The sequence below is a fragment of the Rhodococcus sp. IEGM 1366 genome (assembly GCF_033142425.1).
GTDB lineage: Bacteria > Actinomycetota > Actinomycetes > Mycobacteriales > Mycobacteriaceae > Rhodococcus_F > Rhodococcus_F globerula.
Map to the genome: position 1 here is coordinate 115180 of NZ_JAWLRZ010000008.1, position 50970 is coordinate 166149.

General features: G+C 63.5%; 23 protein-coding genes (1 of these 23 only partly in view). 11 read left to right on the forward strand and 12 right to left on the reverse strand.

Features of this window, described 5'->3' with window-relative positions:
* Together R4P64_RS24150 and R4P64_RS24155 are read left to right on the forward strand one after the other, a co-directional pair.
* Positions 1–14636, forward strand: the 3' portion of a protein-coding gene (locus R4P64_RS24150; RefSeq protein WP_317823005.1) for a non-ribosomal peptide synthetase. 1354 nt of this gene lie to the left of the window's left edge; 14636 of the gene's 15990 nt are visible here — the last part of the coding sequence; the start codon falls outside the window, past its left edge; it ends in the stop codon at positions 14634–14636.
* A gap of 129 nt (positions 14637–14765) precedes the next feature.
* Complete coding sequence (locus tag R4P64_RS24155) at positions 14766–16385, forward strand: polysaccharide biosynthesis tyrosine autokinase (RefSeq protein WP_233365977.1); 1620 nt, start codon at positions 14766–14768, stop codon at positions 16383–16385.
* Positions 16386–16743: 358 nt separating this feature from the next.
* Here R4P64_RS24155 and R4P64_RS24160 read toward each other — a convergent pair whose 3' ends face one another.
* The gene (locus R4P64_RS24160) at positions 16744–17268 is read right to left on the reverse strand and encodes a low molecular weight phosphatase family protein (protein ID WP_317823006.1); all 525 of its coding nucleotides are present in this window, start codon (positions 17266–17268) and stop codon (positions 16744–16746) included.
* 115 nt (positions 17269–17383) lie between these two features.
* On the opposite strand from R4P64_RS24160, the gene R4P64_RS24165 reads away from it, so the two are divergent.
* Together R4P64_RS24165 and R4P64_RS24170 are read left to right on the forward strand one after the other, a co-directional pair.
* The gene (locus tag R4P64_RS24165) at positions 17384–18703 is read left to right on the forward strand and encodes a UDP-glucose/GDP-mannose dehydrogenase family protein (protein WP_317823008.1); all 1320 of its coding nucleotides are present in this window, start codon (positions 17384–17386) and stop codon (positions 18701–18703) included.
* Positions 18704–18849: 146 nt separating this feature from the next.
* Positions 18850–20448: an Hsp70 family protein gene (locus R4P64_RS24170; RefSeq protein ID WP_317823010.1), complete on the forward strand. Its 1599-nt coding sequence runs from the start codon at positions 18850–18852 to the stop codon at positions 20446–20448.
* Position 20449: 1 nt separating this feature from the next.
* Here the strand turns inward: R4P64_RS24170 and R4P64_RS24175 are convergent, their stop codons facing one another.
* Both R4P64_RS24175 and R4P64_RS24180 read right to left on the reverse strand, forming a co-directional pair.
* On the reverse strand, positions 20450–21715 hold the full coding sequence (locus R4P64_RS24175; RefSeq protein ID WP_317823011.1) for a YibE/F family protein: 1266 nt from the start codon (positions 21713–21715) through the stop codon (positions 20450–20452).
* A 454-nt stretch (positions 21716–22169) separates the two neighbouring features.
* Positions 22170–23423, reverse strand: a complete 1254-nt coding sequence (locus R4P64_RS24180) for a pyridoxal phosphate-dependent aminotransferase (RefSeq protein ID WP_317823013.1) — start codon at positions 23421–23423, stop codon at positions 22170–22172.
* A gap of 103 nt (positions 23424–23526) precedes the next feature.
* Between R4P64_RS24180 and R4P64_RS24185 the strand changes: the two genes are divergently transcribed.
* Entirely contained in the window at positions 23527–25455 is a 1929-nt protein-coding gene (locus tag R4P64_RS24185) for a prolyl oligopeptidase family serine peptidase (RefSeq protein WP_317823014.1), read from the forward strand.
* A 336-nt stretch (positions 25456–25791) separates the two neighbouring features.
* On the opposite strand, the gene R4P64_RS24190 is transcribed toward R4P64_RS24185, so the two are convergent.
* From R4P64_RS24190 to R4P64_RS24220, 7 genes are all read right to left on the reverse strand, one after another.
* On the reverse strand, positions 25792–26700 hold the full coding sequence (locus R4P64_RS24190) for a hypothetical protein (RefSeq protein ID WP_317823016.1): 909 nt from the start codon (positions 26698–26700) through the stop codon (positions 25792–25794).
* A gap of 230 nt (positions 26701–26930) precedes the next feature.
* Positions 26931–30206, reverse strand: coding sequence for a (Fe-S)-binding protein (locus tag R4P64_RS24195; RefSeq protein WP_317823018.1), 3276 nt, complete (start codon positions 30204–30206; stop codon positions 26931–26933).
* A 420-nt stretch (positions 30207–30626) separates the two neighbouring features.
* Positions 30627–31937 (reverse strand): S1 family peptidase, encoded by a 1311-nt coding sequence (locus R4P64_RS24200; RefSeq protein ID WP_317823020.1) that lies wholly within the window; start codon positions 31935–31937, stop codon positions 30627–30629.
* A 150-nt stretch (positions 31938–32087) separates the two neighbouring features.
* Positions 32088–33437 carry a protease gene (locus tag R4P64_RS24205; RefSeq protein ID WP_092802581.1) on the reverse strand — a complete coding sequence of 450 codons (1350 nt, stop codon included), beginning with the start codon at positions 33435–33437 and terminating at the stop codon, positions 32088–32090.
* A gap of 110 nt (positions 33438–33547) precedes the next feature.
* Entirely contained in the window at positions 33548–34621 is a 1074-nt protein-coding gene (locus R4P64_RS24210) for a hypothetical protein (protein WP_317823022.1), read from the reverse strand.
* Positions 34622–34727: 106 nt separating this feature from the next.
* Positions 34728–37145 (reverse strand): helix-turn-helix transcriptional regulator, encoded by a 2418-nt coding sequence (locus R4P64_RS24215; protein ID WP_317823024.1) that lies wholly within the window; start codon positions 37143–37145, stop codon positions 34728–34730.
* Positions 37146–37158: 13 nt separating this feature from the next.
* The gene (locus R4P64_RS24220) at positions 37159–38787 is read right to left on the reverse strand and encodes an Hsp70 family protein (protein ID WP_317823026.1); all 1629 of its coding nucleotides are present in this window, start codon (positions 38785–38787) and stop codon (positions 37159–37161) included.
* A 307-nt stretch (positions 38788–39094) separates the two neighbouring features.
* On the opposite strand from R4P64_RS24220, the gene R4P64_RS24225 reads away from it, so the two are divergent.
* The 5 genes from R4P64_RS24225 (at position 39095) to R4P64_RS24245 (ending at position 47172) form a co-directional block, all read left to right on the forward strand.
* On the forward strand, positions 39095–41350 hold the full coding sequence (locus tag R4P64_RS24225) for an IniB N-terminal domain-containing protein (RefSeq protein WP_317823028.1): 2256 nt from the start codon (positions 39095–39097) through the stop codon (positions 41348–41350).
* A 106-nt stretch (positions 41351–41456) separates the two neighbouring features.
* Complete coding sequence (locus R4P64_RS24230) at positions 41457–43331, forward strand: dynamin family protein (RefSeq protein ID WP_317823030.1); 1875 nt, start codon at positions 41457–41459, stop codon at positions 43329–43331.
* Complete coding sequence (locus tag R4P64_RS24235) at positions 43328–44800, forward strand: dynamin family protein (RefSeq protein WP_317823031.1); 1473 nt, start codon at positions 43328–43330, stop codon at positions 44798–44800. Before R4P64_RS24230 ends, R4P64_RS24235 begins: the two co-directional genes overlap by 4 nt.
* Before the next feature lie 104 nt (positions 44801–44904).
* Positions 44905–46488, forward strand: coding sequence for an MFS transporter (locus R4P64_RS24240; RefSeq protein ID WP_095886848.1), 1584 nt, complete (start codon positions 44905–44907; stop codon positions 46486–46488).
* 24 nt (positions 46489–46512) lie between these two features.
* Positions 46513–47172, forward strand: a complete 660-nt coding sequence (locus R4P64_RS24245; protein ID WP_317823032.1) for an FMN-dependent NADH-azoreductase — start codon at positions 46513–46515, stop codon at positions 47170–47172.
* Here the strand turns inward: R4P64_RS24245 and R4P64_RS24250 are convergent, their stop codons facing one another.
* Both R4P64_RS24250 and R4P64_RS24255 read right to left on the reverse strand, forming a co-directional pair.
* The gene (locus R4P64_RS24250) at positions 47173–48183 is read right to left on the reverse strand and encodes a TIGR03617 family F420-dependent LLM class oxidoreductase (protein WP_317823034.1); all 1011 of its coding nucleotides are present in this window, start codon (positions 48181–48183) and stop codon (positions 47173–47175) included.
* Positions 48180–48698 (reverse strand): hypothetical protein, encoded by a 519-nt coding sequence (locus tag R4P64_RS24255; RefSeq protein WP_317823036.1) that lies wholly within the window; start codon positions 48696–48698, stop codon positions 48180–48182. The genes R4P64_RS24250 and R4P64_RS24255 overlap by 4 nt, the downstream gene beginning before the upstream one ends.
* A gap of 251 nt (positions 48699–48949) precedes the next feature.
* Between R4P64_RS24255 and dnaK the strand changes: the two genes are divergently transcribed.
* The gene (gene dnaK, locus R4P64_RS24260) at positions 48950–50803 is read left to right on the forward strand and encodes a molecular chaperone DnaK (RefSeq protein WP_317823038.1); all 1854 of its coding nucleotides are present in this window, start codon (positions 48950–48952) and stop codon (positions 50801–50803) included.
* Positions 50804–50970: the final 167 nt, after the last annotated feature.

Here is a 50970-nt window from a genome sequence, read left to right on the forward strand (position 1 = left end):
CGGCCATCTCGCCGCAGACACTCGACGCAGTTCTGTCCGAGGGTTCCGGCGGCGCCGGAACGCCGGCTGTCCGCGCGGGCGGCGCTACGATCACCTATGGTGAGCTCCGCTTCCGATCAGCCTTCTTGTGTAACAAGCTGATTGATCGCAGCGTTGGCGCCGGTGACGTGGTGGCGATCATCGCGCCGCGTTCGGCAGAGTCGGTAGTCGCCTTCCGCGCGGTCATCCGATCAGGCGCCGCGTTCATGTTTGTCGATCCGGACTACCCGGCCGAACGTATCGAATTCATGTTGGCGGACGCGGGCGTGAGCGTCGTCGTTGCGCCGCGATCGTGGTCGGCGCCTACGGGAATCACGCACGTGGACATCAACACCGATCACTACGACGATGCCGATCTACACGAAACATCTGTACTGCGCGCTGCGGCGATCGATGACGTCGCCTACATCGTTTACACATCAGGCTCCACCGGGCAGCCGAAAGGTGTTGCGGTTACACACCGCGCTGCGACTTCGCTGCTGCGCGCCCACTCCAGGAATCTTGTTGTCGACGCGTCGGCCCGGGTCGCTCACTTTGTTTCACCCGCTTTCGACGTTGCGGTACTGGAACTCCTTCTTGCACACGGAACCGGCGCAACCGCGGTAGTGGTGCCGCCCGGCTTGATCGGCGGTGCTGATCTGGCCGACTACCTACGCGCAGAACGCGTGACGCACTTCCTGTCCACGCCGGCGGTGGCGTCGTCGATGGATCCGAGCGGCTTGCCGGACCTGCGCATGCTCAACGTCGGCGGCGAGTCGCCATCGCCGGATCTGATCGAGCGGTGGTCGCCGTACGTTGGCGTCGTCAACTCGTACGGTCCCACCGAAGCGAGTGTGACCGCGTTTATGAGCGAACCGCTGGACCCGGCGCAGCGGCCGCCGATCGGCCGGCCCATCGACGGCGTCTCCGCCGTTGTGCTGGATGCACGTCTGCAGCCGAGCGCAATTGGAGCAACCGGCGAACTGTATGTGATGGGCCCCGGACTGGCACGCGGATACGTGCGCCGCGCTGGCCTAACCGCCGAAAAGTTTGTTGCGGCGCCGTACGGAGACCCGTCGAGTCGCATGTACCGAACCGGCGACCTCGTGCGGTGGTCGGCAGAGCGCCAGCTCGAATTTGTCGGGCGCGCAGACCATCAGGTCAAGATCCGTGGTGTCCGGGTCGAACTCGGTGAGGTGGAAGCGGCACTGACGTCCGTCTCAGGTGTGGCGTCGGCGCTGGCGGTTGCCCGTGACGGCGAAATCGCTGCGTACGTTGTACTCACGGCCGATGAGGGGCCTGAGTCCACCGACACGTCGATTGTCATTGAGACGTCGTTTGTCACCGAGCATCTGGCGAATGTCCTGCCCGCTGCGATGATGCCGTCCTCGGTGACCGTGGTGTCTGCCTGGCCGACCACAATAAACGGCAAGATCGACCGTGACGCGCTACCCACGCCGCATCGCGAAGCGGACGTCGCGCTGCAACCGGTCGATCACCACGAAGCTCTTGTTGCCGCCGTGATGGCAGATGTACTCGGGGTTGCATCGCTGGGTACGGATGCCGATTTCTTTGCCTCCGGCGGGAACTCGCTTGCCGCGGTGTATGTCGCGAACAGGCTGTCCGAGGCCCTTCGCATTCGCGTAGGTGTCCGCGACGTGTTCGAGGCCTCGACACCGACGGGACTCGCGCAGCACCTTCGCCGATCGGCCGCAGGTTCGGCGTTGCCGGAACCTGTTGTGGTCCCCGCCGATGCCGTGGTGGAACCGTCACTGGCGCAACAACGTATCTGGCTGCTCTCACGCCTCGCCCCGGAATCTTCCGCCTACAACGTCTCTTTCGAGGTGACACTCGGCGGAGGGCTCGACATCGACGCGCTCGAGCAGGCGTTTGCCGACATTCAACATCGGCATCGCGTCTTGCGGACGACGTATCCCATCGGAACTGCAGGCACAGCAGTGCAGGTCCTGTCGGACTCCACGACAAGCCTGCTGCAGGTGGGCGCAGACGAGTACGCCGCGGCGGCCGCAGATGCAGCCAGGCGCGGATTCGACGTCGCTGCCGAACTGCCACTGCGCTTGGTGCTGGCGTCGTTCGGCGAACACGACCACCGCTTGACCGTCGTTGCTCATCACATTGCTGTAGACGGACTCTCGTTCGGTGCGGTGGTAGGTGACCTGGTCCGGGCATATGACGATCGCGTTGGTGGCGCACAGTCGAACTGGCCGGCGCAGTTGCTGGATTACCGCGACTATTCGGTGTGGCAGCGAGCAGCGCTCGGTGACCCCGATCAGCCGGGAAGCCTTGCTCATGACCAACTTGCGTTCTGGGAGAACACGCTTCGGTCGTTGCCGACGCAATTGGATCTGCCCACCGACAGGCGACGGGCGATGGGCACGGAGCCGCCCGCTGCCACTATCGCGTTCGACGTTCCGGCAGATCTTCACGTACAGCTGACGGCGATTGCCCGCCAGCACAATGCCACCACGTTCATGGCGCTGCACGCAGTGCTCGCAATCCTGCTCCACAAGATCACCGGTGCAGAGGATTTTGCGATCGGGACTCCCACGTCCGGACGCGCACACCCGGCGTTCGATTCCACAGTTGGCATGTTTGCCGGCACGGTGGCACTGCGCACGGCAACCAAGCCGGGGGACACCTTTGCCGCCTTCCTCGAACAGGTTCGCGATGTCGATCTCGCTGCAATGTCACACGCGGACGTGCCGTTCGATTGGGTGGTCGATCGGGTTGCACCCAACCGCGGACTGAACCGGAATCCGTTGTTCCGTGTTGTGCTAGCGCTCGACGCGTTTGGTACCGAGGCCGATATGGCACTCGGCTCCGCGACGGCACACGGCGTGGGACGCACCCCCGATCACGCTCGGTTCGACATCGAAATGGCCGTCCGTGAAGAACGCCTCCCCGACGGCTCGCCCGGAGGAATCGTCGGGTCACTCACCTACGCTGCCGATATCTTCGACGCGGAGACCGTGACCGGATGGATGGACCGCCTGCTGCGAGTCTGCGAAGCCGTCACGGCCAGGCCGGATATCACGCTTCGCGGCGTCGACATCCTGAGCAGCGGCGAACTTGAGGCGCTGACGCCGGTTGTATCGGAGCCTGCCCACTCGGCACACTCATTGGCCGAACTGTTTCTGGCACAGGTGGTTACCCGCGGTGATGAGGTTGCTGTATGCGTCGGCGGAGATAGTCTCACGTACTCCGAGCTCGAACATCGGTCTGCAGTGCTTGCCGGCGCTTTGATCGAGCGCGGTGTTCGGGTGGGAGACCGGGTTGCCGTTGCGCTGCCGCGCTCGCCGGAGTTTGTGATGGCGGTGCTGGCCGTAGTTCGGTCCGGCGGTGTGTACGTTCCCCTCGACCTCGACTATCCCGACGCACGCCTCGAATATCTGCTCGGCGACGCCGCACCAACCCACGTGCTCTGCGCCGAATCTGCGGTGACCCGCCTGACGAACTTCGGCCGCGAACTGATCGACGTTGCGGCAGTGGGGGATCCCGACCTGGCCCGACGCCGCGCGGTGGTACCTGCGCAGGACGCGTACCTGATCTACACCTCCGGCTCCACCGGCACCCCCAAAGGTGTTGTGGTGTCACATGCCAACGTCATCGCGTTGCTGGCGGCAACCGAAAAGATTCTCGATGTAGGCGCAGGCGACGTGTGGACGATGTTCCACTCCGGTGCATTCGACTTCTCGGTCTGGGAGATGTGGGGAGCGTTGACAACCGGTGGGCGGTTGGTTCCCGTCGACGCCTATGTCGCCCGGTCCACTCCGCAGTTTGCGCAGTTGCTGGTAGACGAAGGTGTCACTGTTCTCAATCAGACTCCGTCGGCGTTCCAGGCGCTTGCCGCGATAACGCAGTCCACCGAACTGCCCTTACGGCTGTTGATCTTCGGCGGGGAAGCCCTGGATGTGGGCTCGGTTCGCGGCTGGCTCGACAGCCATCGCGAGATTCGCGCCGTGAACATGTTCGGCATCACCGAAACCACGGTGCACGTCACGGCATTCGATCTTTCGGGCGCCAATGACGACGATTCCGTTATCGGCACGGCGCTTCCCGGACTCCGTACGTATGTATTGGACAGCTCGTTGCGGCCGGTGCCGGAAGGTACCGTCGGCGAACTGTATGTTGCCGGCCCGCAGGTCTCGGCCGGGTACTTCGGTAAACCCGCACTGAGTGCCACCAGGTTTGTTCCCGAACCCGCAGTTGCCGGATCGGTGATGTACCGCAGCGGCGACAGGGTTCGGATGTACCGGGGCGCGCTGCGGTACATCGGTCGGGCCGACAGTCAGGTAGAGCTGCGCGGCTATCGCATCGAGCCGGGCGAGATCGAAGCGGCGCTGTTGCGTCGACCCGAGATCAGCGCGGCCGCAGTAGTTCTGCGTGAGCTGCCCACCGGACCGGCGCTGGTCGCCTACATCGCGCCAGACATCGACGATGCGGACGCCGTTGTATCGGATCTGCGGAATCAGCTGCCTGCTCATCTGGTGCCCACGCTGATTGTGCCGCTGCCCGCACTGCCGATCACCGCGCACGGCAAACTCGACCGAGCAGGATTGCCTGAGCCTGCCTCGCGCCCCACCCACGGGCGGCCACCGCGCGACCCGATGGAAGAAACCGTCGCAGCAGTATTCGCTGAACTCCTGCACCTCGAAACCGTGGACGTCGCACGGAGTTTTTTCGACCAGGGCGGAAACTCTCTTATAGCGACCCGTCTGTCTACCCGGTTGAGCGCGGTCTTCGACACCGATATCGATGTGCGTGAGGTGTTCGAGCGCTCCACCGTCAGCGAACTGGCCGCAGGTATCAGCGCCCGGATCGGCAGTGGCCGTCGACGCATCGCTCTCGAACCGGCCGGCAGTGATGCAGAACTGATCCTCTCGCCGGCTCAGCACCGCATGTGGATTCTCAACCAGTTCGACACCACCGCAGCCGGATACAACATTCCCGTGATTCTGCGACTCGACGGAAACGTCGACGCCAAGACGCTGCGCAAAGCCGCGGTTGACGTCGTAGAGCGGCACGCGACGCTCCGGACGATCTACCCAGTGGGAGTCGACGGTGTGCGTCAGGTGGTGCTCGAGGCCGAACTGGTCACTCCCGCACTCGAACCCGTGACAATCGGCTCTGAATCGGTCATGGACCGGGTTGCCGAGTTGGTGGGATCAAGCTTCGACGTCACGGTCGATCCACCGGTTCGCGGCGAACTGTTCCGCCTCGACGAGGGCTCTCACGTTCTGGCACTGGTGATCCACCACATTGCCGCGGACGCGTGGTCGATGGACGCGTTGATTCGAGACACCGTCACCGCATACACCGCCCACGCGAAGGGCGTCGCGCCGTCCTGGCAGCCGTTGCCGGTTCGGTACACCGATTACAGCGTGTGGCAGCGCGATTCGGGAGTTCCCGATCATGTCGCCGAATACTGGCTGGAGAACCTGGCCGGTTTGCCAGATCAGGTGACGTTGCCGCTGGATCATCCACGGCCGCTGACGCCGTCGGGCCTGGGCCGATCCCATCAGGTCGAGCTCGGTGATTCCTTGCGTGGGATGCTCGACACCCTGGCGCGATCACACAACGCCACCACGTTCATGGTGATGCATGCCGCGCTGGCCGCACTCGTCTCGCGGTACAGCGCCAGCGCCGACGTGCCGATCGGAACAGTGGTGGCCGGCCGCTCCGATCCAAAGCTGGACGATCTGGTGGGAATGTTCGCGGGCACTTTGGTTCTGCGAACCGCGATCGATCAAACCGCGTCCTTCGCGGAGCTGTTGGGCCACGTTCACCAGCAGGACCTGGCCGCATACACCCACGCGGACATGCCTTTCGAGACATTGGTCGAACAGCTGAATCCGGCCAGGTCGCCGTCGCACCATCCGCTGTTCCAGATCGCGCTGTCCTTCCAGGCGCCACGGCCGACCAGCTGGGAACTGCCGGGCCTGACTCTCACCCCGATGGTCGCAGAGTTCGAACACGCAAACTTCGATCTCCAGCTGAATGTGACTGACGCCGCCGACGATCATCCGATGCGTCTGGAATTTGCCTACAACGCAGATCTATTCGACGCAGACACGGTCAGCCGGTTCGCGGAACGGTACGTGCGCTTGCTCGAGCGGGCAACCGCTGATCCGTCGGTGATTCTCGGGCGGATCGATCTTCTGGACTCGGGCGAGCGAGCAGCGTTGGTTCCGGCCAGCGGGGTCGACACCAGCGCGACAACCACATTGGCGTCGATGCTCACCCGTGGCGTGCGCACCGCACCGGACGCGCCGGCAGTAACCGGCAACGGCGATACCCTGACCTATCGCGAACTCGATCGCCGCTCCGACGTTGCCGCGGCAGACTTGCGCGCCGACGGTGCGGGTCCCGAACGGGTGATCCCGTGGACGGCGGATCGCACTGTCGATTCCATCGTCCGGTTGTGGGCCATCGCCAAGACCGGTGCGGCGCCCGCCTTGATCGACCCCGCTCAACCGGCGTCGCGCACCCTTGATGCGCTCAGCGCGGTGCTCTCCCCAGATATTGGTGCCGCAGCGACAGAGACGATCCCCAGCGGCGCCGCCGCCTACGTCGTGTTCACCTCGGGTACCTCGGGCGCGCCCAAAGCCGTGGTGGTCACTCACGAGGGACTGGGAGCGCTCGACGCCGATCTGGCAGCGCGTTACCGCGCGAGCACTGGTTCGCGCGTACTTCACCGCGGCGCACCGGGGTTCGACATGACGCTCCTGGAGGTGTTGATCGCCGGCTCGAGCAGCGCAACGCTGGTGCTCGCGTCGGATGCCGAGTTTGCCGGTCCCGCGCTCACCGACCTGCTTCGACGCGAACAGATCACACACCTGTGCATCACACCGACGGTGATGGCGACGGTCGAGGACAACAATCTGCCGCACCTCGAGATGGTGATGCTCGGTGGTGAGCGCCTGACCGCCGACATTGTCGAACGATGGTCACCGGGACGACGCGTAGTGAACGGCTACGGTCCGGCCGAGGCAACCATGTACACCGTTGCGACAGAACCGCTTATCGCAAACGGCCGCGACATCCCCATCGGGTATCCCGTAGCCGGCGTCGACGCCTTTGTTCTCGACAACTTCCTCGAGCCGGTTCCACCTGGCGTCGCGGGCGAGCTCTACCTTGCGGGCGCTGCGCTTGCGCGTGGATACGCCGGTCACCCCGAATGGACGGCCGAACGCTTTGTTGCCTCCGCAGGCGGCGCCAGGATGTACCGCACCGGCGATCTGGTGATGTGGAAGAACACCGGTAGTGCCCACCGGCTGCACTACCTAGGCCGCAACGACGCGCAGTTGAAAGTCAACGGTGTGCGGATCGAGCCTGCCGAGATCGAAGCGGCCATCGCAGCGATCACGGAAGTCGACTTCTGCGCAACGGTTCTCCGCACGAGCACCGCAGACACTCCGATGCTGGTGACGTACGTGCGCCCGAAACGTGGTGCGCAGCTTGACGGTGACGACCTGCGCCGCAGGCTTGCCGATGCGCTCCCGTCGTACATGGTCCCGGGTGCCGTTGTGGTTTTCCACGACGATCCGCCCGTGGTGAACGGCAAGCTCGACGTGCGCGCATTGCCGACACCCCGCGTTTCCGCCTTGCCCTTCGAACCTCCGCGCACCGCCACCGAGCGTGCTGTGGCCGACGTATTCGCCAGCGTGCTCGGAACCGACCACATCGGCCGTGGCACACACTTCTTCGATCATGGCGGAAACTCGCTACTCGCTACCCGGGTGACGTCGCAGGTAGGAAACACCCTGGCACGGAACATCTCGCTGAGACTGCTGTTTGCACACCCGACCGTCGCGGAACTTGCTGCGGCGTTGGAACAACAGCCGGATTCCGATCGCGGTTTCGCAGACATTGTTGCCGGTCCGCGTCCGGTAGAAATTCCGCTCTCACGCAATCAGCAACGTATGTGGGTGCTCAATACTCTCGACGCCGCCAGCAGCGCGTACAACCTGCCGGTTGCCGTTGACCTGCGCGGTGAGCTCGACGGTGCGGCTTTGCAACTCGCCCTCGGTGACGTGCTGAACCGGCACGAGATCCTGCGAACCGTCTATCCGCAGCGGCCACCGGTACAGCAGGTTTTGGCCGATGCGGAACTGACTCTCGAATCCCGTTCTGCCACTGAAGACTCACTGGATGCCGATCTGCATGCCTTTGCATCCCAAGGGTTTGACGTGAGCAATCAGCTCCCCATTCGCGCCGCACTGTTCACGCTCGCGCCCGAGCATCATGTGCTCGCGGTGAACGTGCACCACATTGCCGCAGACGGTGGCTCTCTGGTGCCGATCGTTCGCGACGTGCTTGCTGCCTATTCGTCCCGGCGCGCAGGTTCGGCTCCGCAGTGGCAGCCGTTGCCGGTTCAGTACGCGGATTATGCAGTGTGGGAACAGGCTTCGGAAACCGAATCGGTATCTCACTGGCAGACGGAACTCGCGGATGTCACTTCGGTGGCGCCGCTGACGCCGGATCGCCGTCTCGTGTCTACGCCGTGGACAGCAGATCGTGTGGAGTTCTCCCTGGACGCCCACACCACGTCGGCGATCGCGGACTTGGCCGGCCGGGCCCAGGCAACACCATTCATGGTCTTTCACGCCGCACTGGCAGCAGTTCTCTCGAGGTTGAGTGGCAGCTCGGACGTGGTGATCGCAACCGCGGTGGACGGCCGCCGATCACCGGCCCTCGACAATCTGATCGGAATGTTTGTCGATACTGTCCCGCTGCGGGCACAGATCCTCCGCGACACGACGATGCTGCAACTCGTCGAACAGGTTCGTGACCGAGATCTTGCGGCCTTCGAGCACAGCGATGTGCCCGTGGAAGCTCTGACCTCGATGCTCGGTGGCCGGATGCCGCAGGTTGCGTTGGCACTGCAGAACTTCACCATTCCCGACGTCGACATCGCCGGCCTGGCCGTCAGTGCTACCGAGATCGAGACCGGTGCAGCCAAGTTCGAGATGCAGGTATCGCTGACCGAGCGGCCGGACGGCCACACGGACGGGCTGGTTGTGTACGCGCGGGAGCTCTTCGACGCAGCGAGTGCGCAATCGGTGGCCGACCTGTTTGTCGACGTTGTGCAGCGCACGCTTGCCAACCTCTCCGTGGTGGCGTCGGAAGCATCAACGATCTCCGCACCCAACTGGGTGGCAACACCCGTTGATTCGTCCCGGACTCTGAGTGAGATCTTCACCCGTACAGCAGCGGCGTTTCCCGACAACGTTGCACTGCGCGACGGCACAGAGATGCTCACGTATCGAGAACTCGACGACGCGTCGAACGAACTGGCACGTGAGCTGGTGGCTGCCGGTGCCGGACCTGGCGCGGTGATCGAGATCAGCGCGGTGCGATCGATCGACTACGTCATCCGTCTGTGGGCGATAACCAAGACCGGCGCTGCTTTTGCGCCGATCGACCCTGATTTCCCCGACGCCCGTCTGCGTCGGTTGCGGTCGGTGTTGCACTCGGTCAGCCCTGTTCCCGGCACGCAGAATCCGGACGCCGTGGCGTACGTCATCCATACCTCCGGGTCGACCGGTAACCCCAAAGCAGTTGCGGTAACCCACCGCGGGCTCGGCCCGCTCACGGACGAAGCTGTGGCGCGATACCGCGTCACACCGGATTCGGTTGTCCTGCAGGGCTACAACCCGAGCTTCGATGCCGCTCTGCTCGAGATGTTGCTTGCCTTCGGCAGCGGAGCAGCATTGGTTGTGGCGCCACCCGACGTTTACGGTGGCCGAGACCTCGAAAAGTTCGTGGCAGAACACCGCATCACACACCTACTGTCCACCCCGGGTGTGCTCGACACGATGGACCCGGCCGCACTGCCACTGCTCGACGTGGTTGCCGTCGGCGGCGACGTTCTCTCGCCCGCGACCGCACACGCCTGGAGCGCCGGCGCACGGATGCTCAATGCCTACGGCCCCACGGAAACCAGCGTCGTGGCGACTCTTGCGGATATCGACTCGGACACCGGAATTGGTGAACCCATCACCGGTACCGGAGCCGAAGTGCTCGACGCCGCGCTGCGCCCCGTCCCGTTTGGCGGGGTGGGGGAGTTGTACGTGAATGGTCCCGGGTTGGCGATGGGATATCTCGGCGATCCCGCCGCAACGGCTACAGCCTTTGTGGCAGCAGCGGGCGGGCGGCGACGCTACCGCACCGGGGATCTGGTACACCGAACAGCGAGCGGCGCAATGGGATTCGTCGGTCGGTCGGACCGCCAGGTCAAGGTGCGCGGTGTGCGTGTGGAACTGGCCGAGATCGAGACTGCGACGCGGTTGCTCCCCGGAGTGAGTGCTGTGTCCGCGCTCCTGATTGGCGATGTGATCACCGCATTTGTCGTCGGCGAGGAAACCAGCGAAGACGCGCTCCGACATGAACTGGCGGCGCAGCTACCCGGGTACCTCGTGCCGGGACGCATCGTCATGCTCGATGCGTTGCCGCTCACCCGCAACGGCAAGGTGGATGTGAGCGCACTGCACGCGCACCTCGGTGAATCCACACCTCACGCATGGCCGCTCACTGCCACAGAAGAATTGGTGACGGCAGTGATGTCGCACCACGCGGGCAGCACTGTGAGTGTGAGCCACAACTTCTTCGAATCCGGTGGAGATTCACTGTCTGCCACGGTGGTCGCGGGTCGACTGGCTTCGGTGTTCGGGCGCGACGTATCGGTTGGTGCGGTTTTCGAGAATCCGTCGCCGCGTGCGTTGGCTCGCTGGATCGATGCGGCCGAAGACGTTGTGGTCCGGCCACCGCTCACCAGTCGCGCCGCCGAAAGCCGAGTGCCGTTGGCTCCCGCGCAGCAGCGTATGTGGTTGAGCTCGCAGCTCGGTCCGGCGTCGTCGGCATACAACTTGGTATTCGCGGTCGCCATCGGACCGGACATCGAGGTAGACGCTTTGGCGGAAGCCATATCGGATGTGGTTGCCCGGCACAGTATTCTGCGCACCGTCTTTCCCGCTGATTCCGTCGGGCCACACCAAGTAGTCGCGGATGTCGCGGCAATCGATCTTGATCCCGTGCTTGTCGGCGATCTGTACGATGGCGCAGCGCTCTTTGCGTCCGCGCCATTCCAGTTGGAACACCAACCGCCGATGCGCGTGCAGTTGAGCGTTGACGGCTCCGGCGCCCGGGCCTTGGTTGTTGTGGTGCACCATATTGCGCTCGACGGCGGTTCGACGGGCATCGTGCTCACGGATTTTGCCGCCGCACTGTCTGCGAGAGGTGCGGGGCATCAACCGGATTGGCGCCCGCTGCCCGTCGACTACCAGGACTACAGCATCTGGATGCGCGGCGTGCTCGGTGACCAGAACGATCCGACCTCACTCGCTCACCGCCAATTGGACTACTGGACAACAGTTCTTCGTGGTGTCGACGGTGTTTTGCCGCTGCCGACAGACCGCCCGCGCCCCGCTGCTCCGACGCAACGAGGTTCCGTCGTGTCCGCCGCGGTTGACGGTGACCTGTACGCGGGGCTGACAGCTCTGGCCCACTCGCAGGGAGTGACTGTCTTCATGCTCCTGCACAGTGCGATCGCGGTGCTGCTCGCGCGTGAAAGCGCAACCGACGACGTGGTTGTCGGCACAGCAGTCAGCCTACGAAACGATCCGGACCTCCAGTCGATGGTCGGAATGATGGTGGGTACCGTCGCGCTGCGGACGACTATCCGTCCAGGCGATCAATTCTCGGACATCCTCGACCAGGTACGACGCGTCGATCTCGGGGCCATGGACAACGCCGACGTGTCCTTCGACGACGTGGTTGCCCGAATCGCGCCGCCGCGCACGGCAAACGAACACCCGCTTTTCACCGTGATGCTTGCGTATCAACGTGCACAGGAACTTCCGAGTGTGCCCGGGATCGAACCGCTCCGGCTGGCGGGGGAAGCCCCCGTTGCCGCCGATTACGATCTGACCTGGGATCTGACCGATACCGGCGTCGGTGTGCGCCTGCGATTGCTGTATGCCACCGACCTGTTCGAGCAGTCGACAGCAGAACTGTTTGCCGCGAGGTTCATGCGGATTCTGGGCGAAGTGGTGGCGCATCCGCAGAGTGTTGTGGGGGATATCGATGTACTCGGTGACCGAGCGAACCAGCCGCAGCGCAGTCGCGGTGATATCGCGCCGCTCACCCTGGCCGCACTCATCGGCAATGTGCTCGCTGAAGCTCCCGAGGCCATCGCGCTCGAGGCAGACGGCCGGGTATGGACTTACCAAGAGCTGTTCGACCAATCAACATACTGGGCTCAGGAACTGGTGGATCGGGGAATCGGGCCCGACGACGTTGTTGCCGTTGCAACTGGTCGCGGACATCTGTGGGTAGTTGCACTCTGGGCCGTGACGCGGGCCGGCGCCGCTTGGGTTTCCGTGGACCCGGATCAGCCCCGTGAGCGACTCGAAGCGATGGTTGCCGACAGTGGAGTGACCCTCGGATTGTGCGTGGCAGGCACGCGCTCGCTGTCCTCGTCGCTGACATGGATTCCGATGTCCGATCGCACTGCGACAACGTCGCTGACCGGCGCGCGGGCAGCTCACCCGGACAACCTCGCCTACGTCATCTACACCTCGGGATCGACCGGTACACCCAAAGGCGTTGCGGTTTCTCATCGCGGCCTGGCAAATGTGTGTGCCACCCATCTCGAGATGTTCGAGACGGGCACCGCCATGCGCATCCTGCAGCTGGCGTCACCTACCTTCGACGCCTCGGTCCTCGAATTCATGATTGCGCCGGCCGCGCTCGGAACGCTGGTACTGGCACCGGAATACGTCTTCGCGGGAGCCGAACTCACGGAATTCATCGTCTCGCACGCGATCACCCATCTGATCGCAACACCCACCGTTCTCTCGACACTCGACCCGAACGAGATCCCTTCGCTGACAGTGGAATCGGCGGGAGAGATGTTGAGCGTGGACCTGGCGGCGCAGTGGTCCCGTCGGCATCGGATCTTCAACGGATACGGCCCCAGTGAGACCACGATTGCGGCGGCAACGTCGGCGCAGATATCCGGCGGAGACACAGCAATCGGCGACCCCGTACATGGAGCGTCGACGCTTGTCCTCGACTCCAGGCTGCATCCCGTTCCCGACGGCGTCACCGGCGAGCTCTACATCGCCGGTCACAACCTTGCCCGCGGATACATCCACGCGCCCGAGCGGACAGCCCTGCGGTTTGTTGCCGACCCGAACCGTCCCGGTGCCCGGATGTACCGCACCGGAGACCTCGTTCGGCGACGGCGAAACGACGGTGCCCTCGAATTCGTGAGCCGCAACGACGACCAGGTGAAGATTCGCGGCATCCGCGTCGAACCCGCCGAGGTCGACGCCGGATTGCGTCAGCATCCCGCTGTCACGTTTGCGGTAACCGTTGTGGTGGACGGGGAACTGGCGTCGTACGTCACGCTCGAGGATGCGTCGGCGGATCCGAGCAGTCTGCGCAAGTTTGTTTCGGCAACCCTGCCGAGTCACCTTGTTCCCGCAACCGTCACGGTGATCGACGCGGTTCCGGTGCTACCGTCCGGCAAGGTCGACAAGGTGGCATTGCCGGCGCCGGACCACCGCGTCTCAGGTGTGATCGAGCCACCCGAAACGGAACTGGAAGAGTGCATCGCACAAGCGTTTGCGCACAACACATCCGCGCACACGGTTGGTCGGTATGACAATTTCTTCGACCTCGGCGGAACCTCCATGGGCGCGGTTGACGTAGCGTCGACGCTACGCACGCGGCTCGATCGTGATGTGCAGGTTCAATGGATTTTCACCGATCCGACGGTGGCCGAACTTGCCGAACGTATCGAGGCCGGCGGAAAGACCGATCCGATGGACACCATTGTCCTGCTCGGGGGAGATCCACTCGATCAGCGTCCGCCGCTCTTCTGTGTTCACCCCGTGAGCGGATTGGCGTGGTGCTATGCCGGTGTGGCGCAGCACCTGGGTGGCCGTCGGGTCTACGGAGTGCAGGCAACGGGTGCGGGCGAGCTGCCCGGAACCCTCAACGCGCTCGCCGAACGGTACGTGGACGCGGTGCGGATCATTCAACCCGAGGGCGCGTACCACCTGCTCGGCTGGTCGCTCGGTGGAACCGTTGCGCAGGAGATGGCGGTGGCGCTCGAGGAGTCCGGTGCGAGCGTCGGATCGGTTGTCATGCTCGATACGTTGCCGCCTGAGCGGATACCGGCCATTCAAGCAGCTCCCACCGCTGGCGAGCTATTTGCCGAACTGGGTCTGACCGAGCTGGAAGCGCCGCGCGTCGATCTGACCTTTGCGCAGGCGGCCGACGAGATCCGCACCAGAGCTCATCTGGATTTTGTGACCGCTGAACTTCTGGAAGCTGCTTCCGAAAGAGTGGAGAAACTTGCCAGAATGGCGAGTGACCACGAACCGAGGAGCTACCGCGGAGTTGTGGATTTTGTTGTTGCGCAGAGAGATCTCCATCGTCATCGCGACTTGGTCGAGCGATGGTCGGATCGGGTTGCGATCATTCGCGAACACTCGGTCGATGCCACGCACGCCGAGATGATGGCGCCATCAGTTCTCTCCCAGATCTTTGACCTGGTGCGGTATCGAGAGGATTCTGATGTGACGTAGCAAGCAGTGTCTAAGGATTTGCTGTTCAATTGAATGTCAGGTATGCGGCAAATGTCGCGGGTTCTGACGTGACGCTTGTGATCATCGCTCCAACGCGCAGCTCAGTGCGTGAGCCGAAAGGGATTGAAGATGGAAGTACAGGACTACCTGAAGGTATTGCAGGCGCGCTGGAAGATCATCGCTGTTGTCACCGTTGTCGCGATTCTCGGCGCGTTGGGCGCCTCGCTGATCTCGACCCCGATCTACCAGGCCTCTACCAGGCTGTTCGTGTCCACCACACTGGGAAGCTCCGTCAACGAGGCATACCAGGGAAACCTGCTGTCACAGCAGCGGGTTACGTCGTACACCAAGCTGCTGACCGGACAAACCCTCGCACAGCGCACTATCGATCGGCTCGGTAGCGATGCAGTCAACGGAATGACGCCCGCCCAACTCGCGGCAAGTGTTGTGGCGACGTCCGCACCGGACACGGTTCTGATCGACGTAGGCGTGAAGGATCCGTCGCCCGAACGTGCACGCGATATCGCCAACGCGCTGTCGGACGAGTTTGTCTTGATGGCAAAGGAATTGGAAACTCCGGAGACGGGTGGAACTCCGGCGGCCCGTGTGGTCGTCGAGCAGGAAGCGGGAACACCCACCACTCCCGTATCGCCGAACACCAAGCGCAACATCGCACTTGGCGCAGCAGTTGGTCTGCTTCTGGGTATCGCGCTTGCCGTCTTGCGTGACCGTCTCGACAACACCGTCAAGGATCGTCGGGTTGTCGAAGAGGTAGCAGGCTCCGCGTTGGTCGGAACCATTCCCTTCGACAAGGAAATGCAGACCAAGCACACCATCGAATTCAACGAAGGCAACTCTGCCAGCGCCGAGGCCTACCGCGAGCTGCGTACCAACCTTCAGTTCCTCGAAGTGGACAACCCGCCACGCGTCATCGTTGTCACGAGTTCGCTTTCCGCAGAAGGTAAGACGACGACGGCCGTCAACATCGCTCTGGTTCTCGCCGAGGCCGGAAAGTCGGTCTGCCTCGTGGAAGGCGACCTGCGCAAGCCACGAGTCTCGAAGTACCTCGGCATGATCGGCACCGTCGGCCTCAGCTCGGTCCTGGCCGGTCAAGCGCAACTCGACGACGTACTGCAGCCGACAACGCACGGCGATCTGGTTGTCCTTGCCTCAGGACCTATTCCGCCGAACCCGAGCGAATTGCTCGGCACCGATCACTCTCGGCAGGTTCTTGCCGAACTTCGTGATCGCTTCGAGTACGTCATCATCGACGCGCCGCCGCTGCTTCCGGTCACGGATGCTGCAGTTCTGACCGCAATGTCAGACGGCGCCTTGGTAATTGCGCGCCACGCCAGCACCAAGCGGGATCAGCTTGCCCGGGCCGTCGGCAATCTTCAGAGCGTCGGCGCACGCATCTTGGGCACCGTCATCACGATGACGCCCGCGAACAAGCGGGGCGGCGGATACGAGTACAAGTACTACTACGAAACCGACAAGACGGTGCCTGCACTCGCTGAGGCTGCGCCGTTACCGGGAGCCTCCGCAGGTTCTGCGGCTCCTGCCAAGGCCACCGCACCGAAGAAGGCGCCGGCACCCGCGACGGACGCCGCAGATACCAACGCCGCTCCCGTCAAGGCTCCCGTGAAGGCTTCCGAGGAAGCCCCACACTCCTCGATACCGTTCGATGATGCGCCAACTCAGGAGTTCCAGCTCCGGACGAGTGAAAATGGACATCGCTATCTCGATTGATTCTGTTACCGCCGAATCAGCCTGAGTACATCAACGGGACTTTGGTCCGGAAATAATCACTTTTTCTCCGACCAAATGCCCGGAATGTGCTAAAAAAGGTTAGTATCACGGCGGTGGCAATCCGCCATTCACCTTAATGATCCGGAGGATCTCATGCTCGGTTCCCTGTATTCTTTCAGCGCAGAAATCGGTGTCCCGTCTGTTGATGCCATTCTGGCATTCATCGGCAAGGGCATCGGGTCGATCTTGAACGTGAGTGCGTAGTAGCTAACAAACAGCCCCTGTCCAACTGAGCTGGACAGGGGCTGTTTTCTGCATTGAGGGCAATGATTACCGAAGGGGATCGGCAAGCGAAGTCCTATTGAGCGGGAATCGCGATACGTCGTAGCAAAGGCCCCAGAAGAGTGGCGATCTCCAAACCCACAGCGTGGAAAGTTTCCTCATCCGCGCCAATAGGATCGGCAACGTCTTCACTTTCCTGAACCTGATAGCGCGGGCGAGCGTCGGCCAGTTCGGCAACTGTTGTTGCCGCCGATTCTTCCGCTAAGCGCGCCGCCTCACGCAATGTGAAAGTTCGCTTGAACTGCGATGGCGCTAACGCCAGAATCTTGTCGCGATGACGCTCCGTCATAGCCAGAATCAAATCGGCTTCAGACGCAATTGCCGTAGTAAGCCGGCGAGCGCGAAAATTGGAGGGATCGCCTCCCAGCCCTTCCAGTACCAGCGCCGCTGTCGGTTCCACCGCATGGCCGACAAGGGCGCGCGTACCGGCACTCGACGCCGTGAGATCCGTGATCCCCGCTTCCTCCGCAAATGCTCGAGCCAGGCGTTCCCCTGTTGGCGATCGGCAGATATTTCCGGTGCAGACAAAGAGGATGTGCATGAGGTCAATCATAAAGGGGCAGCGCCACAATGCGGCACCATGATGTCGCGAAATGTTTGCACATCGACTACGCGGTGTTCCCGCCGCGTCCGTCGTTGGGATATATGAACTACTCATGAGACTGACCGTGTTCGGGACCGGGTACCTGGGGCTGACCCATGCCGTGTGTATGGCGGAACTGGGACATGAGGTTCTGGGCGTTGACATCGACGCCGCGAAGGTCGAGATGCTGTGCGCCGGTCATGTTCCGTTCTTCGAACCTGAACTGGCACAGCTGTTGACGCGGAATCTCGAGTCCGGGCGGCTGGGCTTCACGACGTCGTACGCGGAGGCGTCGGAGTTCGCGGATCTCCATTTTCTTTGCGTGGGCACTCCGCAGAAGCGCGGCGAGAAGGCTGCGGACATTTCTCACGTCGATGCCGTGATCGACACGCTGGCACCGCTATTGGAGCGTCCGGCCGTCATTGTCGGGAAGTCGACAGTTCCCGTGGGGACAGCCGCACGGCTAGGCGCGCGGGTTCGGGCCGCTGCCCCGGCCGGCGACGGCGTCGAGGTGGCGTGGAATCCCGAATTCCTGCGCGAAGGAAAAGCCGTCGCAGATACGCTGCGTCCGGACCGGCTGGTTGTCGGCGTCGATCGGGATCGCCCCGGCACCGCCGAATCTGCTCTTCGGGACGTCTATGCCTCGATGCTCGACGCGCGCGTCCCGTTTCTGGTTACCGACCTTGCGACGTCGGAACTCGTGAAAGGTTCGGCAAACGCCTTTCTGGCCACAAAGATTTCCTTCATCAATGCGATCGCGGAAATCTGCGAGGCAACCGGAGCCGACGTCACCGTGTTAGCTGACGCCCTCGGTCACGACGCGCGGATCGGGCGGAGCTTCCTGAACGCCGGTTTGGGATTCGGCGGCGGTTGCCTGCCGAAGGACATTCGGTCGTTCGCGGCGCGGGCCGGAGAGCTGGGCGTTGATCAAGCCTTGTCGTTCCTCCGTGAGGTGGACAGCATCAACATGCGACGCCGAACCAAGGTCCTCGAGATGGTGACGCAAGCCTGCGGGGGCAGTTTGCTGGGAATGAACGTGGCTGTCCTAGGGGCGGCCTTTAAGCCTGAATCGGACGATGTGCGCGATTCGCCCGCACTGAATGTTGCGGGCATGATGCAGCTGCACGGTGCGAACGTGACGGTGTACGACCCCAAGGCGATTGAGAATTCGCGCACCATTTTTCCCACGCTCAACTATGCAACGTCGACGTCAGAGGCGTGCAAGCGCGCAGATGTCGTGCTGGTTGCCACCGAATGGTCTGAGTTTGCCGAACTCCAACCGTCACAGCTGGATTCGGTTGTGCACGGGCGGGTGATCGTCGACGGACGCAACTGCCTCGACCCGTCACTCTGGCGATCGGCCGGCTGGATTTATCGCGGGGTAGGGCGGTGAGAGCTAAGGGTGAATAACTGATAAGTTGCCAGCCGTACGGTCGGTTCGACTCTGCACATCTCCACGATGCAATCGAATGGGTAGACTTCCCGCCGGAAGGTGACGGGTCTGCTCATGGATCCGTTTGCAGTCGACGAAGGTGGCTCATGAACTTGGTGCTCGGTGTAACAGTGGGGGCGAGCGCTGTGCGCTTGGCACGCCCAGGAGCGCCGGAGCACGGTGGGCCGGTATTTCGATCCAGAGCGATCGTGCGCGGACACGAAACCCCCGAAGACGTGGCAGCCGATTCCATTCGCGTCGCGCTCGCGGAATTCGCCGGCCACGACAACTCCGTCGCCGTCGTCTACCGCGATCAGAGTCAGGCAGGCGCCCTCAGCCAGGCACTCGATCGTGGCCGGATCGACAACTACCGGCTGATACCCGAATCTGCGGCAATTCTGCGGATGCTCGAGGAACCGGGAACGTTGGGCGCACAGAACACCCTGGTGGTCATCGACCTCGGCGCCACCGGTGCAACCGTCGACGTCCTCGATCGCACCACCGGTACAACCATCGTCACCGCCAGATCCAGTCAAGTCAGCGGCGATCAGTTCGACGCACTCGTCTACCTCGACCAAACCGAACGCCGGCGCATCGCGACGCCTACCGATCCCGAAGGCATCGCAGAACTCCAAGCCCGGAGCCGACTGGCCAAGGAACAACTCTCGACCCGCAGCGCAGTCTGCCTCCCCGGACCAGGCGGATTACTACTCCTCTCCCGAGAAGTCTTCGACTCCTTGGTCGCGCCCAGCGTCGAGGCTCTGGCCCGAGAGGTCCGTGAGGTGGTTGCCACCTCCGGTCGGCGCCCGGACTCCGTTGTACTGATCGGCGGCGGCGCCCGAGTCCCCATCATTCGCACCGTGCTGGAACGGTGGATCGAAATCCCCGTCATAGCGCCGGAACAGCCAGACCTCCTCGCCACGCAGGGAGCCGCACTACTTGCCGGCGGCGCGCCCCGCAGAGAACCCGTCGTTGCGCCCGCCGTGACTGTTGCGGCTCCGGCAGTGGCGCCGATCTTTGCGCCGTACCCGATCAACACTCCTGCTGTGGCGCCGGCGCCCGTCCAGGCATTCGCCCACGGTGGCCTTGCAACGATGACCGGGCCAGGGCCTGCGCCGGCGAGTGCCGATCTCCATGCGCCCGCGCATGCGCAGGTGGCGCCCGCACCCGAGTCAGTACCGACCCAGGCTCAACCAGCCGCCGACTACGACAGCGACGAATCAGACGTCAAAGAACCCGTCATGGTCGATGCCCAGGCGTACTCGGCTGTTCACGAGGACGTCAGTGGGGGACAACCCACCTGGCTCGCCACTACTTCACACGACGAGACAACCACCCCGGAGTCAGGCAGGCAGTTCCGATTCGCCGGACTGGGAGCCGGTGTTGTTGCCGCGATCGTCATCGTCGGTCTGGGAATGGGCTACGGCGGGAAGGTGTTCGGCGATTCGGGCGAAGCCGGCCCGGTAGCAACAGAGGTCACCACAACACAAACGCCGTCGACGACGGTTCCGACCACCACCACGACACCGCCGCCCACCACCACAACAGAGCCGCCTCCGGTGACGGAGGAAGCTCCCGTGTACGAGGCACCCTACGAGGCGCCGTACGTCCCGCCGGCACCTGCGCCGGCGCCGCCGCCCGCGCTGTACATTCCCGGGCTGCCCCCGATCCTGCTTCCCGTTCTGCCGCCCATCCCCGGTTTGTGAGCTAGCGCTTGGAGTGACGCCCACCGTTCGATGCGGTGGCCGTCGAACTTCCCGGCGGACGGGCAAGGAGCACTGCGATAGCCGTCGTGAGCGGAACCGACAGCGCAAGCGCGATGCCGCCGACAGCAGATCGCACAATTTCGATGGCTACGGCGTCGCCGACCAGAACGTCGCCCAGCGGACGGCCACTGACACTGAACAACAGCAGCAACGGCAAAGCGCCGCCCGCATAGGCCAAGACCAAGGTGTAGACGGTACTGGCGATGTGATCGCGACCCACGCGCATCGAGCCGGCAAACACCTGGCGTCGGGTCGCGCCCTTGTCCAACTGGGCCAACTCGAATGCCGACGACGCCTGGGTGATCGTGACGTCGTTGAGCACACCCAGCGAGCCGATGATGAAGCCTGCGAGCAGGAGTCCGGTGATGTCGACGTGCTGAATGTAGGTCTGCACGTTGGTGTTCTGCTCTTCGGAGAGCCCGGTGAGTTGTGTCAGTTCGATCGACAGGTAAGACAGCACCGCAGCAAGAACCATGGCGGCGAGGGTTCCGAGAAGCGCAGAACTGGTTCGGAGCGAGACCCCGTGCGCGAGGTACAAGACGGCATACAAAATGACGGCGCCCGACACCAGAGCAACGGGTATCGCGGGTTTTCCGTCCAACAAGGCGGGGAGGAGAAAGCCGACCACCACGCCGAACGCCACCACAAGCCCGAGAAGTGCCCGCAATCCGCGCCACCGGGCAACAGCGATGATCACCACGGCAAAAGCCACGACGATGAGCGTCAGCGACAATCCGCGTGAATAGTCCTCGAAGGAATACTGTGTCGCCCCGGTCGGATCGGTCTGGCGCAGCAGACGGATATGCTCGCCGACTCGCAAATCAGGTTGGCCGGGACCCGGAATGATCTCCAGCAATGTCTGGGTGCCGGCGTTCGGACCCGATTCGATGTCGACGATGCTTCGCTGACACTGATAACTCGTATTCGCCGGGGGTGCCGGTTCGCCGACGAATGGTCTTCCCGCCGAGACACTTCCGCAGGCGCCGATCTCCTGGAGGGTGACCGTGCCGGCCTCCGTGACCACTGACCCGCCGTCGGAGTTCTGAAACGGCAACGGGATGTCGAGGTTGGCCTTGTCCGGCCACAGAGCGATGACGCCGACGAGTACGGCTAGACCGACGATGGTGAGGATGCCGACGACAACGCGGGCAGCAGTGGCTCCGATGTGGAGTGGGCCGTCATGACCATGGCCGTGACCGTGGCTCATCGGAAACTGAGTGTCGGACTGGGGATTTGCACCGGTGCCATGTTAGCGGCAGTTGCTGTGAACAGGTGAGTCGCCGGACTTGGCGGCTGGAGAGGAAGAGTTCGAGCTGGGTGGCGGGGAACAGGGGGGGTTGTCCCCGCCACCAACCTGGTATCCACAGGGGGGGGAGGGATACCAGGTGCTCGCGGCACCGAAGTGCTGAAACCAATGTACCCAATTTCAAACCAATCTGGTGCATTGTCTTGCTACTAATTTGCAACAGTTATCGGACCAATTGCGCTGTTTCTACAGTAGCGGCAGGTCGCGACTAGTCAAACGCTCAACCAAACCGATCGGTTTCGGAAATTTGTGACCAAGGTCGCACGAATGCCCCGCACATTTATCTGCGCGGGGCATTCGTGGAACAGCAAACTGGTCAAGTGTCCATGGCCGTGGCCAGTGGGTTTCCAGCTTCCTACTGTTTGTAACTCGTAAGGAAGTTGCCAAACCGCTCGATTGCGACAGCGAGGTCACGGGCCCACGGAAGGGTAACGATTCGCAAATGGTCATGATCGGGCCAATTGAAGCCCGTTCCCTGAACCATCAGGATCTTCTCCTGCAGAAGAAGATCTTGAACCAACTTCTCGTCGTCGTGGATCTCGTGAACATTCGGATCCAAGCGAGGGAACGCGTACAGCGCACCACGCGGCTTGACACACGAGACACCCGGAATCATGTTCAGGCGTTCCCATGCGACATCGCGCTGCTCGAGCAGACGTCCGCCAGGGAGGATGAGGTCCTCGATGCTCTGATGGCCACCGAGCGCCACCTGGATAGCGTGCTGACCCGGAACATTCGGGCACAAGCGCGTCGACGCCAAGAGGTCGAGACCCTCGAGGAAGCCGCCGGCGTGCTCCTTCGGGCCGGTGATCGCCACCCAACCCGAACGGTAGCCCGCAACGCGATATGCCTTCGAGAGGCCGTTGAACGTCAGGCACAGAAGATCGGGAGCCAACGACGCAAGCGAGATGTGCTTGGCGTCGTCGTACAAGATCTTGTCGTAAATCTCGTCAGCGAGCAGAAGAAGCTGATGCTTGCGCGCCAGATCGACCAACTGCTGGAGAATCTCCATCGAGTACACCGCACCCGTAGGGTTGTTCGGGTTGATGACCAGCAAGGCCTTGGTCTTGTCGGTGATCTTGGATTCGATATCCGCGATATCGGGATTCCAGTCGTTGCCTTCGTCGCACAGATAGTGCACCGGAGTTCCGCCGGACAAGCTGGTCATTGCCGTCCACAACGGGTAGTCCGGCGCTGGGATCAGCACCTCGTCGCCGTTGTTGAGCAGGGCCTGCATTGTCATGGTGATCAGCTCGGACACCCCGTTGCCGAGGTAGATGTCATCGACGTCCACCTCGGGGAAGCCGGGAACCAGCTCGTACCGAGTCACGATCGCGCGCCTGGCCGACAGAATGCCCTTGGACTCCGAGTACCCCTGGGCGTAGGGAAGAGCGGCGATCATGTCGCGCATGATCACGTCCGGTGCGTCGAAACCGAACGGTGCGGGGTTTCCGATGTTGAGCTTGAGGATCCGGTGCCCTTCCGCCTCCAACCGGGCGGCATGCGCGTGCACCGGTCCACGGATTTCGTACAGGACGTTCTGGAGCTTCGACGACTGCTCCAGCTCGCGCTGCGGCTGACGATGGCGGACGGGTTCTGGTGTGCTCACGAGTTACATGATTCCACCTGTGCGCAAGTGGATTCTTCCGGGCACGATCGAAGGTGCCGTCTGTTCGGTTGGCTTACACGTCGGTTGGCTTATTCTGGGGCGCATGACGCCGACCGACGTGATCGCAGCCCCGTACGGATCGTGGGCATCGCCCATCGACGCAGCAGATCTGGCCAACGGAGGTCACCCGGTAGAAGGTGGCCGCTACGTCGGTGACGAGGTGTGGTGGGCGGAGCTGCGGCCAACCGAAGGCGGGCGCGTCGCGATTCGACGGTTGGGACTCGACGATCAGCCCGTCGACGTACTGCCCGCGCCGTGGAACGCACGCACCCGAGTTCACGAGTACGGCGGCGGCGCGTGGACGGTCACGGACGCCGGGCGGTTGGTTTTCAGTGAGTTCTCCGATCAGCGGGTGTACATCCTCGAAGGTCTCACGCCGCGAGCATTGACACCCCCGACATCGTCATCGGTGCGATACGCGGATTTGTCGATCGTCGGAGCCGACGTGTGGGCCGTGCGCGAGTCCCACGCGCCAGGCGGCACGATCACGCGCGACATCTGCGCCATTCCGCTCGACGGATCCGGCGAGATTCGCGCCATCGTCGGCGGTTCGGACTTCCTTGCATACCCGCGGCCCTCCCCGGACGGAAGCAAGATCGCCTGGATCGCGTGGAATCACCCGCAGATGCCCTGGGACGGAACCGAACTGCGGGTTGCGGATCTGGTCGACGGCGTAGCGGGTCCGCATCGAGTTCTTCTCGGCGGCACGGAAGAGTCAGTGCTGCAACCGGAATGGATATCGGGCGACGAACTGTACGTGGTCAGCGATCGCAGCGGGTGGTGGAATATCTATCGCGTGGGGACAGACGTGGCCGCGCTCTGCCAGGTTGATGCCGACTTCGGTGACGCGCTGTGGCAGTTCGGCGCCCGCTGGTACGAGGTGCTCGGCAACGGAAAACTGTTGACCGTGCGCACTTTTGGCACGGATACCCTCGCGGTGCTGGATCCGGAAACCGGCGACTTGCGCGACATCGACGTCTCCGGCGTCACCAGTATCGGCCTCATGCAGGTGCGCGATGATCAGCTGCTGATCAAAAGCGGCGGCGCAAAACTGGCTACCGGACTGCGTGAACTGGACCTCGGAACCGGAGCGCTGCGTGATGTTCGCCTGTCCGTCGACGCGCTTCCCGAATCTGCTTATCTCCCCGAAGCTCGAACCGTTGTTGCACACGGGCACGGCCGCGAAGTCCACGCATTTGCCTACCCGCCCCGCAATCCCCGCTACCGCGGCCAAGACGGTGAACTCCCGCCGTACGTCGCCTTCGTGCATGGCGGACCCACCGCGCACATAGCGCCAGCTCTGAACCTCGTGTACGCCTACTTCACCAGTCGGGGAATCGGCGTCGTGGACGTCAACTACGGCGGATCCACCGGATATGGCCGTGAGTACCGCAATCGTCTGCGTGGCCAGTGGGGCGTCGTAGATGTCCAGGATGTGATCACCGCGGTCACCGGACTCGCCGAGCAGGGGCTTGCCGACCCTGCCCGTCTGGCCATCGAAGGCGGATCTGCGGGCGGCTGGACCGTGCTGGCCGCGTTGACAACCTCCGACGTGTTTGCATGCGGCGCTTCCTATTACGGCGTTGCCGAGCTGGACGGCTTCGTCAAGGAAACCCATGACTTCGAATCGCGGTACATCGACGGACTAATCGGGCCGCTGCCGGAATCCGCAGCGCTGTACGCGGAGCGCGCACCGCTCAACAACGTCGACGGTTTGAACTGCCCGGTCCTGCTGCTGCAAGGTCTCGACGATCCGATCGTTCCGCCGTCACAAGCCGAACGCTTTCGAGATGCACTGGTATCGAAGGGCATTCCGCATGCCTACCTGGCCTACGAAGGCGAATCCCACGGCTTCCGTAAGCAGTCCACGATCATCAGTTCCCGCAACGCGGAACTGTCCTTCTACGGCCAGGTGCTCGGGTTCACGCCCCCAGGTGTTCCGCAGCTGAAGCTGTGGACTCACGAGGTGTAGCTGCTGCCCAGGGGATCGTGACCGCCCAGTTCTTCTCGGGGACAAGATGAGTCACCGACGTACAGCCGTTGGTTGCGGCTCCTGCAGTGCCGGGGAAGAGGGTGAGTGCCACTGTAAGTGTCACTGCCACTGCAAGAGTCCGCGTGGCTGCAGACTAACCGGTCTGAACTCTTGGCGGATGGCCAAGCGGACAATTCGGGTACTTGGTCCTCGGGGATCAATGGTTGTGGGGAAGCTGACATGGTTTGTGTGCAGTGAACATGGAGTGCGGCACGCTGGTAGGGGTGCTCACTGGGCAGAAACTGTGCTCACTTGCAGGGTTGGCTGGGCGGCCGGCTAGGGGGTGGGGCCGCGGTTGAATGCCGCACGGATCCGATCCGAGACCACCTGCGGCGTCGACAAGTCCGCCCACGTCCACCGAACCACCTGCCATCCCGCATCCCGCAGACGGTCTTCGCGGACCTTCTCCGCCCAGAGCACATCCCCAGGGGTGCGGCCGACGGGAACGAAGCGGCCGTACTTGACCCGGCCGTCGAACTCCCCGACAGTGCGATGCTCGCGCCACAGGAAATCGACACGAGCATCACCGATCTGAACTTGCGGTTCGGGTATCGGAAAGCGCTCGGAGACAGAGAGCGCCAAACTCCGTGACTCGCCGACGCTTTCGATCCGGCCGTCCATCGCGTCGATCGCATGGAACGCATGGCGGTGCGACGGATGACGCGGCACCCCAGCCAGATTTGAGGTGATGTCGGCCAGAGCGAGCGGTGTTCGGTGCAGCGCAGAGTTCCCCGCGACCAGGGCCGGCTCGAACGGTAGTGAACGGGCGAGGTCGACTACCGTGCGCGCAAGCGTTGTCACCCGCAGACCGTCGACGGTCGTGACTTCGTCCGCGGTGAACAACGCAGAGTGCACCTGCCTGTGAGTGGACGTGCTGCCGCCACCTCGACGGTTTCGCGTGAGGTGAACCAGGCGGAGCGGAGTGTTCCACAATTCCAGGCCTTGCAGTACTGCCGCGGAGGTATGACTGACAACTGCGTCGGACGTGGCTGCCTTTGCTATCGCGTGGACCTGCAGACGATGGCGCGCATGTGCGTCGAGTTCGGAGAACGGCTGCGTCGACACGTAGGCGCCGCGATGTAGGCGCGTCCAGTCGCCGTGTGAACAGCTGCGACGGATCTCGGAGTCGGTGCCGCCGGTGGCGAGATGCTCGGGCCTGCGGACGATGTGCGGTTGTTCCCCCATGCCGAACAATCCTGATGCGCCGGAGCCCATGTGGGCCGACGGGTTTCTGTGCTGTGGATAGGTCGCGCAGTGTGCATGGTTTGTGTGTAGTGAGCAGTGTTTGTGTGCAGTGAGCAAGGGTTCCGGCGACCTGGAAGGGGTGCTCGCTACCCAGAAACCCTGCTCGCTTACGAGCCCGGCAAACACGAACGCCCCCGCCGTAATGGCGAGGGCGTTCGATGACGTGATTACTACTTGCGGCCGGGAGCCTTTGCGCCTGCCTTGAATCCGAGCCCGCCCGGCTTTGCGGCCGGGGGAGCCTTGGGGGCCTGCGCAGCGGGAGCCTCGGCAGCTGGTGCCTCAGCAGCTGGTGCTTCGGTAGCCGGAGCTTCAGGTGCAGCTGCTTCTACTACCGGTTCGGCAGCGGGAGCCGGCGCTGCAGCAGCGGGCGCTGCCTTGCGTGCACCGGGAGCCTTTGCACCCGACTTGAATCCGAGCCCACCAGCCTTGGCAACCGGCGGAGCCTTAGGAGCGGGAGCCTCGGCAGCCGGTGCTTCAGTGGCTGGTGCCTCGGCAACAGGAGCTGCCGGGGTTTCCGCAACGGGAGCCGGAGCTGCGGCAGCGGGCGCTGCCTTCTTTGCGCCGGGAGCCTTTGCGCCCGACTTGAATCCGAGCCCGCCGGCCTTGGCAACCGGCGCAGCCTTGGGGGCCTCGGCAGCAGGTGCGGCGGGGGCCTCAGTAGCAGGGGCCGGTGCAGCAGGTGCAGCTTCAGCAGCCTTTGCGCCCGGAGCCTTTGCCCCACCCTTCATCTGCAGACCCTTGCCGGGAGCCTTGGCGCCGGACGCCAGGCCCAGACCCTTCGGCTTGGCGGGTGCGGCCGGAGCAGCGGCTTCGGGTGCAGCAGTTTCAGGAGCGGGTGCTGCTGCAGCCTTTGCGCCCGGTGCCTTGGCAGCGCCCTTCATCTGCAGACCCTTGCCACCGGGAGCCTTGGCTCCGCCGGCCAGGCCGAGGCCCTTGGGCTTTACGGCGGGTGCAGCTTCGGGTGCTGCGGACTCGGGAGCTTCGGCAGCTGCCGGAGCAGCCTTCTTGGCGCCGGGAGCCTTTGCCCCGCCTGCCATTCCGAGTCCCTTGCCGGGTGCCTTTGCGCCGGGTGCCTTGGCCAGACCCTTCATTGCGAGGCCCTTGCCGGCGGCAGCGGGTGCTGCCGGGGTAGCGGCCGGAGCTGAGGGCTCGGCCGCGGGTGCGGCTTCTTCGACGACGGGTGCCGCGGCAACCGGTGCCTTCTCACGCGGGATCACCTTGATGTTCTCGGTGAGCTGGCTGGGTTCGAGGCGGGTGACGGAGTTCAGCATCAGCTGTGCGACGTCGACAACCTCGACGCCTTCTCCCTTGCCCTGTTCCTGGCGTGCGGTGACGCCGTCGTTGAGCATGACACGGCAGAAGGGGCAACCCGTTGCGATCTTCTTGGGGTTGGTGGACAGCGCTTCGTCGACGCGGTCGACGTTGATGCGCTTACCGATGTTCTCTTCCATCCACATGCGGGCGCCACCGGCACCACAGCACATGGATCGTTCGCCGTGACGCGGCATTTCGACGAGCTTGGCGCCGGATGCTTCCATGAGTTCACGGGGTGCGTCGTAGACCTTGTTGTGGCGGCCGAGGAAGCACGGGTCGTGGTAGGTGATGTCTTCGCTCACCGACGCGACGGGGATCAGCTTCTTCTGGCGCACCAGGCGGTTGAGCAGCTGGGTGTGGTGCACGACCTCGTAGTCGCCGCCCACCTCCGGGTACTCGTTGCCGAGGGCGTTGAAGCAGTGCGCACACGTGACGACGATCTTGCGCTTCTTCTGCTCGACACCTTCGAAGACGGAGTTGAGCATTTCGATGTTCTGCAGCGCGAGCTGCTGGAAGAGGAACTCGTTGCCGGCGCGGCGAGCGGAGTCGCCGGTGCAGGTTTCGTCGGCGCCGAGGACCATGAACTTCACACCCGCGGTCGCGAGCAGTTCCGCGACAGCCTTCGTGGTCTTCTTGGCGCGGTCTTCGTAGGCGCCGGCGCAGCCGACCCAGAACAGGTACTCGTAGTCCTCGAATGTGTCGGCGTCCTTGCCGTACACGGGGATCTCGAAGTCCATCTCGTTGATCCAGTTGAGGCGGTCCTTGGAGTTCTGGCCCCAGGGGTTGCCCTTGTTCTCGAGGTTCTTGAACAGGCCGGCGAGCTCGGACGGGAACTCCGATTCGATCAGGACCTGGTAGCGGCGCATGTCGATGATGTGGTCGACGTGTTCGATGTCGACCGGGCACTGTTCGACGCAGGCGCCGCAGTTGGTGCAGCTCCACAGGGTTTCGAGATCGATGACCGGTGCGAGTTCACCCTCGACCGTCTCGCCGACGAGTTTGCGCTCGGCTTCCTGGCGGGCGGCCTCAGGGATTGCGGCGAGGGCGGCTTCGTTGACGTTGCCGTCGGCGTCGACCAATCCGATTTCGTCGCCGCCCATGTCCTTGCGGCCACCGGCCAGTAGGTACGGGGCCTTGGCGTAGCCGTGGTCACGCAGCGACATGATGAGGAGCTTGGGAGAGAGCGGCTTTCCGGTGTTCCAGGCGGGGCACTGGGACTGGCAGCGGCCGCACTCGGTGCACGTGGTGAAGTCGAGCCAGCCCTTCCAGGAGAAGTCTTCGATCTGGCCGGCGCCGAGGGTGTCGGTGTCGGGATCGACGTTGTCCATCGTCAGGGCTTTACCCGCGCTCATCATGGGCTTTGCCGCGCCGAGAGCAACAGTTCCGTCGTCTTCACGCTTGAAGTAGATGTTGAAGAACGCGGAGAAGCGGTGCCAGGCAACACCCCAGGTGATGTTGCGGCCGACGATGTACAGCCAGATCATGCCGGACATCAGCTTGATGAACGCAAAGATGGCCACCATCATGGCACTGGCCGGGAGCAGCTTGGCCAGGTTCATCGTGAAGAAGTCGGTCCACGGATTGGAATGACCGTAAGTCGCGATCTTGCCGGCCTTCACGAAGATCATGCCGAGGCCCTCGATGAGGACAACGGTTTCGACGAAGTAGGCAGCCTTGAAATCCGAGCCGCCGAAGCGGGACAGGCGGATCGGCAGGCGCGGGTGGTTGAGCTGGCGGATGACGATCAGCGTGGTGATGCCGATGACGGTGCCAAGACCCAGAATCTCGTCGACCAGGTGGTAGATGGCCCAGTTGCCGAAGATCGGCCAGTGGAACTCGGGGTTGAACGTCTGGCCGTAAGCCTCGAACCAGACGATGGCGCCGAGCAGGAAGCCGACCATGACGAGCCAGTGAGCCCAGCCGACGGTACGGAACTTCGCCATGCGCGTGTGCGCGATGAACTCGATGACCATCTGCTTGAAGCGGGGGAAGAACGGACGCCAGCGGTCTGGTGCTGATTGGCCGATTTGGACGACCTTCACCATCTTGAGCGCGCCACCGATGAAGGAATACCAACACACGAGGCTCAGCAGCACACCGATGGTGCCCAACGTGATCGTCAGGGCATTCATGTCGCGGCCTTTCATTTCAGGGCGACGCGTCGGCCACCTGGTAAGAGCCCACTGATACTAACCTGCCATATGTTACCCACCAGTAGCTTGATGTGTCGACCATGTATACCGGCGAGTAACCATGCTTGGCCTGGCGAGATCAATTATTCCGCAACGACGGGCTGGGCCGCTGCGCAAACTTATCTACCGTCACGTTAGGTGGTGTGCATCTCGCCCCTGTTAATCAGGCAGCCCTAACCTGCCGTCCGCGCTGTTTTTGGGGGGTACCGACCGACCCGTCCGGAGCGAACGTACCTTTCGGCGCATCCAGGGCGATGAAAGGTACGTTCGCACCGGTAGGGGCGGGGGGAAAGGGCGCATTTGCGACAAAAAACTGTGGCCCACCTCGACAGGAGGTGGGCCACAGAAGGTGCGGTGCGATCAGTAGTCGCGTACTTTCAAGCCGGGGTTTTCGGCGAGGATGTCCTTGATGGGCGTTCCGTACTGAATCGGCTGAGGGCTGCCGATGAGTGTCGCCGCCCGAGCGACCTCGCAGAAGGAAGATGTTGCGACCGTCGACGCGCTAGTGATGCCCAGTGCCCGGGTGCCGGTCATGATCGGGCCGCCACTGTCGCCCTGAAGGACGCAGATGTCGGTGGTGAAGAGGTTGGACATCGGCTGCTCCGAGACCACTGCATTGCGATTGACGCTGGTGACAACGCCGCAGCTGTAGCCGGTGGTCGATCCGGCCTTGCAGACCGGTGTGCCGACAACGGGATCGGCAACCCCGTCGATGTTGACGGATCGGTTGAAGGGAACCCGGACGCTGTTGTTGTCGAACCGGTACTTCGCCTGGTCGTCGATGTTGATGATCGAGTAGTCCCGCGGCCCGAACACGCTCTTGGCGAAGTATCCCACTCGCGGTCCCGGCTGGTTGTTGACGAGCGGGAAGGCTTCAGAGGCGTACTGCGTGCCTGCGGCGATGCGGTTGGGGTCGCAGTGTCCTGCGCTGATGTTGACGGTGCGACCGGAGGCATCGGTTCCGTTGAAACCGAAGGAACATTTGAACCCGTTGAAGCCGGAGATTCCGCCGAACGCGTCGCCGCCGAGTGCGGCGTCGCCGGTCAGGGAACCGGTGGCGGGGAGGAGGTCGACAACGATCGGCGGCACGGAGATCGGGACGGCGGCGTGGCGGACGGTTGTGTTCAGGAAGTCCGGCAGGGTCAGTCCGGCTGCGGGGTCTGCGGTCAACTCGACGCCGTTTCCGACAACGTCGATGGCGATTCCGCGAACGAGATCCGCGACGGCAGGTGGCTGCGACTCGAGCCAGGTGTTGAGTGCGGACACCTCGTTCTGCAAAGCCGATTCACTTTGTGCCACGTCATTGACCTGGAAACCGGCCTTTTCGGCGGCCGCGCGAGCTGCGTCGGTGCTCTGCCCGGAGGCCAGTGCAACAACGGCCTTTCCGAGGTCGTCCAGCCAGACTCCGGCAAAACTGTCGGGGAACTGCACCCGAGCGATGTCGGCGAACTCGGCAAGTTTCTGCGCGAGTTCGGAACGCGTCAGGTACTGATCAGGCGTCAATGCCAGATCGTGCTGAAGTGCCTCGGCGAGTTCGACGGGCAGATGTGCGGCCTGGTCGGACACGCCGGGCGTCGACGGTTCGGCACTCGCAACAGCGGCAATCGGTCCGAGGAGCAGCAGCATCGTCGATCCGAACACTGCGGCGCGACGTGCGGTGGAGCTTCGCATGTGGGCCTTTCCGCTTCATTGACCGCGTGCGGCCCCCCTGGGTGCACGCGGATACGGCCCGCCTTTCGGCGAGCCGTATCGCAGTCGCACACGACTATAACGGGTTCTTCCCCACGAATCCCACCCGTTACAACGAGTGAGTTCCGGTGATCAGCCGATTGTGCGGACCTGGATTCCGGATCCGACGCCGCCACCGGAGGCTGCGTCAGCGGCCTGCGTGATGTTGTCGACGGGGATTCCGATGTTCGTGGTCCCGCCGGACATGGCGAGGACAAGATTCGCTTCGGTGCAGTTGGGGGCGCCGGTGCTGTTGGAACCGCTCGTGATTCCCAATGCCAGGGTTCCGGTGACGATAGCTCCGCCGCTGTCGCCCGCAAGGGTGCATGCTGTTCCGGCAAAGCCGCGAACGGTGCGCGATTCGCCGCCGGGCCGGACAAGCTGGATTTCAACCTGATCGGCTGCGACCACGCCACACGTGAACGAGCTGGCCTGACCGGACTTGCACATCGGTGCACCGATGACGGGGCGTGCGGTGCCCGTGATCTCGAGGGTCGTGCCACCGGCGCCGCGCACCGATGCGCGGTCGAGTCCGGCGTCGACGCCTGCCTGGTTGAGCTTGATGACGGAGTAGTCGAGTTCTTCGCCGGCCTTGCCTACCGCGGACTGGGCGAAGTTGCCGACCTGGAGGCTGTCGTCGATGTTCTGCGGGTTGGGCAGATAGACGGGTGCAGCGGTTCCCTCGGCCTTATTGCAGTGTCCCGCACTGATATTGAGCGCATTGTCGTGACTGTCGACTGCATTGAATCCGAACGAGCAGACGGAGATGTCCTCGGTCGGTGTCTCGCGGATCGGACCCGGTGACGTGACGTAGATGTCGCCGCCGAGTGCGCGAGCGTCGATCGCGCCGCCGCCATCCGGGCTGAGCCGAATTTTGGTGTTCTCGAGCATCGTGGGCAGGTTGAGTGCCTTGCCGACGGGGCTGTTGGCAACGTCGACGACAACCTGGTTGTTCAGTACGTCGATGGAGGTGGAGCTGACTGCCGTCGCGATATCGCCGGGCAGTTTCGCGATCCATCCGTTGACGTCGGCAAGGCTCTGTTCCAGACTGCCTGCGGAGACGGGTGCCACATGCGTGACGAATCCGTCGGCTGCCGCGACGCGTGCTGCATCGGCGCTGGTAACTGCCACAACCGGTTGACCGTCGAGGTTCATCCACGAGCCCGCGTAATCGCCGGGGCGCGAGGACCGGAAGCTTTCCGCGTACGCACCCAACTCCTGGGCCTTGGCGGCGCGATCGAGATATTCCTGTGGGGAAATCTTCAGATCTCGGCTGATCGCCTCGACCAGTTCGGCGGGTAGCTGATCCGCGGAGAGCTGTTCGACTGATGATTCGGATGTGGGTTCTGCCGGCTGCGCCAAAGCTGTGGCTGAGAACGATGTTGCGAGCAGAAGTGCCGAGGCGCCGACCAGAACGGTCCGGATCGCCGACGAGTTACGCATGAAATCCCTTCGAGTCTTTCGGCCGTAACGCCGGAAGGTACCGCCCCACCATAGGGGAAGGCTCCGATGTGAGGTCGGGCGCCTAGGTCGAGGGAAGTCGATATGTGCAGCTAGGGAGTTGTTTCTGGTGCCTGTTCGGGATCGACAGGCTGCGGGTCGACAGGCTGCGGGTCGACCGGTTCGGGATCGACAGGCTGCGGATCGACCGGTTCCGGATCAGTTGTGCCAGGGTCGACGGGATCGGTCTGTTCGCCGCCAACGTCGTAGTCGTCCACGGCGGGGATCTCGGATGCGAGCGGTTCGACGCTCTCGTCTTCGGTCGGAACGTCGTCGAACTCGTCGACCAGAAGGGCGTCCTGGGTGGGAGCCTGATATCGCGGGGTCGGCGTGCGGTTCTGTGGGACGACGGCCACGGGCGCGGCAGTGGGGAATTGGATCGGAACCTCGCGAAGGGGCGCGGGATCGGTGGGCGGCGCTATTTCGGCATACGCCGGGACGGCGGCGTCACGAATTTCCGGCACCTGCGTTGTGGGGGCGTTACCGATCAACATCGCGAGCGCGCATGCCGCGGCAGTCAAGAGACCGGCGACGGCTGCTGCGAGGTAGACGGGCCGCCGACTCGGTGCGTCATCTGTGCTGAGGATGTCTTCCGTCTCCGGCGCCTGCTCGATGTCGGGGACGGAAGCACTCGCCGCGCGGGGAACAGCCAGAATCGCGGCTCCCCGTGCCGAGCGTTCACCCGAGGTGATGTCGGAATCGAGGTTGTAGGCGCCGAGGGTCGCGGAGTAGGGCGCAAGTTCGACGTAGTCGAGATCCATGCTGTCGAGCGCGGTACGCAGCGTGTCCACAGAGCGAGCCGAGAAGTTGGGAGGGATGGCGGCGACAATGCGCAGCGGCTGATCGGTGAGGCTATGTACTTCCGTAACGAGGCAGTACAGCGCGGTTGCGACCAGTTCTTCACCGCGCGTCCGCTGGGTGGGAGCCGCTTCGTTGTCGGTAGTGACTCGGTCGAGGAACCGTCGTACGCCCGGTGAATGTGTGTGGGCAGTACCCAGTGCGATAGTTCCGTCCGGCGCGTGGTGCAGCACGGATTCGTGGTCGATGATCACCGGTTCGGCGTCGGGCACGGCGAGCACCGCAGTGCAACGTGTGTTGCCGACATTAAGTCCGACTCCCCAGGTCACCGCGTCCCCCTAATATGGCTATCGCATCGCATCGCACAAAAAACATGCACTGGCTGTGGAAACTACCACTCGAAAGCTCGTTTGTGCCAGAAGGGTGAATATTCAGTTAATTCCGGTTCTGGGTCGTGAGGCTGCGCAGGACTGCCAGGAGTTCTGAACGGGACTGCGCTCCGACTTTCCGCTTGATGCGCGCGACATGATGTTCGACGGTTTTCGCGGAGATGTAGAGGCGCTCACCGATTTCGCGGTAGGTGAGCCCGAGTACGACAAGTTCGGAGATCTGGTGTTCGCGCTCGGTCAAGGGCGAGTCGGGGAGTGCGTTGGCATCTTCTCTCGAGGAACCAGGCTCAGGTGTGTTGACCCGAAAGGAGCGCGCGAGCTGAAGCAACGTTGTTGCGGACTTGGTGTCGGGTGCCCGAAGCGCGGCCTCTCCCGCAAGGCGCGCGGCGTCCCACGAGTGACCGATTCGATTCAGAGTTCGTGCAGCGGTCTCGATTTCGTCGCCGATCACCGTTCCTTGAAGGACAAGCAGCCATTGGCGGCCGGCTTCGGCGAGACCCGCGGAATACGAGTGGATCTTGGCTGATTCCGCGAGCGCACGCGCGTGCGGCAGCAGATCAGCCGGCGATTGTCCCAAAATCGCGGCCTGGACGCCGTACCAGTGAAACAGCGACGACCAGAGCGGCGGATCGCCGAGCAGCCGTAGCAGATCCTGAGCCTCGTCGATGAGATGGTCGACGTGTTCCGTTTCGCCGAGACGAACTGCGGCCAGCCACAATTCGCAGATCGGCAACAGATCGAGCAGATTGACGCTGCATTCGAAGAGGGTTCCCGACGCCCGAGACCACGTGCGACGCACGTCCTCGAGGTCACCGAATCTCCGGGCGACACCCACTTCCAACGCTAGGAGAAACAATGTGTCGCGCTGGCCGAGGGAATCCGTGAGCGCTGATTCGGGGATGTCGGCGACGGGGTTTTCACTGCCGGCGAGCAGTGCTGCCCACGCGGCGAGAATCTGATGACGGGCCCACAGATGGCTGGATGTGTCGTGCGCCGGGGTTGCTTTCGCCAGAACGTCTCTAGCCCGATCATGTGCTCCGGTGTGCATGAGTGCAGTGGCGACGATGGCAGCAGGGGAGTCGGCCTGAAAGCGCGAAGCCCCAGGAGATCGAGGCAGTGTCAGCGCCCGGGACATCGTGTTGAGCGCAAGCGGAGGCGGTCCCGTCAGCGATTGCATGAGTCCACGGGCGAGCAGGCCGGTACCGGTACTGCCTGGCGATGGTGCGCCGCTGGTTCCGGCGAGCATCGCCGCGGCGTCGTCGATGCGGCCGGACGCGACGAGGAGGATCGCCCCGAATGCCGATTCCGCGTCTGCTCGCGCGGGGCCGAGCCACGCGTAGAGTTCTGCGCCGGAGGCGATCTGACCGCACACTGCGGATACCGCTGCTGAGATTCGCACTGCAACAGCTAGATCGGCGTCTTGTGCGCTCTGATCGCCGAGTATCGAATCTGTCAGGCTGACAGCGGTATCGAGGTCGCCGCGCGAGGCCGCGCACTCCGCGTGGTGCAGCATGGTTTCGGCAGAAGGGGATTCGATCACCGCAGCCCGCTGATACAGGTCCGCGGCCGCAGCGGGGGTGGCGCGCTTGGCGTGCTCGTAGAAGTGGTGTGCGATCCCCGGGTGACGTACTCCTGCATCAAAAAGTCGCACAGCGGTGTCGATATCGAGAACGCCCGCGTCGATGCGCCGGTCCAGTATTCGATCCAATGTCGCACGCTCCGGGCCGACTCCGAGAGGATGCGCCAGTGATTCGACGATCGCGGGGGATTGCGCAGCAAACAGTCCCGTTCCCAGCGCGCGATCGAATGCGTCGCTCGGACCGCCGAGTTCCAGTTCGTCGGGCGCGAGATTGTGCACGATACTCGAGATGTGCAGAATCTCGCGTTGCCGGGCATCGAGCGCACCCACGGTGCGGGCGAAGTACCCCCGAAGTGCATCGTCGACGGTCTGACGCCCCCGAACCGGCGACCGAAGGGCCGCGTCGAGGGCTCCGAAATGTCCACCCGACAAGAACTCGAGTTCGCTGGCTTCGTCCGGCGCGAGTGAATGCCCGTACCCGTTCGCGAGTGCCTGAATATCCGAGCAGCGCAAGCGGTCCAGGTGGAGTACCGAACCTGACGCGGAGAAGTCGGCCGCAGTGTCGGCCAGACGCGGATCGACCATGTCCGTCGCCACGACGGCTGAGATGTTGGGGCGTCGCAGCGTTTCGAGGACCTTCGCAAGCTCGGCCGCGTCGAGGTCCAGCGCGTTGTCGATCAAGAGAACGGTATCGGGCCCACGGTCGTCTCCGGTGAAATCGGCTGTCACGACGACGGCTTCGCGGCCGATCAAGCGTCGGTGCACCGCTGCGACAAGCTGTGGCCGAGCACTTGCACCGGAACCGGTGACAAACAATCTCAGCGGTTCGGCGTCCAGGTCGATAGTACTCAGAAGGTCACGGATATAAGGAGATTCACTGTTCACGACGCAGCCTCGGCTATCCGACGGGAAAGCGTGGGATGGCCGTTGGCAGTGTCAGTTGGTCCGGGAATTGCGGCGCGACAACAACGGGAAGCTCCGGAACCTCGAACGCCGGGACCTGTGGAATCTGAAATGGCGAACCGGAGTCGACGTTCTGCTGGGCGGTCGTGGGATCGGAGTTCGGCTGCGCGGCAGCAGGCGGGTCTGTGGCTACTGGTGCGGCGGGCGCACCCGTTCCGGCAGCCCCCGTCGTCGCGACGCCCACAGATCGGGTGCCGGGGGCGGGCGACCCGGTGACGGCGACGGCCACGCCCGTCGACGGCGCGGCGTCGGCCACCGGTTCGGAGCCCGATGGCGCGCTCGGGTTGGACGTTATTGCCGAAGTAGGGGATTCGATACTGGGGTCGGCGGAACTCGAAGCGGGTTTGATCTTGTCCACTGCGGTACCGATTCCGAGTCCACCAGCCGCGAGGATCGCACACGCGCCGACGACAGCTGCGACGATGCCCACTCGGGACGAGCGCCGCGCCGCCGATGTGGCCTCGGGGTCCGAAGTAACAACAATCGGTGTCGAGAATGCCGGAACGGGAATCGGTTTCGGCTGCGAATGTTCGATGGCAGTAGCGGTATTTCCTATTGCGGTTGCGCGAGTTGCGGCTCCGGCCGCCGCGCAGGATCGCGGATCCGGTGCGGCGATCATCGGTACTCGGAGTTCGGACGACAACAGTTCCGCGACCAGCGGGATGGACGAGCTACCGCCCGCGAGAACAACATGACTGACGTCGTTCGACTCGACACCGGCTGATCGCATCGCCTCGTGTACCAAGGCAACCGATCGTGTGATCGCGGGACGGAGTAAGTCTTCGAGTTCAGACCGGACAAGCCGTAGGTTGTGGGAGCCGCCGGGAAGATCAACGTGGACAACCGTTTCGGTATCGAACGACAGAGCTTCCTTGGCCTCGCGAGCGTGGCCACGAAGCGCTGTCAAGGCTTCGAGAATCTCCGGCACGGACGTGTCGATGTGTGTATCGCGGTCGAATTCGGTGAGTAGATGCATGGTGACAAGCTGATCGAACTCGTCGCCGCCGATGTCGTCGGAGTGCAGGGGCTTGCCGACGATCGTGGTATTTCCACCGGTCGTGGTCACGACAGTGATGTCGAGCGATCGGGCACCGAGATCGAAGACCACGGTGAGCCCATCCGAATCGGGGTGACCGGAAGTGCGTAACCAGTCCACCACGGCAATCGGCTCCGCGACCAGCGTCGTATCTACCGGGGTGGCGTCGTGAATCATTTTGGTAGACAGAGCGTTTTCCAATGCCGAAACCGCATGACGGCTCCACCAGGCGGGATGGGCGATGACAACGTGGCTCGGCTGGTCGTGATCAGCAAGAGCGTCGCGCATCAGCGTCGTAATCGCTACCGCGGTGAGGTCCTCGCCGCGATGTGGGGTCCCGTCGGCGGAGAACAGCGGAACCGGGTCACCCACGCGTTCCACGAAATCGGTGAAGATGCTGCTCGGGTCCAGTTGAACGACACTGTCGCTCCGCACGGTACGTCGGGAGCTTGCGGGGGCGTCGTCGAGTTTGTCGACGACGGCCACCAGAGTTGTCGAGCCGATACCGATGCCGAGCCCTGCCTCCATGAAAGTGAACTCCTCGGTAGTGGATGGTCGAGCGCCCGTCGCAGTTGTCTGCAATGTCGGGATGAAGGACGGGTTTGTTACTCCCCGGAGGCTCCTCGCTGCGAAGTAGGGGAGCGATCCCCTATCGGGGGCAAATCCCCTAACGCCGATACCGGGGGATTCTCTCTGCGATCTGGAGCAGGAGTGGGGGCGTTCCCCGTTGGGGTCGGCGCTCGATCGACTTAGCGTTGACGGCAGTCGATTCGCATGCAGCGAAGCACCATCCGCTCGAACCGCGATATTCACCAAGATTCTAGGAGAACCCATCATGGCTACCAATGCCGTACTCGAATTCATTCTCGGTCTGTTGCGTGACGACGAGGCCGCCGCTCAGTACTGCGCAAATCCCGTCGCAGCGCTCAATGCAGCCGGCCTGTGCGAGGTGAGTCCTGCCGACATCGTCGCCGTTGCGCCTCTTGTTGCCGAGTCCGGGCTTTTTGCCGGAGCGGGCGCTGACCTGTCCGCGATCGTCAACGCCGGAACCCAGGCAGCCGGAGCACTCGGCGGCACCCTGGGCGGCGGACTGGGCGGCGGACTGGGTGCTGGCCTCGGTTTGGGAGGCAGCGTCGGTCTCGGCGCGGGAGCCGGATTGGGTCTCGGCGGCGCGCTCGGTGGTGAGTTCGGTGGTGGCATCGACGTCGCCGGTGATTTTGCCGCGGCACTGAGCGCTGCCCTCGCAATCGGTGGCGACATCAGTGCGCAGCTCGGAGCCGCTTTTGGTGGCGTCATCGAAGCTGGTCTGGGGCTTGGCTCGGCTGTTGATCTGGAGGGCGTTCTCGATATCGGAGCACAGCTCAGTGCGGCTCTGAGTGGGGCGCTGGGTGTGGGTGGCTCTCTCACCGCTGAGTTGGGTGCGGCCCTGGATGCTGCGATTGCCGCGGCCGGTGGGCTGGACTTGGCGGCCGGGCTTTCCGGAGCGTTGGCGCCGGTGTTCGCTGTCGGTGGGGATATCGGTGCGGGCCTCGGTCTGGCGCTCGGTGGGGTGCTCGACGGCGCCGCTAGCCTCGACGGACTCCTCGCTCTCGGCGGTGGGTTGGGTGCCGGCCTGTCAGGCGCACTCGAATCGGCGTTGGCACTCGGTGGTGGCATCGACGTCGCCGGTGATCTTGCCGGTGCTCTGGGCGCGGCGCTCGGATTCGGTGGGGACATCAGCTCGCAGCTCGGAGCTGCTTTTGGCGGAGTCCTCGAAGCTGGTCTCGGTCTCGGTTCCGTGGTTGATCTGGGGGGAGCTCTCGACGTCGGAGCTCAGCTCAGTGCGGCTCTGAGTGGGGCACTCGGAGTGGGTGGCTCTCTGACGACCGAGTTGGGGGCGGCTCTGGACGCTGCGATCGCCGCGGCCGGTGGACTGGACTTGGCGGCCGGGCTTTCCGGAGCGTTGGCGCCGGTGTTCGCGGTCGGTGGGGATATCGGTGCGGACCTCGGTCTGGCGCTCGGCGGAGTGCTCGACGGCGCCGGGAGCCTCGACGGGCTTCTCGCACTCGGCGGCGGATTGGGCGCAGAGCTGTCGGGCGCACTGGAATCGGCGTTGGCACTGGGCGGCGGAATCGATCTCGGCGGCGATCTGAGCGCTGCCTTGTCCACTGCACTCGCGGCCGGCGGATCGATCGGCACCGACCTCGGAGCGTCTCTCGGCGGCACTCTCGGAGCATTGACGGACGTCAGCGCACTGACCGGGCTGGCCGGCGATCTGGATCTCGGCACCGTGCTCAGCGGGGCACTGACAAGCGCACTGGGAGTGGGCGGCAGTCTCGACACCGGGGTGGAAGCTGCGTTGGCAGGCGCTCTGGATTCAGCTCTGGCTCTCGGCGGCGGACTCGACCTCGACGCCGTGCTTGGCGGGAGCGCGGATCTCGGAACCGAGCTTTCCACGGTGTTGTCCGGCGCTCTGGGCGGCGGAGGATCGGTCGGAGCAGACCTCGGCGGCGCACTCGGCGGCGTGTTGAACGGATCCACAGGCTCGGCAATCGGCGGCGACGCCGTCGCAGGGCTTGGTGCGTCGTTGGATGCAGCACTGAACGCAGGCGGATTCGATACCGGTTCGATCGGCGCAACCCTGCCCAGCCTCGACCTGGGGGCCGTGAACCTCGGTTCCGTCAGCGCGGATCTGCCGGAACTCGATCTCGGCAGCTTCTCGGCCGAAGGGCTGGATATCGGCGGGGTCAGCGCGGGCCTGAACTCGACGGTTGGCGGCGTGCTTGACGCAGGTGGCGGTCTCGATGCAGCAGCCGGCCTCGACGCGGTCACTGACGCGGCGACGCAGATCGGTGGCTCGCTCGAGGGCGCACTTGGCGGTTCAGGCGCACTCGGTGGATCGTTCGATGGCGGTCTGGGCGGTTCGTTCGATGGTGGTCTTGGTAGCTCGGCCAACCCCTGGTCGTCGATCGACGCCAGCGACGTATTCGGGACCGGATCAAGCGGCTCCCTTGACGCTGATTCCTCGGAGTCGTTGTTCGCGCCGGACTCGGTTGCCGACGTTGTCGAGCAGGTCGATCCGCTGGCAGTACTCGACAACCTGCACCCCTGAGTCAGCGGGTACGGAAACGGACTGATGTAACAATTCCGGCCCTGCGTGCGCTAAGCGTGCAGGGCCGGAATTGCCGAATCGGAAGAACTGCGAGTCGACGGAACACATGGAAACTGCAGCGGATCAGGTCAGCAGTCGTAAGGCACGCGTCGCGTCGGCGGCCGCGTCGTTGCTCGATCGAACGGCGGTACTTGCGAGAGATATCGATCGATCCGATCTGGTCGCACGCGCCGAGAGCGCGCTGGTGCGCGTCACCGATCCCCGGATTCGCATCGTTGTCGTAGGCCCGCTCAATCAGGGCAAGAGCCAGTTCGTGAATTCGCTGCTCGGTTGCGACGTGTGTTCTGTCGGAGACGACGAGACAACGGCCGTTGCGACGGTAGTTCAGTACGGGGAAACCGCTGGTGCAGAGCTGGTTCTGGCCGAACCTGGTGGTGAACCTCGGAGAGTCCCGCTCCCGCTCGACGAGTTGCTCGGCATTACACCGGCAACACCGCGTGCCGACGGACGGGAAGTCCTCCGCATCGACGTTTCCGTTCCGAGCCCGCTGTTGGCCGACGGGCTGGTCTTCATCGACACACCGGGCGTCGGAGGGCACGGAAATCCGCATGCTGCTGGAACTTTGGGACTGATTACGTCGGCAGATGCGGTGCTGGTGCTCTCGGATTCCAGTGCGGAGTTCACTGAGCCTGAAGTCGCGTTCATCCGGCAGGTCCTGAATCTGTGCCCCGTTGTTGCCGGCCTTGTCAGCAAGACGGATCTGTACCCTCACTGGCGTCGGATTGTCGACGCAAATCATGGTCACCTGCAACGCGCAGGCCTCGAGCTTCCGCTGATTCCGATATCTTCCGTCCTGCGATCACATGCGCTGCGCTTGGACGACCGGGAACTCGATGCGGAATCCGGATTCCCCGACCTCTATCAGTTTTTGCGGGACAAGGTTGTTGCGCGCGGCGAGGCAAATACGCGGCGAGCGGTGGTGATGGACGTGCAGTCCATTGCCGCCCACTTGTCGCTGGAAATGGGCAGTGAGCTTGCAGCGCTGCGTGATCCGTCGACGGCGCAAGCAGCAGTGGCCGGGTTGCATCGGGCCAGGGAGGTCGCAGAAGAACTGCACAAGAAGACATCCCGCTGGCAGCAGAGCCTCGGCGACGGAATCGCCGATCTCGCGGCAGATATCGATCACGACCTGCGTGATCGCCTGCGCCGCGTCACCCGAGCGGCCGAGGAAACCGTCGACGAGTGTGACCCGGGCAAGGACTGGGATGCCGTCGGGAGTTGGCTCGAGCAAGAGATCGCCACAGCCATCGGAGATAACTTCGTCTGGGCACATGATCGTGCGCAGTGGTTGGCGGAGGTAGTGGCCGAACACTTCGCCGAAACCGGTGACGTGGCGCTGCCGCAGATCGACCTTGCCGACACCGACGCTTTCCTCGAACCTGTTGCGGCGCTGTCGGATCTCGAATCCGGCCGTATCGGCATCACGCAGAAAGTTCTGGTGGGCATGCGCGGTTCGTACGGTGGCGTCCTGATGTTCGGGCTGATCACCACGATGATGGGTATGGCGTTGGTGAATCCGATCTCGATCGGTGCCGGAGTTCTGCTTGGCACCAAGGCTTATCGTGAAGACAAGCAGACACAGGTGCTGAAGCGCCGGGCCGATGCAAAATCGGCGATCAGGCGGTACGCGGACGACGTGAGTTTCCAGGTGGGCAAGGAATCGAAAGACCGGCTCCGCCTGGTGCAGCGGCTCCTGCGTGATCATTTCACCGACATCGCCGAGCAGGCTTTGCGCTCGATCAACGAATCGTTGCGAGCGACGCAGGAGGCGGCCAAACTGGAATCGAGCGAGCGGGCAGGACGCATCGCGCAACTCGAAGAGAATCTGCGTGTGGCAGAGGAATTGACCACGCGTGCCGGATCGTTGGTCGGCGAGCGAGTGCAAGCGGGCAGGTCTCGGAAGGCTGAGGTCGGAGCATGAACGTCACCGCCACGGAGTCGGCGCGCACGTTGATCGAGCAGGCGCGAGGATTTTACGTCGACAGCCCGGAACTCTGTGCTCAATTGGACGAGTGCGCGGCGCGGTTGGACGAGCCGCTGCGGGTAGCTCTGGCAGGTTCGCTCAAGGCCGGTAAATCGACACTTCTCAATTCTCTTGTCGGGCAGGATATTGCACCGACAGATGCAACCGAATGCACACGAGTTGTCACCTGGTATCGAAACGGTACGACACCGAAGGTAAGCGCTACGGACTCCAGCGGCACCGAGTTCCACATACCGGTGGCACGCAACAGCGGCCGGCTGACGTTCGATCTGGGTGTGCGCACATCCGAGATCGTCGATCGAATCGACGTGGAGTGGCCGTCGTCGGCGCTGGCGCGCATGACGATCATCGATACACCAGGCACGTCGTCGCTGTCCACCGACGTGTCGGCCCGGACGTGGAAAGCCCTTGTTCCCGACGACGGGGTGCCGGGCGCTGATGCCGTCGTGTATTTGCTGCGGGCGCTGAATGCGACTGACCTGCAGTTCTTGACGAAGGTTGCCGAACACGTCGGTGGTGAATCAGGTCCGCTCGGTGTGATCGGGGTGCTCTCGCGCGCGGACGAAGTGGGCGCGGGCCGAATGGACGCGATGGCGTCGGCCGACGATGTGGCGGGACGGTTTGCCGACGAACTCGGCCGCTCGGGCCTGTGCCAGTCGGTGGTGCCGGTCGCCGGACTGTTGGCACTGGCTGCCCGAACTTTGCGGCAGAGCGAGTTTGCCGCGTTCGCGGCGCTTGCCGAGGTGCCTGCAGCCGATCTGAGCTCGGCGATGCTCTCGGCGGATCGTTTTGTCCGCGAAGACAGTTCGCTGCCGGTCGATGCGGCGATGCGGGCTCAGTTGGTGGAACGGTTCGGGCTGTTCGGGATTCGGCTGGCGGTGACGTCGGTCAAGTTGGGCGTCGGCGATTCTCCCACGCTGGCAGCGGAATTGCTCCGCCGCAGTGGATTGGACGAGTTGCGTCGGGTGATCGACGTTCAGTTCGGCCAGCGCGCCGACCAACTCAAATCCCATACAGCGCTGGTAACACTGAGCCGACTGCTCGAACGCAATCCGCGCGAGAACACTGCACCGATCGCAGCGTCGGCGGCGCGACTCCTTGCCGACGTACACGGTTTTCGCGAACTTCGACTGCTCGGGCGGCTCGGATCGGTTCACACCGATCTCTTGCCGGACGATCTCGCAGCGCTGCAGCGATTGATCGGCGGCCACGGAATCAGAACGCACGAGCGCTTGGGGGCGGCAGAAGGGGAGAGCCTCGATGCTCAGCGCGGCCAGGCCGCGGACGCAGCGCAGCGGTGGCGCACATTGTCGTCGCACCCACTGTTCGATCAGTTCACAGCGAGAGCGTGTCAGGTCGCAGCGCGCAGCGCGGAAGGTGTGCTCGCGGAAATCGTGGCCGAATAGGGATGTCATTAGTCCTGCGCGAGCGAGCTGACGGATCTATGTTGAGTTCGGAATGATCCGGACAAAACGCCTGGTTCGGATTCGGCCTCGTTGGGAGCAGCCCTATGTCGAACGACATCACGTCGAAGTCTCCGGATCGTGCCACGTACGTACTCGGCACACTCATTCTGGTTGCGGCGGTGGCAAACCTCAATCTGTCGGTGGCCAATGTTGCCCTGCCTGACATCGGCAAGGCGTTCGACGCGAGTCAGACGCAACTCAATCTGATAGCCGTCGGGTATTCACTGGGATTGGCAGGCACAGTCCTGTATCTCGGTGCGGTCGGTGACCGGTACGGCCGCAAGATGCTCCTGGTGACGGGTATGGCGTTGTCGATTCCGGCGTCACTCGTCGCGGGGTTTGCAGGCGGCTTCGAAGTATTGTTCGCGGCCCGCATCGTCGGTGGTATCTCGGCGGGCTTGGCGTTCCCGACAACGCTGGCGATCATCACGGCACTGTGGGCGGGGCCGGCGAGGACCAAGGCGATCGCGATGTGGTCTGCGATCGGTGGCGCGATTTCGGCTCTCGGCCCCATCGTGTCCGGGGCGTTACTCGAGAAGTTCGATTGGGGCTCGGTCTTTTTCGTGACCCTCCCGTTGGCTCTCCTGGCCTTGGTGTGCGCGGTGATTCTGGTTCCCGCCCATGTCAACGAGACCACCGATCCGGTTGATCATCTCGGCGGAATCGTGTCCGTCGTTTTCATCGGGGCGCTGGTGTTGTCCATCAACTTCGCACCGGTCAAGGGCTCCGGAACAATGGCGTTGGTCCTGGGCGCGATCGCACTGGTCGCCGGTATCGGGTTCTTCCTGCAACAACGACGCGCGGTCAATCCACTGTTCGACCTCCACGTAGCCGCTCGTCCCACCTTCTGGGTAGCGGCCGTTGGCGGCTTGGTGGTGTTCGGTTCTCTCATGGGCGCAATGTTCATCGGCCAGCAGTTCCTGCAGAACGTACTGAGTTACTCGACGCTGGCGGCGGGTGCGGCCATCATTCCGGCCGCTCTGGCGATGGTGATCGTTGCGCCGCGGTCGGCGACGATGATCGAAAGGTACGGCGCCCGTGTCACTCTGCTCTCCGGTTACCTGTTTGTGGTTCTCGGATTGTTTGTCGCGCTGTTCATGTGGAACGAAAGCACACAGTACTGGCAGGTCGCGCTCGCCTACGCGCTTGTCGGTATCGGCGTCGGCCTGGCCGGCACACCGGCATCGCGTTCCCTCACCGGGTCAGTTCCCGTGCACCGCGCAGGTATGGCGTCGGGTACCTCGGATCTGCAACGCGACCTGGGCGGCGCCATCATGCAGTCCATTCTCGGTGGAATACTCACGGCCGGGTACGCAAAATCGTTGGGGAATGCGATCTCGTCATCGCCGGAAGCTTCCCAGGTAACCCCCGAAACTCAGGCCGCGCTCACCAAATCGTTCTCCAGCGCCGAAGTTCTGGCAGAGCGCTACCCGCAATACGCGGATCAGATCATGACCGCCGCCAAAAGCGCCTTCCTGGACGGCGATACCAAGGCCTACATTGCGGCAATCATCATCGTGTGCGTCGGCGGTCTTGTCGTGACGTTCTTCTATCCGCACCGCGAGCGCGAGCGTGTACTGCTGGCGCAGTACGCGGCGGAATCCGATCTCGCAGAGGAGAAGAGTTGAGCGCGCTCTGGTACTGATGGAAGGATGCCACAGCTACTGCACATCGATTCGTCAGCCGACCTTCACACGTCGACGTCCCGTGAACTCACCGCGTTGTTCGCTCAGACGTGGGCGGAGATCAGCCCCGCGCATGAGGTAGTCGGATTGGATCTGCACCGGGATCCGCTGCCACACCTCTCCGACGCGGCCCTGCACTACGCACCGCGGCTGCGAGTGGCTGCAGAGCAGCCGGCCGCCGATTCGGAAGCACTGCAGGCTCGCGTCATCGAGCAACTCGCTGCTGCGGATGTTGTCGTGATCGGTGCACCGATGTACAACTGGTCGATCCCGTCCACGTTGAAGGCGTGGATCGACTACGTGCATGTCCTGGGAACGACTGTGCCTTTTGATACGCCGCCTGCTGGAACTTCTGCTCAGCCCATGGCGGGTAAGCCGGTGGTGATCGTGTCCAGTCGCGGAAACACCTATGCGCCGGGTTCCGGGAACGAAGGCGATGACCATACCGTGCCGCCGCTCGTTCAGGTGTTGGGTGTTTCGATGGGTATGAACGTCAGCGTTATCACCGCGGAACTGACTTTGGCGCAGCGTATTCCGCCCATGGCACCGCTGATCGAGCAGGGGAAGATCAGCCTGAGCGCTGCCCGTGATTCGTTGATCGATCTTGCCCGCACGCTGGGGGCGTGATCAGGACTGGGCGAGCGCCGAGATCATCGACGCCACATCTGCCGGATCCGCGTCGTAACCCGGGAAATAGCAACATACTTCGGTGGCATGATTTCCGAATCGTCGCCGGATTTCGGTAGCGCATTCTTCCGGTGTGCCGACGACAGCAAGAGTTGTCAGCATGGGATCGGTTATCAGTGACGCCATTTCGGCGTACCCGCCTCGTTTGGACAGCGCGTTGAGCTGGGGCTGGACGTCGCCCCAACCTTCGACGTCGAGCACGGGCCGGTAGGCGGGGGTCGAGCCGTAGAACGAGAGCAGGCTGCGGACTCCGCGGGCCGCTGCATCCAGTTGCTCGCCGCCACGTCCGACGCCCACGATCACCTGCGGGATGATCGTGAATTCCTCTCGGGTTCGGCCGGATTCGTGGAGGCCGGCGTCGACGGCCGGCAGGGTCCGCTCGAGGAAGTGGCGCTCGGAGTGGAACGGCATGACCAGCAGACCGTCGGCCACTGCGGCCGCGGTTCGCGTCATGATCGGCCCGAGTGCGCCCATCAGAATCTGCGGGCGACCGAATGGGTTGGGGCCGGGGTTGAAGGTGGGCGGCATCAGGGTGTGGGTGAAGAACTCGCCGCGGAAGTTCAAGGGAGTTCCGTGTTCCCACGCGTCGAAAATGGCGGTGATCGCGCTGACGGTTTCCCGCATGCGCGCCGCCGGCCGCGACCACGTTGCGCTGTAGCGCTTCTCGATGTGCGGTTTGATCTGCGAACCGAGGCCCAAGCGGAACCGTCCCCGGCTGAGAAGTTGGAGATCGTTCGCGGAATGCGCCAGGTGCATCGGGCTGCGGGGGAGCGCGATGGCGACATTGGTCATGAGGTCCAACTCCACCGACGACGCGGCTTCCACGAGCGGGAAGAAGACATCGTGTGGGCCTTCGAACGTGAAAAGCCCACCGGCGCCGGTCTGGGCAAGTTCGCGACTGCGGGCGGCCCCGTCGCCGGGTGCGGAGTCGAGCTGAATGTGAACTTTCATCGGCGCACGCCGGTGATCGCCGCCACCGCTACAACCGTGCAGTACAGGAGTGGTCCCCAACCGAGTACGGCGCTCACGTCGTCGGCGCCCGAGACCAATGACCGGAATCCCAGGCCGGCGGCAATCCCGAGTACGCCCACCACCGCGCCCACGATCCGCGCGGAAGACTTCCGGGCAGACAACAGTTGCACTGTCAGAAGCGTGAACAGAAGTAGAAGGACAGCAGCGGCGCCACTGCAGATCAGGACGACGGTGACCGCGTCGGAGATGTCGGTTGCCGAGTAATCGGGATTGTCCCGCGCGATCGACGCCTCTAGCGCGCTACGGATCTCGGTCAGGTTCACGATCATGATCGCGGCGATTGCCAGGAGTACAACGACGGACCCCGCCCAGGCCGCCATCGAGACTTTTGGTGTTCGATGGGGCGAGTGCTGGTGCAGCGGACGGATCGAGACTGCGGGCCTCGCGGGACTGGGGCGCGTATCGGCGCTGGGAGAATTGTCGGGATCCGTCACGGGCCGATCGTAACCAGTCCGGGTGATCCGGAGCACATTTCGGAAATTTCTCGGAGGCCGGGAACAAATTTACCGGTGTTGTAGTTGACCATTTCGACAAGCTTGAGCGCCCCCGGCTCAACTTCGAGTTGACTCTCAGCCTCGGTTGAGGGCAAACTTGAGCGGAGGACGCTCACCAAGCGAAAAACGCGCGGTCATGGCCGAGATCAAGCACTCGGACAGAGCACCGCAGAACGAAAGGTAGGAACACTATGGCTCGTGCAGTCGGTATCGACCTCGGTACGACCAACTCGGTAGTAGCAGTGCTGGAGGGCGGCGAGCCCGTAGTGGTCGCCAACTCCGAAGGCTCGCGTACCACGCCGTCCGTCGTCGCATTCGCAAAGAACGGCGAGGTCCTCGTCGGCCAGCCTGCGAAGAACCAGGCGGTCACCAACGTCGATCGCACCCTCCGCTCCGTCAAGCGCCACATCGGCACCGACTGGAATGTCGAGATTGACGGCAAGAAGTACACGCCGCAGGAAATCAGCGCTCGCACGCTCATGAAGCTCAAGCGTGACGCAGAGGCTTACCTCGGCGAAGAAATCACGGATGCCGTGATTACCGTCCCCGCATACTTCGAGGACGCACAGCGTCAGGCCACCAAGGAAGCCGGCCAGATCGCCGGCCTCAACGTTCTCCGTATCGTCAACGAGCCCACCGCGGCTGCACTGGCATACGGCCTGGACAAGGGTGACACCGAGCAGACCATTCTGGTCTTCGACCTCGGTGGCGGCACCTTCGACGTCTCCCTGCTGGAAATCGGCGACGGCGTCGTCGAGGTTCGCGCAACCTCCGGTGACAACCACCTCGGTGGCGACGACTGGGACGAGCGCATCGTCTCCTGGCTCGTCGACAAGTTCAAGGCTCAGAACGGCATCGATCTGACCAAGGACAAGATGGCCCTGCAGCGTCTGCGTGAGGCTGCGGAGAAGGCGAAGATCGAGCTCTCCAGCTCGCAGAGCACCTCCATCAACCTCCCGTACATCACGGTCGACGCGGACAAGAACCCCTTGTTCCTCGACGAGCAGCTCACGCGTAGCGAGTTCCAGAAGATCACCTCTGATCTCCTCGACCGCACCCGCGCGCCGTTCCAGGCCGTGATCAAGGACAGTGGCATCTCCGTCAAGGACATCGACCACGTTGTTCTCGTCGGTGGCTCCACCCGTATGCCGGCTGTCTCCGACCTGGTTCGCGAGATGACCGGTGGCCGTGAGCCCAACAAGGGCGTCAACCCGGACGAGGTTGTGGCCGTCGGTGCTGCTCTGCAGGCCGGTGTCCTCAAGGGTGAGGTCAAGGACGTTCTGCTCCTCGACGTCACACCGCTCTCGCTCGGTATCGAGACCAAGGGTGGCGTGATGACCAAGCTCATCGAGCGCAACACCACCATCCCGACCAAGCGCAGTGAAACCTTCACCACGGCTGACGACAACCAGCCTTCGGTGCAGATCCAGGTGTTCCAGGGTGAGCGCGAGATCGCTTCGCACAACAAGCTTCTCGGCTCCTTCGAGCTCACGGATCTGCCGCCCGCACCGCGTGGCGTCCCGCAGATCGAGGTCACCTTCGACATCGATGCCAACGGCATCGTGCACGTGACCGCGAAGGACAAGGGCACCGGCAAGGAAAACACGATCAAGATCCAGGACGGCTCCGGTCTGTCCAAGGAAGAGATCGAGCGCATGGTCAAGGACGCCGAGGCTCACGCCGAGGAAGACAAGGCCCGCCGCGAAGAGGCAGAGGTCCGCAACCAGGCCGAGTCGCTGGTCCATCAGACGGAGAAGTTCGTCAAGGAACAGCGTGACGGCGAGAACGCTGGCAAGGTCTCCGAGGAGATCCTGACCAAGGTCGAGGCAGCGATCAAGGACGTCAACGACGCCCTCGCAGGCACCGACATCTCGGCAGTGAAGACCGCCGTGGAGAAGCTGGGCACCGAGTCGCAGGCTCTTGGCCAGGCAATCTACGAGGCCTCCGCAGCCAACGAAGCCGGAAACACCGACGGCGCAGGCAATGACGACGACGTCGTCGACGCCGAGGTTGTCGACGAGCCTTCCGACTCGGACAAGAAGTGACCTCGGACAACTCCGAGAACAACCCGGTCGACCCCGAGACCGGTGCACAGGGAGAGGCGGGCCGCCCCCGGCCGCCCCCCCGCGCCGCCGCCGTCCCACGGGGGGTGGCCGGAGCCCCCGCCCCCCGGGTAGCCCCCGCCCCGGCGGGCCCCGTGGCGCACACCCCC

Coding starts and splice junctions, on each gene's coding strand:
- R4P64_RS24195 (WP_317823018.1), bottom strand. CDS start 30,206: ATGAATGCCCTGACGATCACGTTGGGCACCATCGGTGTGCTGCTGAGC.
- R4P64_RS24205 (WP_092802581.1), bottom strand. CDS start 33,437: ATGCGTAACTCGTCGGCGATCCGGACCGTTCTGGTCGGCGCCTCGGCA.
- R4P64_RS24160 (WP_317823006.1), bottom strand. CDS start 17,268: ATGCACATCCTCTTTGTCTGCACCGGAAATATCTGCCGATCGCCAACA.
- R4P64_RS24155 (WP_233365977.1), top strand. CDS start 14,766: ATGGAAGTACAGGACTACCTGAAGGTATTGCAGGCGCGCTGGAAGATC.
- R4P64_RS24225 (WP_317823028.1), top strand. CDS start 39,095: ATGGCTACCAATGCCGTACTCGAATTCATTCTCGGTCTGTTGCGTGAC.
- R4P64_RS24165 (WP_317823008.1), top strand. CDS start 17,384: ATGAGACTGACCGTGTTCGGGACCGGGTACCTGGGGCTGACCCATGCC.
- R4P64_RS24185 (WP_317823014.1), top strand. CDS start 23,527: ATGACGCCGACCGACGTGATCGCAGCCCCGTACGGATCGTGGGCATCG.
- R4P64_RS24250 (WP_317823034.1), bottom strand. CDS start 48,183: ATGAAAGTTCACATTCAGCTCGACTCCGCACCCGGCGACGGGGCCGCC.
- R4P64_RS24175 (WP_317823011.1), bottom strand. CDS start 21,715: ATGAGCCACGGTCACGGCCATGGTCATGACGGCCCACTCCACATCGGA.
- R4P64_RS24220 (WP_317823026.1), bottom strand. CDS start 38,787: ATGGAGGCAGGGCTCGGCATCGGTATCGGCTCGACAACTCTGGTGGCC.
- dnaK (WP_317823038.1), top strand. CDS start 48,950: ATGGCTCGTGCAGTCGGTATCGACCTCGGTACGACCAACTCGGTAGTA.
- R4P64_RS24190 (WP_317823016.1), bottom strand. CDS start 26,700: ATGGGGGAACAACCGCACATCGTCCGCAGGCCCGAGCATCTCGCCACC.
- R4P64_RS24230 (WP_317823030.1), top strand. CDS start 41,457: ATGGAAACTGCAGCGGATCAGGTCAGCAGTCGTAAGGCACGCGTCGCG.
- R4P64_RS24170 (WP_317823010.1), top strand. CDS start 18,850: ATGAACTTGGTGCTCGGTGTAACAGTGGGGGCGAGCGCTGTGCGCTTG.
- R4P64_RS24200 (WP_317823020.1), bottom strand. CDS start 31,937: ATGCGAAGCTCCACCGCACGTCGCGCCGCAGTGTTCGGATCGACGATG.
- R4P64_RS24235 (WP_317823031.1), top strand. CDS start 43,328: ATGAACGTCACCGCCACGGAGTCGGCGCGCACGTTGATCGAGCAGGCG.
- R4P64_RS24240 (WP_095886848.1), top strand. CDS start 44,905: ATGTCGAACGACATCACGTCGAAGTCTCCGGATCGTGCCACGTACGTA.
- R4P64_RS24245 (WP_317823032.1), top strand. CDS start 46,513: ATGCCACAGCTACTGCACATCGATTCGTCAGCCGACCTTCACACGTCG.